51 protein-coding genes and 4 pseudogenes (1 of these 55 only partly in view) are annotated in these 56,814 nt (G+C 70.3%); 22 read left to right on the top strand and 33 right to left on the bottom strand.

Translation table 11 applies throughout. The features are described from left to right. From E0504_RS45505 to E0504_RS45475, 7 genes are all read right to left on the bottom strand, one after another. Positions 1-1,323, bottom strand: partial view of an ABC transporter ATP-binding protein gene (locus E0504_RS45505; RefSeq protein ID WP_112106769.1) — the 5' portion only. Its footprint begins 432 nt before the window's first position; only the first 1,323 of its 1,755 coding nucleotides appear in the window; it begins with the start codon at positions 1,321-1,323; its stop codon lies beyond the left edge, outside the window. Continuing rightward, positions 1,323-2,201: an ABC transporter ATP-binding protein gene (locus tag E0504_RS45500; RefSeq protein ID WP_071064281.1), complete on the bottom strand. Its 879-nt coding sequence runs from the start codon at positions 2,199-2,201 to the stop codon at positions 1,323-1,325. Before E0504_RS45500 ends, E0504_RS45505 begins: the two co-directional genes overlap by 1 nt. Then, positions 2,198-3,307 carry an iron chelate uptake ABC transporter family permease subunit gene (locus E0504_RS45495; RefSeq protein ID WP_112106768.1) on the bottom strand — a complete coding sequence of 370 codons (1,110 nt, stop codon included), beginning with the start codon at positions 3,305-3,307 and terminating at the stop codon, positions 2,198-2,200. The genes E0504_RS45500 and E0504_RS45495 overlap by 4 nt, the downstream gene beginning before the upstream one ends. Continuing rightward, positions 3,304-4,317 (bottom strand): iron ABC transporter permease, encoded by a 1,014-nt coding sequence (locus E0504_RS45490; RefSeq protein WP_243657932.1) that lies wholly within the window; start codon positions 4,315-4,317, stop codon positions 3,304-3,306. The genes E0504_RS45495 and E0504_RS45490 overlap by 4 nt, the downstream gene beginning before the upstream one ends. Before the next feature lie 29 nt (positions 4,318-4,346). Continuing rightward, entirely contained in the window at positions 4,347-5,642 is a 1,296-nt protein-coding gene (locus tag E0504_RS45485; protein ID WP_235014077.1) for an ABC transporter substrate-binding protein, read from the bottom strand. After that, a complete protein-coding gene (locus tag E0504_RS45480; RefSeq protein ID WP_131627584.1) occupies positions 5,639-5,929 on the bottom strand; it encodes a transposase in 291 nt (96 codons plus the stop codon). Before E0504_RS45480 ends, E0504_RS45485 begins: the two co-directional genes overlap by 4 nt. Positions 5,930-6,000: 71 nt before the next feature. Beyond that, the gene (locus E0504_RS45475; protein ID WP_112106766.1) at positions 6,001-7,866 is read right to left on the bottom strand and encodes a siderophore-interacting protein; all 1,866 of its coding nucleotides are present in this window, start codon (positions 7,864-7,866) and stop codon (positions 6,001-6,003) included. 168 nt (positions 7,867-8,034) lie between these two features. Between E0504_RS45475 and E0504_RS45470 the strand changes: the two genes are divergently transcribed. Beyond that, a complete protein-coding gene (locus E0504_RS45470; protein ID WP_112106765.1) occupies positions 8,035-9,576 on the top strand; it encodes an AraC family transcriptional regulator in 1,542 nt (513 codons plus the stop codon). 237 nt (positions 9,577-9,813) lie between these two features. Continuing rightward, positions 9,814-10,608 (top strand): zinc ribbon domain-containing protein, encoded by a 795-nt coding sequence (locus E0504_RS45465; RefSeq protein ID WP_235014074.1) that lies wholly within the window; start codon positions 9,814-9,816, stop codon positions 10,606-10,608. Positions 10,609-10,960: 352 nt separating this feature from the next. On the opposite strand, the pseudogene E0504_RS45460 reads toward E0504_RS45465, so the two are convergent. The 10 genes and pseudogenes from E0504_RS45460 to E0504_RS45415 form a co-directional block, all read right to left on the bottom strand. Then, positions 10,961-11,038 (bottom strand): annotated as a pseudogene (locus tag E0504_RS45460) (IS6 family transposase); the annotation flags it as partial. Beyond that, positions 11,037-11,138 (bottom strand): annotated as a pseudogene (locus E0504_RS53055) (IS6 family transposase); the annotation flags it as partial. The pseudogenes E0504_RS45460 and E0504_RS53055, both read right to left, overlap by 2 nt. 52 nt (positions 11,139-11,190) lie before the next feature. Beyond that, positions 11,191-12,096: a hypothetical protein gene (locus tag E0504_RS45450; RefSeq protein ID WP_112106764.1), complete on the bottom strand. Its 906-nt coding sequence runs from the start codon at positions 12,094-12,096 to the stop codon at positions 11,191-11,193. After that, positions 12,093-12,257, bottom strand: a complete 165-nt coding sequence (locus E0504_RS45445) for a hypothetical protein (RefSeq protein ID WP_198541332.1) — start codon at positions 12,255-12,257, stop codon at positions 12,093-12,095. Before E0504_RS45445 ends, E0504_RS45450 begins: the two co-directional genes overlap by 4 nt. A gap of 80 nt (positions 12,258-12,337) precedes the next feature. Continuing rightward, positions 12,338-15,178, bottom strand: coding sequence for a cyclic nucleotide-binding domain-containing protein (locus E0504_RS45440; protein WP_131627582.1), 2,841 nt, complete (start codon positions 15,176-15,178; stop codon positions 12,338-12,340). After that, the gene (locus E0504_RS45435; RefSeq protein ID WP_131627580.1) at positions 15,175-16,284 is read right to left on the bottom strand and encodes an ATP-dependent carboxylate-amine ligase; all 1,110 of its coding nucleotides are present in this window, start codon (positions 16,282-16,284) and stop codon (positions 15,175-15,177) included. The genes E0504_RS45440 and E0504_RS45435 overlap by 4 nt, the downstream gene beginning before the upstream one ends. Continuing rightward, entirely contained in the window at positions 16,281-16,574 is a 294-nt protein-coding gene (locus tag E0504_RS45430) for an Os1348 family NHLP clan protein (RefSeq protein ID WP_235014073.1), read from the bottom strand. The genes E0504_RS45435 and E0504_RS45430 overlap by 4 nt, the downstream gene beginning before the upstream one ends. After that, positions 16,540-17,496 carry a DUF692 domain-containing protein gene (locus E0504_RS45425; RefSeq protein ID WP_112106761.1) on the bottom strand — a complete coding sequence of 319 codons (957 nt, stop codon included), beginning with the start codon at positions 17,494-17,496 and terminating at the stop codon, positions 16,540-16,542. Before E0504_RS45425 ends, E0504_RS45430 begins: the two co-directional genes overlap by 35 nt. Further along, a complete protein-coding gene (locus tag E0504_RS45420; RefSeq protein ID WP_235014072.1) occupies positions 17,493-18,395 on the bottom strand; it encodes a tetratricopeptide repeat protein in 903 nt (300 codons plus the stop codon). The genes E0504_RS45425 and E0504_RS45420 overlap by 4 nt, the downstream gene beginning before the upstream one ends. A 131-nt stretch (positions 18,396-18,526) precedes the next feature. Next, positions 18,527-21,619, bottom strand: a complete 3,093-nt coding sequence (locus tag E0504_RS45415; protein ID WP_112106759.1) for an AAA family ATPase — start codon at positions 21,617-21,619, stop codon at positions 18,527-18,529. A gap of 129 nt (positions 21,620-21,748) precedes the next feature. Here E0504_RS45415 and E0504_RS45410 point away from each other — a divergent pair, with 129 nt between their 5' ends. The 5 genes from E0504_RS45410 to E0504_RS54740 all read left to right on the top strand — a co-directional run bounded on the left by E0504_RS45410 (position 21,749) and on the right by E0504_RS54740 (position 24,171). Further along, complete coding sequence (locus E0504_RS45410) at positions 21,749-22,009, top strand: hypothetical protein (RefSeq protein ID WP_071064261.1); 261 nt, start codon at positions 21,749-21,751, stop codon at positions 22,007-22,009. A 140-nt stretch (positions 22,010-22,149) separates the two neighbouring features. After that, positions 22,150-22,719 carry a DUF6529 family protein gene (locus E0504_RS45405; RefSeq protein ID WP_112106758.1) on the top strand — a complete coding sequence of 190 codons (570 nt, stop codon included), beginning with the start codon at positions 22,150-22,152 and terminating at the stop codon, positions 22,717-22,719. Between the two features lie 84 nt (positions 22,720-22,803). Continuing rightward, complete coding sequence (locus E0504_RS45400) at positions 22,804-23,271, top strand: Rieske (2Fe-2S) protein (RefSeq protein ID WP_112106757.1); 468 nt, start codon at positions 22,804-22,806, stop codon at positions 23,269-23,271. A 65-nt stretch (positions 23,272-23,336) separates the two neighbouring features. Continuing rightward, positions 23,337-23,873: an FHA domain-containing protein gene (locus E0504_RS45395; protein ID WP_071064254.1), complete on the top strand. Its 537-nt coding sequence runs from the start codon at positions 23,337-23,339 to the stop codon at positions 23,871-23,873. Positions 23,874-24,000: 127 nt separating this feature from the next. Next, entirely contained in the window at positions 24,001-24,171 is a 171-nt protein-coding gene (locus tag E0504_RS54740) for a CinA family protein (protein WP_112106756.1), read from the top strand. Here E0504_RS54740 and E0504_RS45385 read toward each other — a convergent pair. Then, positions 24,165-24,578, bottom strand: coding sequence for a DUF2267 domain-containing protein (locus tag E0504_RS45385; protein WP_020461522.1), 414 nt, complete (start codon positions 24,576-24,578; stop codon positions 24,165-24,167). The genes E0504_RS54740 and E0504_RS45385 overlap by 7 nt on opposite strands. 307 nt (positions 24,579-24,885) lie before the next feature. After that, a complete protein-coding gene (locus E0504_RS45380) occupies positions 24,886-25,848 on the bottom strand; it encodes a Rieske (2Fe-2S) protein (RefSeq protein ID WP_112106755.1) in 963 nt (320 codons plus the stop codon). A 479-nt stretch (positions 25,849-26,327) separates the two neighbouring features. Here E0504_RS45380 and E0504_RS54735 point away from each other — a divergent pair. The 4 genes and pseudogenes from E0504_RS54735 to E0504_RS45360 form a co-directional block, all read left to right on the top strand. Then, positions 26,328-26,468: pseudogene (locus E0504_RS54735) on the top strand (cyclase); the annotation flags it as partial. Between the two features lie 412 nt (positions 26,469-26,880). Next, positions 26,881-27,381 carry a hemerythrin domain-containing protein gene (locus E0504_RS45370; RefSeq protein WP_112106754.1) on the top strand — a complete coding sequence of 167 codons (501 nt, stop codon included), beginning with the start codon at positions 26,881-26,883 and terminating at the stop codon, positions 27,379-27,381. 481 nt (positions 27,382-27,862) lie between these two features. Continuing rightward, positions 27,863-28,180, top strand: a complete 318-nt coding sequence (locus E0504_RS45365) for a hypothetical protein (protein ID WP_131627578.1) — start codon at positions 27,863-27,865, stop codon at positions 28,178-28,180. 63 nt (positions 28,181-28,243) lie between these two features. Then, entirely contained in the window at positions 28,244-29,704 is a 1,461-nt protein-coding gene (locus E0504_RS45360) for an aminotransferase class I/II-fold pyridoxal phosphate-dependent enzyme (RefSeq protein WP_112106753.1), read from the top strand. An 81-nt stretch (positions 29,705-29,785) separates the two neighbouring features. On the opposite strand, the gene E0504_RS45355 is transcribed toward E0504_RS45360, so the two are convergent. From E0504_RS45355 to gvpO, 9 genes are all read right to left on the bottom strand, one after another. Beyond that, positions 29,786-30,811 carry an SRPBCC family protein gene (locus E0504_RS45355; protein WP_112106752.1) on the bottom strand — a complete coding sequence of 342 codons (1,026 nt, stop codon included), beginning with the start codon at positions 30,809-30,811 and terminating at the stop codon, positions 29,786-29,788. Next, positions 30,808-31,497: a hypothetical protein gene (locus E0504_RS45350; protein ID WP_112106751.1), complete on the bottom strand. Its 690-nt coding sequence runs from the start codon at positions 31,495-31,497 to the stop codon at positions 30,808-30,810. Before E0504_RS45350 ends, E0504_RS45355 begins: the two co-directional genes overlap by 4 nt. Then, positions 31,494-32,351 carry a GvpL/GvpF family gas vesicle protein gene (locus tag E0504_RS45345; RefSeq protein ID WP_112106750.1) on the bottom strand — a complete coding sequence of 286 codons (858 nt, stop codon included), beginning with the start codon at positions 32,349-32,351 and terminating at the stop codon, positions 31,494-31,496. Before E0504_RS45345 ends, E0504_RS45350 begins: the two co-directional genes overlap by 4 nt. Positions 32,352-32,354: 3 nt before the next feature. Next, positions 32,355-32,786: a gas vesicle structural protein GvpA gene (locus E0504_RS45340; RefSeq protein ID WP_112106749.1), complete on the bottom strand. Its 432-nt coding sequence runs from the start codon at positions 32,784-32,786 to the stop codon at positions 32,355-32,357. Beyond that, positions 32,783-33,277: a gas vesicle protein K gene (locus E0504_RS45335; protein ID WP_112106748.1), complete on the bottom strand. Its 495-nt coding sequence runs from the start codon at positions 33,275-33,277 to the stop codon at positions 32,783-32,785. The genes E0504_RS45340 and E0504_RS45335 overlap by 4 nt, the downstream gene beginning before the upstream one ends. After that, positions 33,274-33,546 carry a gas vesicle protein gene (locus E0504_RS51680; RefSeq protein ID WP_131627576.1) on the bottom strand — a complete coding sequence of 91 codons (273 nt, stop codon included), beginning with the start codon at positions 33,544-33,546 and terminating at the stop codon, positions 33,274-33,276. Before E0504_RS51680 ends, E0504_RS45335 begins: the two co-directional genes overlap by 4 nt. Continuing rightward, on the bottom strand, positions 33,539-34,885 hold the full coding sequence (locus E0504_RS45325) for a GvpL/GvpF family gas vesicle protein (protein ID WP_243657931.1): 1,347 nt from the start codon (positions 34,883-34,885) through the stop codon (positions 33,539-33,541). The genes E0504_RS51680 and E0504_RS45325 overlap by 8 nt, the downstream gene beginning before the upstream one ends. Next, positions 34,860-35,384 (bottom strand): gas vesicle protein, encoded by a 525-nt coding sequence (gvpJ, locus tag E0504_RS45320; RefSeq protein WP_112106746.1) that lies wholly within the window; start codon positions 35,382-35,384, stop codon positions 34,860-34,862. Before gvpJ ends, E0504_RS45325 begins: the two co-directional genes overlap by 26 nt. A 70-nt stretch (positions 35,385-35,454) precedes the next feature. Then, on the bottom strand, positions 35,455-35,715 hold the full coding sequence (gene gvpO, locus E0504_RS45315) for a gas vesicle protein GvpO (protein WP_083788288.1): 261 nt from the start codon (positions 35,713-35,715) through the stop codon (positions 35,455-35,457). Positions 35,716-36,125: 410 nt separating this feature from the next. Here gvpO and E0504_RS45310 point away from each other — a divergent pair, with 410 nt between their 5' ends. Beyond that, positions 36,126-37,049, top strand: a complete 924-nt coding sequence (locus E0504_RS45310; protein ID WP_083391057.1) for a PfkB family carbohydrate kinase — start codon at positions 36,126-36,128, stop codon at positions 37,047-37,049. Then, complete coding sequence (surE, locus tag E0504_RS45305; RefSeq protein ID WP_071064231.1) at positions 37,049-37,813, top strand: 5'/3'-nucleotidase SurE; 765 nt, start codon at positions 37,049-37,051, stop codon at positions 37,811-37,813. The genes E0504_RS45310 and surE overlap by 1 nt, the downstream gene beginning before the upstream one ends. Before the next feature lie 299 nt (positions 37,814-38,112). Here surE and E0504_RS45300 read toward each other — a convergent pair whose 3' ends face one another. After that, complete coding sequence (locus E0504_RS45300; protein ID WP_200835310.1) at positions 38,113-38,808, bottom strand: glycosyltransferase; 696 nt, start codon at positions 38,806-38,808, stop codon at positions 38,113-38,115. Positions 38,809-38,865: 57 nt separating this feature from the next. On the opposite strand from E0504_RS45300, the gene E0504_RS45295 reads away from it, so the two are divergent. The 8 genes and pseudogenes from E0504_RS45295 (at position 38,866) to E0504_RS45255 (ending at position 50,466) form a co-directional block, all read left to right on the top strand. Continuing rightward, positions 38,866-39,450: a histidine phosphatase family protein gene (locus E0504_RS45295; protein WP_083391056.1), complete on the top strand. Its 585-nt coding sequence runs from the start codon at positions 38,866-38,868 to the stop codon at positions 39,448-39,450. A 107-nt stretch (positions 39,451-39,557) separates the two neighbouring features. Further along, positions 39,558-41,546, top strand: a complete 1,989-nt coding sequence (locus E0504_RS45290; protein WP_131627574.1) for a pyruvate kinase — start codon at positions 39,558-39,560, stop codon at positions 41,544-41,546. A 173-nt stretch (positions 41,547-41,719) separates the two neighbouring features. Continuing rightward, complete coding sequence (locus E0504_RS45285) at positions 41,720-42,721, top strand: TIGR03885 family FMN-dependent LLM class oxidoreductase (RefSeq protein ID WP_112106745.1); 1,002 nt, start codon at positions 41,720-41,722, stop codon at positions 42,719-42,721. After that, a pseudogene (locus E0504_RS54730) lies at positions 42,718-44,432 on the top strand (alpha-amylase family protein). The gene E0504_RS45285 and the pseudogene E0504_RS54730 overlap by 4 nt, the downstream one beginning before the upstream one ends. Before the next feature lie 94 nt (positions 44,433-44,526). After that, entirely contained in the window at positions 44,527-45,216 is a 690-nt protein-coding gene (locus tag E0504_RS45275) for a DNA alkylation repair protein (RefSeq protein WP_071064227.1), read from the top strand. A gap of 390 nt (positions 45,217-45,606) precedes the next feature. Then, entirely contained in the window at positions 45,607-48,864 is a 3,258-nt protein-coding gene (locus E0504_RS45265; protein ID WP_243657929.1) for an AAA family ATPase, read from the top strand. Positions 48,865-49,258: 394 nt separating this feature from the next. After that, a complete protein-coding gene (locus E0504_RS45260) occupies positions 49,259-49,786 on the top strand; it encodes a PH domain-containing protein (protein ID WP_235014067.1) in 528 nt (175 codons plus the stop codon). A gap of 104 nt (positions 49,787-49,890) precedes the next feature. Beyond that, entirely contained in the window at positions 49,891-50,466 is a 576-nt protein-coding gene (locus tag E0504_RS45255; protein ID WP_112106743.1) for a DUF3558 domain-containing protein, read from the top strand. A gap of 35 nt (positions 50,467-50,501) precedes the next feature. Here the strand turns inward: E0504_RS45255 and E0504_RS45250 are convergent, their stop codons facing one another. Together E0504_RS45250 and E0504_RS45245 are read right to left on the bottom strand one after the other, a co-directional pair. Next, positions 50,502-51,170 (bottom strand): alpha/beta fold hydrolase, encoded by a 669-nt coding sequence (locus tag E0504_RS45250; protein ID WP_112106742.1) that lies wholly within the window; start codon positions 51,168-51,170, stop codon positions 50,502-50,504. 10 nt (positions 51,171-51,180) lie between these two features. Continuing rightward, a complete protein-coding gene (locus E0504_RS45245; RefSeq protein WP_131627570.1) occupies positions 51,181-51,924 on the bottom strand; it encodes an SDR family oxidoreductase in 744 nt (247 codons plus the stop codon). Between the two features lie 303 nt (positions 51,925-52,227). On the opposite strand from E0504_RS45245, the gene E0504_RS45240 reads away from it, so the two are divergent. Further along, positions 52,228-53,691, top strand: coding sequence for a class I adenylate-forming enzyme family protein (locus tag E0504_RS45240; RefSeq protein WP_112106740.1), 1,464 nt, complete (start codon positions 52,228-52,230; stop codon positions 53,689-53,691). A gap of 73 nt (positions 53,692-53,764) precedes the next feature. On the opposite strand, the gene E0504_RS45235 is transcribed toward E0504_RS45240, so the two are convergent. Together E0504_RS45235 and E0504_RS45230 are read right to left on the bottom strand one after the other, a co-directional pair. Next, positions 53,765-54,787, bottom strand: a complete 1,023-nt coding sequence (locus tag E0504_RS45235) for a dihydrodipicolinate reductase (protein ID WP_112106739.1) — start codon at positions 54,785-54,787, stop codon at positions 53,765-53,767. Positions 54,788-55,090: 303 nt separating this feature from the next. Further along, positions 55,091-56,287 carry a cytochrome P450 gene (locus E0504_RS45230; protein ID WP_112106738.1) on the bottom strand — a complete coding sequence of 399 codons (1,197 nt, stop codon included), beginning with the start codon at positions 56,285-56,287 and terminating at the stop codon, positions 55,091-55,093. Positions 56,288-56,814: the final 527 nt, after the last annotated feature.

The following is a 56,814-nucleotide window of genomic DNA, read 5'->3' as shown; positions in this document are numbered from 1 at the left end:
CGCTGGGGTCAGTTCGTGCGCCGGCCGGCCGTCGAGACGCACCTCAATGTCGTTGGCGGCCCACGGGTTCAGCAGCGCGTCAGCGATGCGGGCGGCAATCCGATCATCGGCGTGCACCCCCACCAGCTCACCGGGTTCTACCCGGATTGACGCACTGGGCACGCCGATATCCAGCACGCCGACATACGGCGCGGACACGTCCTGCACAGGCGGCGGCGTGCACCGCTGTCGTATCGCGTCATCGTGTCCGGATGCGGCGGTGCCTGCGTTCCTGAGCACGTCCATGATTCGCGCGGCTGAGGCGCGGGCGCCCGCGAGATTGGGGATGGAATAACTCGCGATCGCCTGCATCTGTGGCAGCAGCGCCTGGGTGAGGCCACCCGCGGCGATCAACTCGCCGACGCTCAGCTGCCCATTCACCGCGAACCAGCCCGCCAGCCCCGTCACCGCGGCGACGAACACGCCATTTACCGCACCGGAGCCCACAAGAAACCTGCCGAGTAGCCCGGCGTTGCGCCCGGCGCCGACCAGGGTCTCCCGGCTGGCCTGCCGGTATCGCCTGGTCGCCTCGGCCTCGGCGCGCACGCCCTTGATCACCCGGTATCCGGCGACCAGATCGGTAGCCCGTCCAACGGTGTCAGCGAGGAGATCCTGGTATTCGCGGGTGTCGCGGGAGAGACGTTCGCTCAGGAGGCCCATCAACCAGACCGCCACGGGAGCGCCGAGCAGCACCATGACCCCAAGCGGCCAGTGCATCACCAGCAACGAGACAGCGATGAACATTATGGCGGCGATCCTCGAGATCGGCAGAACCACGAGCAGCCCAGCGTTGGCCAGGCGGAAGACGTCGTTGGTCATGGCCGAGACCACATTGTCCGCCGGCGCCCGCACCGCGCTGCCGTCGGAATGCAGCACTCTGGTCGAGAGTGTCGCGCGCAGTCGGTGCTGCAACAACTGGACCGCATACGTGTTGAGCCGATTCGTGAACCTGGCCGCCGCCGTCAGCGCGACGTACAAGGCCACCAGCACACCGAGCCAAAGCACCAGTTGCCCGGCATCCCTGGTCACGAGCGCCCGGTCGATCGCGAGCCCCATCACCACCGGGACAGCCGACTCGCCCACTTGCCACACGATCGCCAACAGCATCGCGGGGATCGTGATGCGTGGCAGCGAGAAGATGACGCGCGCCACGAACTGTCCGGGACGATCACCCTCCCTGACCTCGAATGACCGGACATCAGGAGGCTCAGGCGCAGCCTGTCCCAGCACCGGTAGCCACCGCGTCAGCGGTCCTCGCCCCAGCTCCATCGGATCGGTGCGCATCAACGGCCCTCCCGCACGCCTTCGCCACCGCGGTCACGGCCCAGCGGCACCACCTGAGGAGTGCCCGCTACCGGATCGGGCACCACCAGACAGCGCAAACCGAACACCTCTTCGACCAGCTCGGCCGTCACGATCTCCGACGGTGGCCCCTCGGCGACCACGGCGCCGTCCTTCATGGCGATCAAGTGCGTGGCGTAGCGAGCAGCATGATTCAGGTCGTGCAGCACGGCGACCAGGGTGTGGCCGACGTGGTGCAGGTCGGTGAACAGCTCCATCAGTTCGATCTGATGGGTGATGTCGAGGAAGGTGGTCGGCTCGTCCAGCAGCAGGATGCTGGTGTGCTGCGCGAGCGCCATCGCCACCCACACCCGCTGTCGCTGGCCTCCCGACAACTCGTCCACCAAGCGGCCCGACAGGTCGGTGACCGCAGTCTGGTCCATCGCCCTGACCACGGCCCGCTCGTCGGCCTCGGTCCACAGCCGGATGAACCCCTGATACGGATACCGGCCCCGAGCCACCAGGTCGGCTACGGTGATCCCGTCCGGGGCGATCGAGGTCTGCGGCAGCAGGCCGACCCGCCGCGCCACCTCCTTCGTCTTGTACGACTGGATAGCTACACCGTCGAGGACCACCTGACCCGCGGACGGCTTCAACAGCCGCGACAGGCCGCGCAGCAGAGTGGACTTCCCGCACGCGTTCGGGCCCACGATGACTGTGAACGACTCGTCCGGAATGGACACCGACAAGCCCTCGCTGATGATGCGCTTGTCGTAACCGATCGTCGCCGACTCCACGCGGAGGCGTGAGCCGCCGGGCGGCGGAGCAGGAGTGGGTACGTCTCTCGCCTCCGCAAGATCGGTGATGGTGTTGGTGTTCATAGGCGTCTCCTGGCTTCGGTGAAAAGCAGATACCCGAGGTACCCACCGCCGAGCATGACGGTGATGATCCCCACCGGCAGGGGAGTTGGGGCGACGTGCTGGGCGAGGTAGTCCGCCACCAGACACAGCAGCGCGCCGACGAAGGCGGCGGGTGCGAGGGTTATCCCCGCAGTGCGGACAAGGCGGTGTCCGATCTGCGGCGCGACCAGGGAGATGAACGCGATCGGCCCCGATGCAGCCGTGACAATCGCCGTCAACGCCACCCCCACCACGACCATGCCGAGGCGGGCGGGCGAGACCCGCACCCCTTGGGAGGCGGCGGTATCATCACCCAGCTCCATCTGCCGCATCGGCCGGCTCAACATCGCAGCCAACAGCAGAAGCACAGCGATGCACACACCGCCGATGGCCACCTGATCCCAGGACACCCCGTTGAGTGATCCGGCGCCCCACGCGGCGGCTGCAATCGCCTGTTCCAGGTCGGCTCTGAGTATCAACCAGGTGTTGAGCGAGCCGAGCATCGCCGAGACGCCGATGCCGACAATGATCAACCGGAACCCCTGCACCCCTCGCCGGTAGGCGAGCACGTACACGGCGATGGCGGTGGCCATCCCCCCTAGCAACGCCCCGCCTATCAACTGCACGTAGGTGCCGTTGATGAGGAGGATCACGATCAACGCGCCGGTGTAGGAGCCCTGGGAGAATCCGATGATGCTGGGGTCAGCGAGCGGGTTGCGCAACATCGACTGGAAGACCGCCCCGCTCACCCCCAACGCGGCACCGAACACCAGCGCCGCAACCACCCGGGGCGCCCGCCACTCGACCACGATGTCGTGGACCAGCCCGGTCTCCCCGCCGACCAGCGCGGAGACCACCTGCCCAGGGCTGAGCTGGTACGAGCCCGTCATCAGCGCGAGCACCGCCATGCAGGCGACCGCGACCGCGAGCACCGCGCAGACGATGACCGAGCGCCACTCGAGCCGGACCGCGATCCTCCATCGCCGCAGCACCAGCACCCGCCGCCCGAAGTCCAGCCGCCCCCCGGGAGCCCCACCTGTCGAGCGATGGCGCGTTAGTCCGGACCGAGAAGTAACGCCGATACTCATAGTCCGCTCGCCTTCTTCCGCCGCACCAGTGCGATGAGAACGGGGGCGCCGATGAAGGCGGTGACGATACCCACGGGGATCTCGCTGGGCCGCATGACGATTCGCCCGAGAACGTCGGAGGCCAGCAGCAGGCTCGGGGCGAGGAGGATGCTGTAGGCGAAGACCCAGCGCTGGTTCGGTCCGACGAACCAGCGGGCCACGTGCGGCACCATGAGCCCGACGAATCCGATGGGGCCCGCGATGGCGGTCGCGCCTCCAGCGAGCAGTGTGATCGCGATGATCGCGAGGACGCGGGTGCGGGCCAGACGGACGCCCTGGGCGGCGGCGATCTCGTCGCCGAGAGCCATCGCGTTGAGTGGACCCGACACCGCAAAGGCCAGAATGAGCGCCACGGCGAAGAACGGCAGGACCGGCCACACCACGTCGAGGGGGCGCCCCAGGATCGAACCGGCAGTCCACGACCGCATCGCATCGAACGCGTCCGGGTTGGTCAGCTGAAGTGCCGACCCGGCGCCATCGAGCACCGCGCTGACACAGACCCCGGCGAGCACCATGACTCCCGGCGACTGGCCGCGTCGGGTCGATCCCAGGAGCAAGACCATGATCGTGACGATCAGCGCCCCGGCGAACGCGAACCACATGTAGCCACTGATATCGCGGATTCCGAGCACGCCGACGGCCATGGTCACCGCGAAGGAGGAACCCGCGCCCACGCCGAGGATACCGGTGTCGGCCAGCGGATTGCGCGTCAATGCCTGGATCAACGCCCCCGCGACCCCCAACGCCATGCCTACGACGAGCCCGACGACCGTGCGCGGCAGACGGTAGTCGCGGATCGAGAACTGATCGATGTCGGCCGACGGATGAAACAGCGCATCCCATATCACCGACGGCGCAATCGCCTTCGAGCCAACCAACAGGCTCAGCACCAGCAGTACGAGCAGTGTCACCAGCACTGCGAGCAGACCGACGACGCGCAGTCGAGGTCCGGATGCCGCCGCGGCGGGCACCCGGACCTCGACGTCACTGGTCTGCGCCGTCATCCCGCCGTCGCGAGCGTCGCCAGCGCCTTGTCGAGTGAATCCAGGTACTGAGAGTAGGTTCGATAGCTTCTGGTGAAGCTGACATCGCCGAAGCAGTGGACACCCAGGGCCTTCCCGGATGTCACGGCGGGAAGGGCCTTCCACGCGTTCGAATCCGCCACGGGGACGAAACCTTCCGCGACCTGACCCTCAGCGTCCACGGGGTACAGGAGCACATCGTACTCAGACAGTTCGCCGATCTTCTCGAACGATCGCTCCTCGCCCCCTTCACCCAGATCGGGGATGTCGAGCGGAATGTCCGCGCGAGCTATCTCCGAGCACTGCGAGCCGTTGAGGGTGAACATTCCCGCGTCTTGCCAGGAACCTCTGTTGACTTCGCCGAACGTGGTGTCCTGGATGATCTTCGAGTACTTGCCCTGGAATCCGGCGAGTTTCTCTTCATACTCGGTCTTCTGCTCGTTGAGAGCATCCGTCAGCTCAGTGGCATCCGCGGTCACGGACAGACGGGTCTTCCAGTCCGAGCTGAATCCGAAGAAGATCGTCGGCGCGATCGATTCCAGTTGCGACTTCATCTGCTCGAAGTCGGAGTCAGGTGCGGAGAACAAGATGAGGTCGGGCTTTAGGCTGGCCAGCAGCTCGAGGTCGGCTTCGCTGGCGCCGGAGCCGAGGAGCTTGGCCGCGTTGTACGCGGCCTGCTGCTCCTCGGGCAACAGATCGAGCACGGAAGCGTCCACCTCCGTGACGCCCACTGGCTCGCCGCCGAGGTCGAGGAACGACACGGTTAGTCTCCCGAGCGTTGCAATCCGCTGCGGGTGCGCCGGGATCTCGACCGTGCCGTTGTCGGCCTCCACAGTGCGGGTCGCTCCGACCGCGTCACCTTGATCATTTTTGTCGTCGCTGCCGCACCCCGCGAGGAGGATCACGGTGCTCAGCAACGCGGCGACAAGGGCCGCGCTGCGGCGTCGTGGTCTGGTAAAGGTCATGGACGCGTTCTTCCTTCTGTTCTTCATTCGAGTGGGGGTGGTGTGCCCCGTTAAATCCGGACAGTCACTATTAAGGTGATCTAGGGTGATGGCGGTGTCGATGACGGTGAACGACCGCTGAAACAGCCCGGTGAGCTCGTCGCGGCGGGTCGCGGTCGCGGAGGCGAGACGGCCGCGCCATTCATAGGACCCGGAGCGAGAGACCTGCAGCCAGGCGCACATCTGGGTGATGGACGGTGCGGGTGCGGCGGTGTTCGTGGTGGTGCGGGCGGCGTACTCCGCATCGATGAACTCGAACGTGTCGCTCACCGATGATCCTTGGCGAAGTACGCCGCGGCTTTTTTCAGGAAGGCGTTCTCCATGGCCAGCTCACGGTTCTGCCGTTCGAGTTCGCGTATCCGTGCGTTGTCCGCGGCGGCCGGTGAGGGCGCCTCGCCGGCGTGGGCGCGCCGGTAGGCGGCGACCCAGACTCCGAGTTTTCCCTCGACGATGCCGAGTTCACGTGTGACGTCGGCGATCGGACGAGACGCCTCGATTACCATCTTTACCACCTCGTCCTTGAATTCAGGCGAGCATTTCCTGTGCTTCTGTGTCAACTATTGCATCTTCCGTGCTGCCCCTAATTCCAGTAGGGGCAGCTACCCGGAAGGAAAGGGGCACCTCAGGGTCAGTTGGTGTCGTTGCGGACGAGTTCGTAGACGGTGGTGCCCCAGCCGACGACGTGCGTCTCTGTGCGGGTGAGCCCTGACCGGGTGATCACGGTGTACAGTTCCTCGGCGGTGCGTAGACCGGAGCCATGTACCGCGAGTCCGATCAGGTCGGCTTCGCCGTCATGTTCATCGAGGTCGTCGGTGTCGAAGACCTCCTCGACCAGCAGCACCCGCCCACCCGGGAGGAGGTTCTCGGACGCTCGGCGGAGAGCGTGGGCGGCGTCGGCGTCGGGTAGCGCCTTGAAAGCGCGGCTGATGAACACGACGTCCGATTCGGGGCTGGGCTCGAATACCGACTGCTCGACCACGCTGACCCGTGCCCGCTGCTGCTCGTCGGGGATCGTGACGGGCAGGTCGCGGCGTAGCCAGTCGGCCTGGGCGGGCAGCGCGCAGATCGTGACCCGCAGATCAGGATGAGCGGCGACGAACTCGCGGGCCTGCACGCCCGCGCCACCGGAGTGGATCACCAGGTGCCGGACGCCAGTAAGCAGGTCGGATTTGGCGATCGACATAGCCAGCGCGTGCTGGAACTCGGCCAGACGTTCCAGGTAGCGGTCCTCGTAGTCCTGCTCGGCCCGCACCTCAGCAAAGGTCTGACCCGTGACGGAGGCGTAAGACGACCGGCCAGTGCGGATCGACTCGGTGAGTCCGTGGACGCCGAGCATCTCCCGGCCTCCCACCCCGGACGGGTGCAAGGAGTCCGCGACGAACTCGACGGTTAGGACTTCACCCACCGGCGTCAGACCGTAGCGGCCCGGTTCGGTCTCGGTCAGCACGTCCAGGGCATGCAGGTAGCGCAGCAGCTTGCCCAACGCCCGCTCGTCGGCATCCGCCCTGATGGCCAAGTCCGCCACGCTGCTGACACCACGCGAGATCAGCTCGGGAATGCCCAGCTCGACGGCGGTGCGGATCGCGATCGGCGGGACCAGTTCGGTCAGTTGATGGAGCTTCTCGAAGGGCGTGATCGACTTCTCGGGGTCGGGCACCGCTCCGTCGGCCTCTAGGGCAATGACCTCGCCACGACGCCAGTACCCGGTGAACTCGATGTCCTCCTTGGGCACACCCCGGTCCTCGACCAGATGGCGACGCAGATCCCGCACCGCCGAGCGCTCTCCCGCGAACCACGCGAACGGTCGACCGTCCCACCAGCCACTGTTCTTGACCGCGTCCACCAGAAGCGTGGTCGTGCCCGCCTCGGCGCCGCCGCGCACCAACCAGGTCACCTCAACCCGCGGCAGAGCCCTCAGCTCCAGCCGATGAGCGTCTTCGGCTACCTCGACGAACACCTGCGCCCGCGCGTCATCGGGCAACTCATCAAGCAGGCGGGCGATCGCGGGGATCGCTGTGTCGTCGCCGGCGACAAGAAGCCAGTCCGCGTCTTGCGGCAGCGCCCGCGATGCGCTCGGCCCGTGGAAGTGGATGCGGTCGCCGGGTTGGGTGCGGTACGCCCAGGTGCTGCCGACACCGATACCGTGCTTGACGAAGTCCACGTCCAGTTCTCCGGTCGCGGGGTTCCAGCGACGGACTGTGTAGCCCCTTGACAACGGCCGGGGGTCCCTCGGCAGCTCGAGGCCCTTCTCCTTCTGTACTGGCAGCACCGGCTCGGCCTGATCGGGGTAGCAGAACACCAACCGAATGTCATCGTCGAAGCCCGTCGAGTCGAACGCCGGCTGCGGGAAGCCGTTCGCCGAGGTGAACGCACGAAGTTGCTCGCCACTCAACGTGACCCGCCGCATCCCCGGCGTCAGGTCCACCACTCGAACCACCTCGACCTCTCGCAGGGTCAACGGGTGCACTGTGAGCCCACGTGAGGTCTTCGGCATGCTGAGGGAAGCCCCTTCCGATCGCGTCTAGGGTGAGACGGCCGCGCGCCACCAACGGCAGAGAGCCACTGATAAGGTACGGTAAACCTCACCTGCACTTGGGTACGCAGGTCGCCATATAGTTATGACATGATTGACTCGTCTCCACCGCCGATACCGGGAGCACGGATGGTTCCGGTGGAGCGCCCCAGTCACATGCTGATCTGGGTCCGCACCGGTCGCGCGCGGGTGCTTCTGGACGGCGGACCGGAGTTCTCTCTCGCCGGCGGCGAAGGCATCTGGATGCCTCAGAGCTACCGAAACCGCACTCTGACGATCACCGAGCCCGGCACGGTCGCTTTCCCGTACTGGCCCGACGCTAGCGTCGGGGCTTGGGCGCTGACCAAGCCGACGCGGTTCGACGTCCCCGATGACTGGCAGGACTGGCTGATCCAGTACTTCAACCTTCAGGTCACACCGTTCACCGGTCACGGGTATTCGCCTGACGGGGTAGCCGATCTCCTTCGTGGTCTCGGCACACGCCCAACCTCACCTCCGCGCGGCGGGGCCACCGCTCCTTCGGCACTGCTCGATCCCCCCACCATGCCGAAGGCCGCCGGGGCGAGAGCAGTGGCCGAGGAACTGATCCGCGACCCCGCGCTCGACCTCACTGTCAAGGAATGGGCGACCCGGGTGCCCTCTAGTCCGCGCACCCTGCTGCGCGAGTTCCTCGCCGATACCGGGCTCACCTTCGAGCAGTGGCGACTGCGCTGCCGGCTGACCGCCGCCGTCGAGTTTCTGGCCGCCGGGTACGACGTCGATCAGGTGGCAGCGCGAGTGGGCTTCGCCAGCCGCGGCGGTTTCCGGCGCGCGTTCCAGCAGCAGTTCGGGCCGACCCCTCACGAGTTCGCCAGGGAGCTCGCCGCCCGCGCTCTTGCCGGTGGCCTGACCGGGCGCGCCAGCGCGGCACGCCAGGCTGACAAGTTCGTGCGCTTGATGCGGAGAGACGGTGCTGCTGCCCATGCGCCCGATCTGCTGCCCGCAGCCCGCACACCCTTGCACGCCACGGACAGTCACGTGCTCAGTTGGATGTATCGCGGCAGCGGTTACCTCGACATCGGCGTTAGGCGTTACGAACGACTGCGTGGCGTCGCGACTTGGATACCGGCGGGAGCCGAGCACATTACTGGGCTTCGCCAGGACTCCATCTCGCTGCCGCTCGGAAACGCCAGCACCGCCGATCTCCAACTGACCGAACCCATCCAGGTGCAGTTCCCGCGAGCGTGGGACGACTACCTGATGTTCTGCTCCATCAGCGCCCGAACCTTGCTGCGTCCGGTCGACTATGACCCGGCCCGCATCATCGACCTGTTCGCCGAGCAGGTCGCCGCGCAGCGGGCACTATCGGTGCCGATGCCCACCGACCCGCGTGGGCGTGAAGCTGCCACGGACTACCTGCGCCGCATCGGGGTCTCTGCTGGATCGACCGACTTCGACCTGCCCGCCGACGTCCACCGAGCGTTCCACGAGCAGACCGGAATGACCTTCGCCCGCTGGCGCTACGCGGCCCGCATGCGCGTGGCTCGCGACCTGCTCGTCGGCGGCGCCAAGCCCAGCGCCGTTGCCCACCGCGTTGGCTACGCTCACCTACCGACCTTCAGCGCCGCCTTCACGCGCTTCCACGGACTCTCACCGCGCGAATACCAAGAGCGTGAGATCGGCACCGCTTGATCAACGCCATGGATGTGAGCTGCCGTTCACCGCGATCATGCGACTCGGTCGCACCCTCACCCTTGACGGGCCACGATTCTGTCTTACTGGGAGACCGACCGGTGATCCAAGGGCGACACCGAAGTCGTTTGTGAGTCGCGGCGGCGCCGGCGGCCAGGCGCTGCAGGTCGATGAGGGCGTCGCGGGCCTGGCCGGCCCAGCACCAGGTCTCGAGGGTGGCCTTCCCTCACCGGCCGGATGCGCTGCCCCCAGTGCAACACAGCCCTCATCGGCACCCGCGCCACCGGCCGCAACCACACCTACCGGTACTACACCTGCCACACCCGCAACCGCTACAACCGCAACGAATGCGACGCCCCCCGCCTCGACGCCGACGCCGTTGACTACGCCGTGCTCACCGCCCTCGCCAGCTTCTACCGCGACAACCAGCAGCTCATCGCCGACGCCGTCACCGAAGCCCAGCGTAGCCACCGCAACGCCCGATCCGACCACACGGCCGAACTCACCACGATCGAGACCGAACTCACCCAAACCGACCAGGCCATCGACCGCTACCTGGGCGCTTTCGAGCGCGGTACCCTCGACGACGAGACCCTCGCCACACGCCTCGAAGCACTACGCACCAAGCAGAAGCAGCTCCGCCAACGGCAGGCCGAACTCACCAACGAGATCGACCACGAACCCGTCATGCCCGCCCGCTCCAGCCTTCGCGCAGTCGCCCGACACATCGAAACGATCATCGAGACAGGCGACGACCTCGGGCGCAAGACCCTCATCGAAGCCTTGGTCGCCGAAGTCAAAGTCACGGGACCTGACCGGCTCATACCGATCTTCAAGGTCCTCGGACCCGACGCTCCAAGGGACATCGCCAACGTAGACACTGGAGACACCAGCCAGCCGAAGCCGACCCAACCAGCCACGTCCCCCGCCCCCCACAGGGGCGCCGCAGCCGTCCTACCAGCCACAACGCCCCCGAAGGGAGCGGTTCGCGCAATGCCTACATTGGTGGGCCGTCAGGGACTCGAACCCTGAACCCACCGGTTAAGAGCCGGTTGCTCTCTGTGGATTGACTTGCCGAGAAGGTCGTCCATGCCGGTCCGCCGTCCAATCTGCGCCGCGAGGATCAAGTGGGTGCCGCGGCGTGACATCGGCGCCGTTGGGCGCTGTGTACCGCGCCCAACCCGGTCATCACGGCGGATACATGGATCCGTCGTGATGACGTCAGCGTCGATGGATGGTGGTTGGGGCCGCCATGGCCGCAGCCCCAACCGTGGGCGTCATCCGGTGGCTGCCGCCGGGGCCCCGGGTGTCGACGTACGACGGCGTGCTGGATGGTCTGTCGGCGGCATCCCTGCCGCGCCGTGATGTTGCCGGACCGCAGCTGCGGCCGGAGCCGGGCTTTCGAACGGCCGTGATCGGCCTCGATCCGGTTCTTCTCCTGGGCCGCGTCGACATGGCAGGCGTAGGTACCGGCGGACCGCCAGGACGATCACCTCGGGAGGGAAGCGGAATCCGGCGAACTCCGACGTCGGAGCCGGTGGACGGACACGCCGTGGGCGCATGACCCGATCATGACCGATCGGCAGCCGGGCGCTGGCGGACTTCGCCGATGCATCAGTGCCCCTGCTTCAGTTCTCGTTCGCTGTCTCCAGCTGTCTGGAGTGAACGGGCTATGACGGCGAAGCCGCTCGCGGCGCAGAACAACATCATCGCGAGCCAGGCGGTGGTGCCGGGGTCGGACCACTCGACGACACCGGTGTCGAGCTCGACCAGTGCGGCGCCGCCGATCGCGAACAGGCCGAACGACGCCTGCGTCAACCCCACAGTGCGAAGTTCGGCGCGTGTCGCTCGGACCGAGACGAGCCACGCGCCCACGCCGCCGGCCAGGAACGTCGCCGCGTAGAGCTGGCCGTGGAACGCGTCGACAGTCCACGGCCAGAACTCGGTGACCTGCTCGGGCGCCGCCAACAGACCGACGGCCTGCCCGGTCATCAGGACGGCGAACAGCCGAAGCCAGTAGCGCCACGCCACCGGAGTCGCGACGCCGGCCGCCCGGGCGCGCCCACGCAGCCGCCACGTGTACCAGAAAGCGCAGACGGGCAGCGCGACGTAGAGGACGAACCAGCCGATCACCGGCAGCGGCCGGTCCGAGAAGGCGAACCTCGACGGGTAGGCAGTGGACACGACGATCACGCACAACGTGAAGACGCCGATCATCGGGGCGACGACCCGAGCCGGCGACCAGCGCCTGGTGGCGAGCAGGCAGGCCACGGCGACCAGCGACGTCAGGTAGATGGCGCCGAGGAACCGGCTGTTGAACAGTGTGAGGTCGTCCCACGGCCACAACCTCGCCGTGAGCTTGTACTGAAACGCCAGGCCGGTGCCGGTGAAGAACAGCACGACGAACTCGATACCGGTCATGGTGAGCAGCGGCCGGGGAACCGGGAAATCGGCCGCTGCGGCGACCGTGGCGGAGTCGTGGTCGGCCTCGGTACGAGGTTCCGACGCGATGTCCGTCATCGGGTCGGCTCGTGCGACAGCGGCGCGGGCGCTCCGGGGTCCAGAAAGTCGAGTCTGATCGGCTCGGGCGCCGGCCGGCAGACGCCACACGAGATCGCCTCGTCGACCGCCAACCCTTCCAGCCCACGGCTGGTGGCGAAGGCCTCGAGCAGGAACGGCATCGTTTTCGCGTGGTCCTTGCAGACGCATCGGCCGCAGAATCGGCAGACCGCGTGCCCAGGAAGATTGCATACCCAACAGTTCACGAGCCCGCCTCCAGTTGTGTTGTCGCCAGCTCGATCGATCCCAGTTCGACGGCCGCTTCGAGGAGTTCGGTGTTCGACGGCGGTTCGTCGAGTGGGCCGAAGACGTATTTGCGGCGCAGCACGCCGTCCGGGCCGACCAGGAAGACGCCCTGCTGCATCGCCGTCATCGTGTGGTGGCCGAGCCGTTCGCCGATCGACGGGTTCACAACGTCAAGCCAGAGTGCGTGCATCGTCGTACGGCCCTGGCCGGTGGTGAACGCCCGCGTGAAGCCCCGCACCGAGTTGCGCTGCGCTTCGCCGGCGCCGATGTCCTGCAGGCCGCACAGCCGGTAGGCGGATTTCTCCGGGTCGCACAGGAACGGGAACGGCAGGTCCTTGCCGCGCCAGAACTCGCGGGCAGAATCGACGAGGTTGGGCGCCAGCTGCAGGATCTGCACGCCGGCCCGCTCGAAATCGCCGACCGCCGGCGCCAACCGGGCCATGTACTCCCGGCAGAACGGGCAGTTGTAGCCGCGGGAGAACCAGAGCATCACCACCTGGCCCCGGTAGTCCGACAACGACACCGGCGACGGCCCGCTGGCGGTGTCGAGGGTGAACTCGGGTGCCGGGTCGCCGACCTCGATCTCAAGCCAGCGGCCGGCCACCGTGCCCGCCAGCGCCTCGGCGGCACGTGCCGCTTCGTCCGCTTCGGCGGATGCGCGTACGGCGTGGGACAGCCCGAAATAGCGGCACACCACGTCGTCGAACGTCGTCCGGTCCAGCTCCCACAGCCTGGTCTCGCCGACCGACGTGGCTGTCGCGGCGTGGGGCTCGTCGTGCAGCAGTGCGCTCTCGCCGAAGAAGTCCCCGGCGCCCAGGGTTCGCGGCGGCCCGTCGGCGCAGGTCTGTGTCAGCGTGACGGCCCCGCTACGGACCAGGTAGAAGGCCGAACCGGGGTCGCCTTCGGCGACGACGACCTCGCCGTCCACGCAGCTCCGTGCCCGCAGGTGGGCCAGCAGCGTGTCCTTGTCACGGGTGCGGAGGCCGTCGAACAGTGCGAAGCCCTCGAGTTCTGCCCGTTCGTCGGCCCGCGTGTCGTTCTCGGCCCGCCGGGCCAGCAGCGGAGCGAGTCGGTCGGAGAAATCGGCGCCGGCCAGCCGCAACACGTGCACGTCGGTGAGCGCCCGCACGGTCAAGGGCGACCTTGGCAATCCGGGCGGCGGGAAGTAATCGCCAGGGCCGAGCGTGGGCAGCGCACTTCCCGCGCCCGGCCCCGTCCCGGCATTCGCACCCGATTCGACGACCTCGGCCTCGCCGGACAGCACCAGGCAGAAGACCTCGGCGACCTCGTCCGGAGCGACCACCATGGTGCCGGCCCGGAACACCTTCTCGGTGGTCCGCCGCGCCATCCACTGGATGTACGCCTTCCCCAGCTCGGCGACCGGCGGTACGTTCGCGAGCACCGCGACCCGCTCCCGGTAGCGGCGCTCCGCGGCCAACCGGCGCAGCCGCCGGCTCGCCACCACCAGCGACGAGCCACCCCGCCACAGCCGCTGCCCGAGCACGTACAGCAGCGGAAGGGTCAGGAGCAGAACCACCGTGGCGGCAAGGACCCGGCCAAGGCTCGGCACGGCGACCGCGTCGCTCACCATCGTCTTCGCCCGGACCCAGGCGAACCCGGCTGCCAGGACGAGCACGTAGCCGGTGTACGCCGCGGCGGCCAGTCCGAAGATCGTCAAGACGCGTTCGGTGCGGTCGAACCGCTCCCGGCGACGGACCTTGCCTGCGAGCTCCCCCCTTACGAACCCCAGCGCCCTGGCTCGCAGGTTCGGCAGTTCCAGCCAGTCCATCAGCATGTAGTAGCCGTCGAGCTGGATGAGCGGCGTGAGCTGGGCCAGGTTCACGGCCAGGGCAGCGGTGCCGAAGATCGCCACCACTGCCGCCCACGGCGCGTCCGGCGTGGCCACCAGGACGATGCCGGAAAGCCCGGCGAGCACGAACCCGGAGAACGGCCCGGCCCAGGCCGAGACCATCCGCGGCCCGCGCGGCTCCATCCACATGTCCTGGGTGTCGACGAACATCCCAGGCGAGCCGTAGAAGATCGATAGTCCGCCGCGCCGAACCACCCGGCCGTAGGACTTGGCCGCGAAGGCGTGCGCCAGTTCGTGCAGTACGGCGACGACCAGCAGGCAGCCGTACAACGTCGGAACCGTGACGACGAGGGACTGGTCGGCCAGCCCCGACGCCGACGACGACAGCGACCAGGCCAGCAGCGGCACGCCGAGCACCGCCACCGCGAACATGACGATCTTTGCTGGCCGGGTGAAAAGCACCCACACGCCCCGGTCGTAGGCGCGGTCGACCAGGCCGTCGAGCCCGTGCAGCGGAAACTCGCGCCGGACGAAGGACTTCGCGAACCCGGTGGCGAACGAGCTCACCGGCCGGTGGCGCAGCTGTTCGCCCAACGGCCCGAACACGAACCGGGGCGGGTCGGTCAGCATCTGTCCGACCTTCAGGTTGCGCACGAGGCGAAGGACCAGCGGCAGTGCGAACCGGTGGTACTTCATCATGTAGGCGACGACCAGGTCCTGGACGCTGCGGCTGCCGTCCATCAGCTCGAACAGGTAGAACTCGGCCATCGTGATCTTGCGGTACGTCGCGGCGTCGGGGTTCTGGACGACGACGTACTCTTCGCCCCGCGCGGATCGCAGCTCGCGCCAGACCAGCCCGTTCTGCCGCTTCGGCCGGTAGTGGGCCGGATTGGCGGCGTCGGCAAGCCGGTCCCAGACCGTGTCCGTGTCCGTGGCCGCGGGTGCCGGCGCGGCCTGCCGCTGCTGGGCCTGCGTGCTGACCGTCATGACAGCAACCCCGCAACCGCGTCACTGATCGGCAGACCGGCCCGCTGCTCGGCGAACCACCAGCCGCCTCGCGGGTTGAGGTCCAGGAACACGTGGTCGCCGTCCGGTGTCACGATCAGGTCGAGCGCCGCGTAGCGCAGGCCGAGGCCGGCGACCAGCCGCACGCAGCGGTGAGCAACGTCGTCGTCGAGACAGTGAGCCGTCATCGGCACGGCGCGCCGCACCCGCCGCACGTCACCGCTGCCCGCCAGCCCCGCCGCCGCGAGGTCGGCGGTAGCGGTCGAGGCGGTGAAGACCTGCTCGTCGACGACCGTCACCCGCAGTTCGAGCCGGCTGTCGAGCAGCGGCTGGAACACGCAGGGCGCGGCGGCCAGCGTCGCCGGCAGCAGGGCGAGGTCGGCGGCGCTCAGGACGCGGGTGAACAGGCTGTGGCGCCGCCCGTCCAGCTCGACGTAGTGGCTGTTCAGCGACTTGGCTATCACCCCGGCGCTGCCGTAGGCGTGGCAGAACGCCAAGGCCTGATCCGGGTCGTTGGTGACCAGCGTGTCCGGCACCGTCAGGCCCTCCTCCGCGGCGTGCTCCAATGATGTGATCTTGTTGCCGGCCCGGCTGCCGGCGTCCGGGTCGTTGACGAACGGCGCCGGGCAGCTCCGCCACCAGCCGGCGAGCGCGTCGGCCCATTCGCCCGTTTCGAACGGTGGCAGGCGCCGGGCCGGTACACCGGTCGGCCCGGCGAGCCCGAACCACACGCTCCGGACCTGCGCCGAGTCGAGGCCGAACACGTCGCCGCCCGTCCGCTTCCCGTCGCCGCGCCAGGTCACCGTGACGTCGGTGGGGAAGTCGTCCGCCCCGAGTAGCCGGCACGGCACACCCCGGGCGAGCAGGGCACGCTCGAGCAGCACCGTGTCCGGGTTGCGCGAATAGGCCAGCAGCAGCACGACCGGCTCCGGTTCCGCCGCTGTCCGGTCAGCCAACGCCGGCATCAGCCTGGCGACCAGGTCCCGCACGTCCACCGCCGCCCGAGCCGGCGACGGCGACGGCGACGGCGACGGCGACGGTTCGGCTTCGGCGAAGTGGAGCAGGAACGGCCGACTCGGCCGGCTCACTTGTCCGGGTTGCTGCCCGACTCGGGCGTGCAGGAGCAGGTCGGGTTCGTCAGCGAACTGCTTCCGCCCAGCCGGACGCGCGAGATCCGCTCGTCCAGGTCCTGCGCGACGCCGTCAAGGCCGTCCCAGTCCATCGCCGCGAGCGCCTGCACCTCCTCCGGCGTGAACTCGTAGGCATAACGCGCGGAGATGTGCACGACCATTTCCAGTGGATCGGCCTTCAGTCGCTGCCGGAAAGCCTGGTCTGTGGCTGCCTTACCGATGACGAACTGCATTGCCTGGAGTGACATGCGATATTCCTTCCGGGGCGGCGACATGTTTGTTCTGGTAAAAGGGCGAGGCGTGAAGAAGCTGCCGGGCCCGGCTGAGGTGGTCCAGCAGCTCGGGCATCGACGGCACGTCGTTGGACCATTCGAGGGTGATCGCGCGAACCGGTGCGGCGGCGACGACATCCGCAACCAGCGCCCACACCTGCTCGGGAACGGGACGGCTGTGGCTGTCGTGCCAAGTGCCCGCCTTCGGGCCCCGGGTGCGCAGCTCGCCGCCGGCGACATGCAGTTCGACGACCCGGTCCAGTGGTGCGGCGGCCAGCCACGCATCGACGTCGAAGCCGTAGTTCTGGGCGTTGATCCAGGTGTTGGTGAGGTCGAGCAGCAGGCCGTGGTCGGTGCCGTCGAGCACCTGCCGGACGAACTCGGGTTCGTCCATCGCACCCGGAATTTTGATCATGTAGTCGTACCAGGTGTTCTCGACGAGCAGCGGCCGCCGGACCCGGTCGGTGACGGTCTGCATGTTGCGGCGGACAGCCTGCGCCTGTTCCGCCGTGAAGGCGATCGGAATGCCGTGCATCAGCTCGGTGCGCTGCGCTCCGTCCGACACCGACCCCTGGTCGAGGTGGTCGCTGAACCACACCGGGTCGATCAGGTCCAGGAACGGCTCGAGCCGGTCGAGGTAGGACGTCCGGTACGGCGCGGCGTCGGCCAGCCCCATCCGGATGCCGTGCGCCACGACGGGGAAGGCGCCGGCGATCTCGACCGCCCGGTCCCGCCAGGCCGTCCGGCCGTCCTCGTCGTCCCACTGCATCCGCAGCAGGAACGCGTCGGTCGGCAGTTCGAGGTAGTCGATCTCGTCGTAGTGGGCGAGGTACTGGTCGTGCATCGGCGGTTCGTAGTTCAGCCCGACACCGAGGAAGGGCAGATCGGCGATCATCATGCGGCCGCCGGCAGCAGATCCGAGTCCGGGTAGGCGGCATGGAGGTGGGCGGCGCGCGCCAGGTCGTGGATCGCCTCGTCCAACAGGCCGGCGGCCTGGTAGACCTGCGCCCGCAGTTCGTAGACAGCCGGGTCCTCGGGCACGATCGTCGCGGCGTGGAAGCAGTCGGCCAGCGCCGTCGGCAGGTCGCCCGTTGCCAGCCAGGCGCGGGCCCGCAGCAGGTAGGGGCCGTGGGCGCGCAGCGCGCGGGACCGCACGATGAACGGCCAGTGCGACTGCTCGTGCGCGCTGACGTCGATCGCGGTCGTGCAGTCGGCCGCCGCCGCCTCGGGCCGGCCCAGTGCGAGCAACGCCTCGGCACGCTGCAGGTGCAGTTCGGAGGCGTACTTCTCGCACCGGCCGTCGGCGATGACCCAGCCGAAGTCCTCGACCGCCTCGGCCAGCAGACCGAGCTCCAACCGGGCCCGGGCCCGGAACGCGCGGGCCTCCCAGTCGTTCGGGTCGCGCAGCAGGGCCGACTCGGCGTCGGCCAGCGTGCCGTGCGGGTCGCCGTCGAAGTAGCGGGCGATGGCCCGTGCCGTGTAGACGTACGAGACGGGGTCGAGCGCCATCGCCGCCGACGCGTCGGCCTCGGCGCCGGCCAGGTCGAACACCTGGTGCCGGCATACCGACCGGCGGTAGTGCGCGTAGGCCAGCCGGTCGTCGGGCAGTCGGGGATCCGCCTCGATCGCGGCGCTCAGGTCGGCGATGGCCCGGTGGTGGTCACGCACCATCCAGAACGCGATGCCGCGGCGAAGGTAGGTCTCGGCCCGCCGGTCGCCGCCAGCGACAAGCCGGTTGCAGTCGAGCAGGTCGGCCATGTAACCGGCCAGCCTCGACGAGCCCTGCGAAACGCACACGGCGTCCCCTCCCTGGTGACCCGACGTGCCGTGTGGCACGAAGGTCACTTTCGGGTTCCGGGGAGGCACCCGAACATCAGGGAAACCCCTAGTGCCGGCCAGCGCCACGCAGTGGTTCGTGAATGGGCCGGTCAGGAACGGAGCGCGGAACCGACGCCGGCTCGGGTGGGGACGCCGAGCTTGGCGAGCACCTTCGTCAGATGGCTCTCGACGGTCTTCTCGCTGACGAACAGCGCGGCGGCGATCTGGCGGTTCGTCTGGCCGGCGGCGACCAGCTCGGCGACCTGACGTTCTCGGGTGCTGAGCGTGCCGGCTGCCACGCTGAGGACGACCGCCTGGGTCTGGTGATGAGCCAGGGTCTGAGCGGCCCGGGCCTGGGTCCGCGTCGACGGTCGACCGCCCCGGGACACCCGCTCGCCGAGCTGGCGCAGCAGCCGGGCCGCCTCGTCCCGGGGACGGTTGGCACCGCATGCGTCGAGTCGGGCCTCGGCCCGGCGCAGCTCGCTGACCGCCCGCGCGTTCTGCCCGTCGGCGGCCAGCGCCCGCCCAGCCACGATCAGCGACCGGCCGAGCTCGATCGGCAGGCCGGCCCGCTCGGCCTCGGCGGCTGAGGCCAGCGCCGACGCGGCGGCGGCCGACGACTGTCCCCTGGCGAACTCGACGGCTGCTCTCGCTCGCATCGCCGAGGCCTTCCGTCCCGCGAGCCCACCGCCGGCGTCGGCGGCCGTCCGCTCGGCGAGCACCGCCCAGCCGGCGGCCGCCTCCGGCATCCCGCGAGCCAGTTCGGCCCGCGTGAGCACCTCGTACCAGTACGGCCGAATGGGAGCTTCGATGCGCGGCAGCTCGGCGCCGCCGGCCGCACCCAGTAGTTCATCGACGGCGCGGTCGGGCTCACCGGCCTCGACCAGCGCCTCCGCGAAATAGGAACCGGCCATCACGGAGACGGCGTCAGTCTCCGGGTTGGCCGCCCGCGCTCCCTGCGCGCCCGACCGCAGCGCCTCGGGGAGGTCCCCCGCCAGCGTCGCCGCGGCACACCGCGCCGCCAGCGCCCAGGACAGGAAGGGCAGGTGCGGGGTGAGCAGGCACGCCTCCACCGCGGCTTCGGCCGCCGCCGAGGCCTCCGGCAACCGTCCCCGCAATGTCAGGACCAGCGACCGTGCGACTGCCGTCAGTGTGCCGATGCTGCCCCGGCCGTTGCGCAGCGCCAGCGCGTCGACCCGGTCGAGGTGGCGTAGCGCGTCGGTGAACCGTTCGAGGAACGCCTCGGTCCAGCCCAGCCACGCGAGCTTGTCGAGGTGCGGGGTGACCTGGTCGTCCGAGAGCAGGTCGTAGCGGCGTGCCGCGCCGGCGGCCTCGGCGATCGCGGCCGGGACGTCACCGACCATGTATTCGGCACCCGCCAGCAGTCCGGCCGAGGCGGCCAGCAGCGGGGCGTCGTCGAGCGTGCCAGCGAGCGCGTGCGCTTCCTGCTGCCAGCGGCGCATCCCATCGTATTCACCGGTGTAGAAATGGTCGATGGCAAGCTGAAGCCGCAGCAGACAGCTCTCTCGGGTGCCCGGTTCGGCGCTCGCCACGGCGTCCAACACCAGGGCACGCGCCTCGCCGTGCCGGCCCAGCACGTGGTCGACCGCCGAGCGCAGCGCGACGAGATGAGCCCGCTCGGCACCGAATTCCCGCGGAATCAGACCCATGATCTCGTCGAGTACCACGCGGGCCTGCTGCGGCTGGTAACTCGCGTCGAGTGCGGCAGCCAGCCGGGACAGCAGCTCCAGTCGCCGCAACCCGCCGTCCGCGTCCACGTCGACGTCGGCACTTTGGCCGGGGCTCGACTCACCGCCCGGTAACAGTCTGAGCGCGGCGGCGTACCAGTGCGCGGCGGCTGCCGGCGCGCGTAGCCGGCTGGCCGCGGCCGCTTTGGTCAGCAGCGCGATCGCGGCCTCGTCGCCGGGACGGGCGGCACGCTCGACGTGGTGGGCTCGGGCGGTGGCCGCGGCGCCTCGGGCGGCGAGCGCATCAGCCGCTCGTGCGTGAGCGGCGATCCGCCAGCCCGGCCCGGCGGACATGTAGATGGCGTGGCGCACGATCGGATGCCGGAACGTGAACCGGCGCGGCATCTCGGTCGGTCGCACCACGTCCGCCGCGACCAGCGCGTCGAGTGCTTCGAAGGCGTCGGTTTCGGGGAGCGCGGCGGCCTCGGCGGCCAGGTCCGGCTCGAACACCTCGCCGGCGACAGCAGCGCCCTGCGCGAACCGCCGTACGACCTCGGGCAGCTGTGCGATCTCGGCGCCGACCGCCGCCGTCACCGCCGGCGGCACGTCGTCCGGTCCGTCGAGGCCGGTCGAGGCCGCCGACGCCGGCGGTACGGAGGACGGCCCGGCAGCTGCGGACAGCGGGCGGGTGCGGGTGCGGGTGCGGGCAAGCTGTTCGAGGTAGAACGGGTTACCGCCGCTCTCCCGATACCAGCGACGCCGGACAGCCGGGTCACGGGTCACCGGACTGATCAGCGAGTCGCTGTCCTCGGGCGACAGCGGGGCAAGCTCCAGTCGAACGCCCACGGTCGCGTGTGAGTTCGTCCCGGCCTGGCCGTCGGTGGCCGCGACAACGGCGGACGCCTCCGCGGCCGACAACGCCGCGGCCAGCGCCTTCGGCACCTGGCGGGGCCGCACCGCGACGACCAGCAGCACCCGCGCCTTCGGCGGCCGGCGGAGCAGGTGAGCGACGAGCTCGACCGACGCGGTGTCGGCCCAGTGCAGGTCGTCCAGGGCCAGCACCAGCGGCCGGTCGGCAGCGAGCAGCTCGAGGAGCGCTCGTGCCGCCCGGTAGGTCTGCCAGCGCTGCATCTCGGAGGTGTTGCCGGTCGGCACGGTCCCGAGCGAGCGCAACGCCGGGAACACGGCGGCCAGCTCGTCGAGCCGGTCAGCGCCGAGCTGGCGCAACCGCGCCGGATCCACCGCGCCGAGGTAGTCGTCGAGCGCATCGACGAGGGCGTTGAACGGAATGTCCTGTTCGAGCTCGGCGCCGTGGCCCCGCAGTACGAGATGGCCACGGGCGTCGGCAAGCTCGGTGAGTTCGCCGATCAGGCGGCTCTTACCGATGCCGGGCTCGCCACGGATCTCCATCCAGTCGAAACCTGGCCGGCGCCGCGCCGAGGCGAGCCGGTCCAACGCGGCGCCCACCGCGGCCATTTCCCGGTCACGCCCGACCAGCGAACCCCGTTCCCCCATCGGGCGATTGTCGTCCCTGCCGGCCAGCGATCCAGTACCCGGGTCGTCGGTGCGACAGGCCCGAGATGGTCGGGACCTAGGAGGTTCCCTGATGTACCCGGTCGCGTCGCCGGCGCCACGCTGTTGTTCATGGCGACCTACATCCTGTGTCACCGACATGAGCCGGCCGAATGCCGGTTCGCGTTCGCGGCCTGGCGCGGGTTCGACAGCCCGTTGCGCCACGGCCGGGCGCTCGCCTCCTGCGGCAGGAACGGCCAGGCCGCCGACGCCCGGCACACGATCTTCTGGACGGTGGAGGCCGCGGACGCCAGCGCCGCACTCGGCTACCTGCCGGCGTACCTGACGTCGCGGACCGAGGTGGTGCACGTCGCCGAGGTGCCGATCCCCTGATCGGACGACCGGCGTGCCTTGTCCGTGCCAGGGGTTCCCCCGATGTTTTCGCGCTGTCCCGGCACGACAGGTTTGTCCTGGTTCCCACGGCACCGTGGGAACCAGGACCGTGTGAATCAGGGCGTCAATGGAGGCTGATCATGACGACGGCCAGTGAACGGGCTCGACCGGCGACGGGCGGTATCGGGATCGCCGGCGTGTTGCTCGTCGGCGCCGCGGTAGCCGTCTCACTCGGGGTGTACGCAAAGACGCACGATCCGGCCGGCCGGCCGTTGTACACGCTCGGTTTCTCCGGCCCGCTGCCGATGAAAGCCTGGTTCACCACGGCCGCCGCGCTGCTGCTCGTGGTGCAACTGACCACGGCACTGTGGATGTGGGGCCGACTGCCCGGTGCCGGGTCGGCTCCGGCGTGGGCGGCGATCCTGCACCGGTGGAGCGGTAGCGCGGCGTTCATCTTCACGTTGCCGGTGGCGTTTCACTGCATCTGGTCACTCGGTTTCGCCACGGCGGACTCGCGGGTGTTCCTGCACAGCCTCGCCGGATGCACGTTCTACGGCGCCTACGCGGCGAAGATGATCGGCCTGCGGACGAAAGGGCTGCCCGGATGGGCACTGCCGGTGCTCGGCTCCGCCGTGCTCACCGCCCTCGTCGTGCTGTGGCTGACGGCGTCACTGTGGTTCTTCACGCGCTCGGGCATCCCGCACGTCTAACCGAGCCATCTCGATCAGCCGAGTCATCTCGATCATCGTTCGGCGTTCAGGTGGGTCGTCGGACAACCGAACACGGAGGGCACCATGTCAGAAGCGGCACACCCGGCGGCCCCGGCGGGGATGCTGTCGCGCCGGGCCGTACCCGGCCTGGTGGCTGTGGTCGCCGGCGTCGCTGGCTACGTCGTCGCGAGCGGCAGCGACGCGGCCGAGCCGAAACCGGCGACGGCGGCCGCGAACGGCGGTGGCGGCGCCGGGGCGGGGGGCGGGCAGCGCCTTGCCGGCCTCGCCGAGGTGCCGACCGGCGGTGGCCTGGTTCTTGACGACGTCGGCGTCGTGCTCACGCGCAGTGCCGGCGACGAGGTGCTCGCGTTCTCGGCCGTCTGCACCCACCAGGGTTGCACCGTCGGCTCGGTGGCGGGCGGCACGATCAACTGCCCGTGCCACGGGAGCAGGTTCGACACGGCGACCGGGGCACCGGTGGCCGGTCCGGCGAAGGCCCCGCTGGCGCCGGTGGCTGTCGTCGTCCAGGACGACACCGTGTTCACCGCCTGACCTCGAACAACCGGCCCTGACCGGCCTGACCGGCCCGACCTGCCGACCGAAGAAATGGGGAACCGATGAGCCCGGTACCGCTGCGTGTCCGGACGCCCTCCACCCAGGTGATACTGCCCGGCGAACGACTGGCCGTCGTCGGGCGTGGGCGGGACGCGGACGTCGTCGTCGCCGACAGCCGGGTGTCGCGGCGACACGTCGAGCTCGAACCCAGCGGGGACGGGTGGACGGTGCGTGACCTCAGCACCAACGGCATGTGGTGCGACGGGCGGCGGACCGCGACCGTGCGCGTCCAGTTCGACGAGGTCCGAGTGCGGCTCGGCGCGGCCGACGGCCCGGAACTGGTGCTCGTCCCGCAACGCTCGGCGGCCAGACCACCAGCCCAGCCCGGACCGGGTCGCGACGTCGGCGACATGGCGACCGTGTTGGCCGGCGGCGGCCCGCTGGCAGCCGGGCGGCTGCGCCCGGTGGGACCCGGACCAGCCGCCGTCCCGGCCCCGGTCAAGACGGCAGCGCCACCGCGCTGGGCTCGCGCGTTCCCCACCCTGGCGTGGCTGGCGGCAGCCGCCTTCGCCGTCGGCGCACTGATCGCGCTTACCTGATCAACTCTGACAGGGCGTCAGCAGCGATCGCCGTGTGGTCTCTATGCGTAGATACGGCGTGGCGTGAAGTGGGGGCGGCCACCGCGTGATTCTCCATAGTTTGTGAGAACCAAAGAAGAAGCCGCGGGTGCAAGCGCTCCGGCTCGGCGAGGTGTTCGTCGCGATCGCAGCGGACGGAGACGTCACAGTGCGACAGCACGAGTTCGACGGGAACCGTGCTGCGATACGCACCGCCGCGAGCACGGCAGGCCTCTCCGATTCGAGTAGCGCACAGCGGCGTGCGGTCCGTGGTCAGTAGTGGATGACCGGCTCGCGGCCCAACAGGTCGGCGTAGTCGCTGGGGAGCTGCCCAGCGACGTCCTCGAACTCGTCCGGACTGATCGACGCCTTCAGCGCCGCGACCACCGCCCGGGCATGCTGGCGGGCATGCGCCTCGTCGCAGCCCTCGCCTTCCCGCTCGGCGACGCGCCGATAGAACTCGTCGAGCCCGAACCGTTCGCCACGGCCGGCTGGCGGCAGCGCCTGGGCGAACGGCGACGGGAGCTGGGAGGCCAGGTCCTTGGTCTCCCCGCCGGACAACCGCTCGCCGAGTACCGACAGAGTCGCCCGCACGGCGGCCTCGGCGTGCTCGACGCTGTCTATCCGGGCGGTCCCGCGAACGGCGGAGACGATCTCGTCCTGCTTCAACAGCTTCACCTCTCCCATCAGCAGCCCGCTCCGAGCGGGCCTGTGGGGTGTCCCGACACCCGGATCTCGGCCTCGGTGGCGGCCATGCGCCGTCAGCTGCTCCTTCCGTCATCGCCCTCCCCGCGGCGCCGTCCGCGAAACCGTCCCGCCTTCGCGGACGGCGCAGTCCTCGCCTGCGCGCGCTGATCACCGACGACGACGGCATCGACAGCGCCGGTCTGCGAGGCGTTCTAGACCTTTGGGCAGGTGTCACCAGCATGCCGATCCGGCGGGAGGGCCGGACCGCGACGGGCGCTCGGGTCTCCCACCCGGGGGGTGTGGTTCGTTATATGTGCTGGGTCGTGCGATGCATGGCCGCGCTGGTCACCGCCTGGCCTTCGGCCGAGATCCGGAGCCGTGCGTCCGGGCTGGGCGACGGTCCGACGGGGTTGGCGCGTAGCGTCCGGACCTCCGAGCGGCGGAGTTCGACCCGCCCGCCGGTCTCGCGGACCTCGTAGACCGGCTGCGGACGGGTGGCGGGGCCCTGGACGACCTCGCCGGAGGCCAACTCGAACTGGCTTCCGTGCCAGGGACAGCGCACGCAGCCGCCGGTGCGCTCGCCCTCGTGCAGCGGGCCTCCCCGGTGGGTACAGCGGTCACTGATCGCGACGACCTGACCGTCGACCCTGGTCAGCAACACCGGCACCCCATCGATCTCGACCTGCCGCAGTTCCGTGGTGACCTCGCTGGCCGCCAGCACGTCCGTCCACTCGGCCGGCCCCCGCTGGAACGCGGTGGTGTCCACCCCCACCCCCAGCGCGTAGGCGAGGTGACCACCCAACCAGCCGCCGAGGCCGAGGGCGGCCGCACCCGCGAGACTGGCGGCCAGCCCACGCGCGCCGCGACGACGCTGGCGCCATGAGATCGCGTAGCTTGCGAGTCCCACCACGTTGGAAGCGGCGTGGACGAGCCCGACCCGGCGCTCGGCGCCCTTCGTGTCGAGCCAGTCCGACCACCCGGCGAGCGCGGCCGGTCCGGCTGACAGCAGGCCGAGTCCGACGAGCCGTCGCGCGGCCGGGCGGAGGGCGGCGCCACCAGTGGTGTCCAGCATCGTCGCGCTCAGCAGCGTCCCCGCCGGGACGAGGATCGCCGCGGGATGCAGCGGATGCCCGAGCTGCCGGCCGCTGAGCACATCGCGCAACCGCTCGGAGCGCAGCGCCGCCGACCAGAAGCCCGAGACTGCCTCCGCAGGGGCATCAAGCCTCTGCTCTCGCTCAAGCCGATCGAGCAGCCGTTCGGATCCGCGCATGTCGACCTCTTCTCGCACGCTTCACGACCTGGCCAGCTGCGATGCAGCAGCCGCTCGCCACCGGCATCGGCGCTTGCCGGCGAGCCGCTGGCGCCGGGTGGCGTGCAACGGACGCGTACCCGTGCCAAGGCCCGGCACACGTTCCCGTTTGCTTCCGGCGGCTTTCGAACAGACCTGGGTCAGAACGGACGCATCAGCCGTGATGCGGGAGGTGCGGCAATGGCGTCCTCCGGCATCGGGCGGGCGGTCGGTGACGAAGGCGGCGCCTGCCCACCTTCCTGACGCATGTCGTCCTGCTGGGCTGTCCTGGCGCCGGCGCGGTGGACATGACGAGGCGGTGGACATGACGAGACGGCCGGGGATGGCGTTCGTCCGCCGGCGGTCTCAGCGCAGAGCTCAACCAGGGAGTCGTGCGGCTTCACGTGTGGTGGGACCGCCGGAAGCAAGGACGGCGGCTCTTTCCGGATGGTTGAACGGCCGGGTATGTCGAGGTCTCTGGCGACCTCCCGCGGCGGGTGAAGGCCGATCTGAAGCGGTTCAAGGCGTTCATCGAGAGCCGCGGCAGCGAGACCGGAGCCTGGCGCGGCCAGGTCGACCGACCTCCTTGCACATCCGGGTGACGGCGCGTCTGCGCGCGCTCGGGGAGGCCCTCTCACGAGCCAGCGGCGCGCTCATGGTCAAGTGCGACCGCCGCGAGCACGGTCGCCGACCAGGTCCGGAAGTCTTTCGCGGTGATCTCCGGGCCGCCGGAGGCGTCGCGGGCCATGTCCCTCACGGTCCCCCGCCCGCCACGACCGAATCAGGGACCCGTGAGCCGCACCAGCCGAGTCAGGGTCGGGTGCACGCTTCGCCGTGGATCGTGCCCCCGTCACGGGGTGAACGGTCGAGTATCCGGGCAGGCTTACCGGTGAACAGAGGGTTTCGGGCCGGCGACGAGGCGAAGCCTGAGCGCCGCCGTGCGTTTGTCTGCCAGCGTCGGGGGGACGCGCCGCAACGAGCGCCCACCCAGGACAAGATTTCGGAGGAAGCTCGATGTCGACGGACGCGATCGTGCTCCTGAAGGCCGACCACAAGGACATCAAGGCCGCCTTCAAGCAGTTCCAGCAGGTGGGAGACAGAGCCGTCACCGCAAAGGGCAAGCTCGTCGAGAAGATCATCGAGCTGCTCACCGTGCACACCTACATCGAGAACGAGGTCATGTATCCGGAGGTGCGGAGCCTTCTGCCCGACCTGGGGGACGAGATCCTCGAGTCGTATGAGGAGCACCACATGGCTGACCTGCTGGCCGTGGAACTCGCCGCTCTTCCGTCCGACGCGGAACGTTTTAGTGCCAAGACGACCGTTCTGATCGAGAACGTGACGCGCCACATCGAGGAGGAGGAAGAGGGCTGGTTCCCCAAGGTCCGGGAGAAGCTCGGTCGCAAGCAGCTGTCCGAGATCGGGGAACGTCTGCTGGAGGCGAAGGAGAAGGCCCCACACAGCCCGGCCCAGCCAAGCGCGATCAAGAAGACCATCGACGCCGTCATCAAGTAGTCGACGGGTTCGTCACCCGCGGTGGAGCGTCATCGCGGACCGTCGGTTCTGCTCGTCGCGGGGCCGCCGCCGACGGGGCGCAGCGGGACGAACCCCGCCGTGCCGGCGAGGGGCCCTTCCTCGTCCCGTCCGGTGCCCCGAGGTTTTAGGGACAGGGGACAGCAGCGGCCGGAGCAGGTGCAGGAACGGCCGGGTAAAACTTCTGCGATGACGCCGCAGCCGGCCGGGCGGTTCCTGGTACCTGTGATCGGCGAGGCCAGGCCGGGGCGAACGGTACAGGCGGATGTTCTCCTGGCATGCGTCAGCGGCGCGCGGTCGGGCCGGACACGATTCCCGCTGTTTTCGGTGCGCAGCCGAAAGTTTCGGGAGAATCCGTGAGTCGGGACCTCCTGTCGGTACTAAAGATCTCGAGAGGCAAAAGATGTTTTCACACCAGCGTCCGGAGGCTCGCGGGAACGCTCATGGCAGGGTCGCGTTTCTCGTGGTGGCGGCGCTCTGGGCTGGATTTGCCGTCGGGCGGCTTGCCCGCATGCGCAGTCGTGTTGCAACGCCGTCTGGCGAGTCCGCCGGCGAGTGGGGCGCAGGCCGCCCAGACGAAGCCCTGCCCATGATGCCGCCGGAAGACGCAGCCCCGGCCATGGCCGGGGCTGACACCACCGATCCGGTTTCCCCCGTCCGGTTCGGGAATCAGCCCGACCTGATCGCGACGGAGGACGCCGCGAATCCGCCGTTCGAGAATCTGTCCACAAACACCAGATTCGCCAACGAGATCAACCGGCGAACCGGCGTCCGTCGCTAAGCGGGCCACATCGGGAGAGCCGGAACTTGGGTGAGCAATGCGTGTCGTGGGTATCGGTGGGGGATGAATCACGCACAGACACCGATCCTGGACGCGCTCGCTGACTATCACCGACTCGGTCGCTATGGGTTCACGCCGCCCGGGCACAAGCAGGGCCGGGGCGCGGACTTCAGGGTCCGCGCGGTCCTGGGAGACGACGCGTTCCGCGGTGATGTCCTCGCGACGTCCGGGCTTGACGACCGGCAGACCTCAGGTGGGTTCGTCGCGGAAGCTGAGGAGCTGATGGCGGACGCGGTCGGGGCCGAACACACTTTCTTCTCCACCTGCGGCAGTTCGCTGTCGGTCAAGGCGGCGATGCTTGCCGTGGCGGGTGGCCGAGGCGATCTCCTCGTCGGGCGTGATGCGCACAAGTCGGTGATCGCCGGGCTGATCCTGTCCGGTCTGCGGCCGCGCTGGGTGCGTCCGCGGTGGGACGCCGGGCGGCACCTGGCCCATCCACCGTCACCGGGGGATGTCGAGGCAGCTTGGGAGCGTTACCCGGACGCGGCAGGCATGCTGGTGACCAGCCCGACGCCCTGTGGCACGTGTGCCGATATCTCCGCGATCGCCGGGATCTGCCATCGTCGTGGCCGTCCACTGATCGTGGATGAGGCGTGGGGTGCCCACCTGCCCTTCCACCGCGATCTTCCCACGTGGGCGATGGACGCCGGTGCGGACGTCTGTGTGGTCAGCGTGCACAAGATGGGCGCCGGCTTCGAACAGGGATCGGTCTTCCACCTGCAGGGCGACCTCATCGACCCCCGGCATCTGCGGGCCTGCGCCGACCTGCTGGCCACGACCAGCCCCAACGTCCTGCTGTACGCGGCGATGGACGGCTGGCGCCGGCAGATGGTGGAACAGGGCTCCACCCTGCTGCGGGCCGCTCTCGATCTCGCCGACGGTTTACGTGCTCGTATCGAGCAGCTGCCGGGGCTGCACGTCATGACCGACGAGCTGTGCGGCGCTGAGGCGTCCCATGACCTGGACCGCCTTCAGATCGTCATCGACACCGCGGGGCTGGAGATCAGCGGCTATCAGGCCGCGGACTGGCTACGCCAGCACGCCCAGCTGGACATGGGGATGTGTGATCACCGGCGGGTCTGCGCACAGTTCACCTTCGCCGACGACGCCCGCAGTGGGCGGCGTCTGCTGGCCGCGCTGCGTCGGCTTGTCGACGCCGCGCCCGACCTCGAGCGCCCGACGCCGGTCGAGGTGCCGGACCCCACCGAGTTGGAGCTGGAGACGGTCGATCTGCCGCGCGACGCCTTCTTCGGTCCCACCGAAGCTGTCCCACCCGAGCTGGCGGTGGGCCGGGTCGCGGCCGAACAACTCACCCCGTACCCGCCTGGTGTCCCGGTGGTACTGCCGGGTGAGCGCATCACCGGACCGGTGCTGCGCTACCTGCTCAGCGGTGTGTCAGCGGGCATGGCCGTGCCCGACGCCGCTGACCGAGCGCTGGCCACGATCCAGGTCACTCGAACCTGACGGAAGACGTCCGCGACGATGTGGCCCTGCGCAAGAGGCCTGCCCCGGAACACGGCCGTAACGCCCGGCCACGAGGCCGCCTCAGGCTCGGACAGGCTCGTCGGCACCGGCGGGCTGGTCGGACTTCGACCCGGCCCGCACCTCGGATTCCTCGGATTCCCCGGACGTCGCCGCGCCCTGGTCGTCACTGTCCTGTGCGGCCTGCGTGGTTTCCGAGCTCCGCGCCTCCTCCCGGGTGTCGCGGGGTTCGGATCGCCGGGTTTCGCGGGGTTCGGACTGCTCTTCGTCCGGGGAGCGAACGACCTTTCCGTCCCGGATTTCGCCCCGCCAGGAGCCGGTGGCCTCCCCACTGAACATGACGAAGCGGCGGAAGTGCTTCAGATCCAGCCGGGCCCGTCGCCCACCGGCGCGCCACAGGTTGCCGGTCTTCTCCATGAACCCGCTGGGGTAGTACTCCATCGCCAGCAGCACGCGCGTCAGGTCGTCGGCGAGCGGGTGGAAGGTGACGGCGCCCTTGACCGAGCCCTTCGCTCCCTCGGATGTCCAGACGATCCGGCGGTCGGGGACCTGCTCGGTCACCTTCGCCTGCCAGCTGCGCCGGGACTTGAAGACCTTGACCCGCCAGTTCTGATCGGTCTCGCTCTTGGTCTCGACCGCCTCGACGCCTTTCATGAACTTGGCGAACTCGGGGTACTGCGTCCACTGGTCGTAGGCGACCGACACCGGGACGCCGATGTCCACCGACTCCTCGATGTTCATCGCCTTGGGTGGCCCGCTCTTCCCACCGGCCTTGCCCTTGGCCGCGCCGAAGGCCCCCTTCACCTTGTCCTTGACGTTCGACATGATCGTCCCGGCCGCCGCCTTCAGTGGAGACTGGCCCTCGGCCAGTCTTCCCGCACCCTTGGCGAGGGACGAGATCTGCCCACCGGAGTCGCTGAGACCGTTGAGTTTGTCCGTGCTGGAGGTGAGTCGCTCACCGACCCGCCCGGCCAGCCGGCTGCCGCCCGCCTTCGCCAGGTTTCCCGCCTGGTCGGCGAGCCTCTTGCTCGCTGGACTGCGCAGGAGGGCGCCGACCAGGCCGTCTGGTTGCTCCGTCGTCCGGGTCATCGCGCACCTCCACCGGTGGATCCCTGCGCCGCCCGCTCGAGTGGTTCGCGGCTGGTGTCCCGGCGCGGTCCGGCGGACCTGTCCGGGACCCGCCGCTCGGCGGCCGGCTCCGTCCCGCCCTCGTCGCTGTCGTCCTGATCGGCCGCGCGGCCCGCTTCCGTCCTGTCGCGGCCGGTGGCGTTCTGTGTTTCGGCGTGGTCCTCGTCGACCGGGCCGTTGCCGCTCGGGCCACGTTCGTCGGTGCGCTCCGAGGACGGCTGACCGCCGCCTTTGCGATCACGGAGCTTACCGGGCGTCACGGCACCGACGAGGCCTCCGACGGCGGCCTCGGCTCCCTCCCGGACAACCTTCTCCGAGTCCCGGACAACCTTCTCCGAGTCGCCCAGCGTCGCCGTCAGCCGTTCCGTGCGCTTGGTCAGCGCATCGGAGAGCCGATCGATCTGGGCCTCGTACACGGCCACCGCGGCGCGCCGGCCGGCTTCCGTGGCCGGCCCCCTGATCTGGTTGATCAGCTGTTCGCCGTCCGCGGAGTGCAACAGCCGGACCACCTGGTCGCGCACGACGTCCTTCGCGTGATAGTTGCGACCGGAGATCCACAGCCCGAGGCCGATGGCCGCCTTGGCCTTCCTCGTCCGGCCGAGGACATAACCTCCCGCGAGTGCCAGGGCACATTTGACGTTGATCATCGAAGCTCCTCTCTCTCCCGGGCCCTGCTCGGTCGGTCGGACCCGGTTCTGTCCTCGCCCCAGCCCCATCGGCCCGACCCGCCGAAGGAGCCGCCGTCCACGGCGGCCTCGCGGGCTTCGGTGAGTACTCGGGCGGGGAACTCGACGAAGTCGACCGCGGGTAGCGGTCCGACGTACTCGACGGTCAGGTGCGGCCGGGTCGCCCGGATCCGCTCCACAGCGGCGTCGAAGTCGGCCAGTGCGTCGGCGGGGACGAGGAACGCCCAGCTGAGAGCGGGATCCTCCGGCCCCCCGTGGTGCCTGCGTGGCCGGTCCGCGTGTGCCAGCGGGCGCAGCTCGTCCAGAATCGCCCGCGCCTGTTCCGTGCGGCGCGCGACGACGAGTTCCGCGATCTGTTGCCCCAGCTGGATCCGGCCGTCCAGGTCCTCCGGGGGCGGGGCGTGGGCCAGCGAGGTGGCGGCCACCGCCTCCGCGAGCTCGGTCTGTTCCGCCTCTTCGACGTCGACATGCAGCTCGACCAGGCCGTCGATCGCGTCCAGCTGCTCGGGAAGGCTGTCACGGACCGGTTCGAGTACCTCCGTCCGGACGGCGTCCTCGTCCGGCGCGACGGTTCCCAGCCGTACCGGCAGCACCGGGCCGTCGACGAGCAGCCGCTGGAGGATCTCCAGGTGTCTGACGGCCTCCTGTTCCCCGAGCTCGCCGATGTCCGCCGTCCCGCTGACGACCGCGGCGAGGGGGCCCGAACGCACCAGCCGCAGTGGCGCGGGTGGATGGCCGATGCCGAGCGCCGGGTCCGGGTCCGGGTCCGGGAGGGGATGGCCTGCCCGGACGATTCCGTACAGCACGACAGGCATGGCTCACCCCTCCCGGCCGCCGCGGCGCTCGGCGGGCGCGAACCGCTCGGCAGGCATCCCGCGCCCGTTCTGGTCGGAGGAGGACGATCCGCGCAGCGCCTCGGCGACGTCCTCGGCGGTCTCCCTGATCCCGCCCAGGGCTCCCTTGACACGGTGCCGGGACGAGCTTTCGGTGACCTCGCGCATGAGCCCCGGCAGCCCTGCCACCTGTTCTTTGGGCTGGATGTCCAGCCGGTTCACGGCTTCGGCGAACCGGAGGTAGGTGTCGACGCTGGCGATCACGATGCGCGCGTCGATGGTGAGGATCTCGATGCCCACCAGGGCGACGCGCACGTAGGCGTCGATGACGATGCCCTTGTCGAGTACGACGTCGAGGACGTCGGCGAGTCCGCTCGGCCTGGGCGCCCGTCCCATGGGATAGCTGGCGACGGTCATGGCGCTGTCCTCGCCTTCTCCCGGAGGCCCGGCCTCCGGACGGTTGCCCTGGATTCACCCGCCTCCGGGACGGCTGACCTGGTTCTGGCGTTGCCCGGGCCGGCCTGTTCCTGGCGGGACATGTCCTTGTCGGTCGGCTTCCCGCGGGACTCCGGTGCCGCGGCCTGCGGCCCGCGGGCGGCCCGGTCGTCGTCCGCGGCCAGGAGCTGGCCGGCACGCGCGAAGGCGGCTTCGGCCTCCTGCGCCGACAGGCCCAGCGACTCACGGACCTGTACCAGGCTGGCGCGAATCTCCAGCAGCGCGTGGCCGAGGTCGTCGATCTGCGCGGCGGTCAGCCCCCCGCCCTCCATCCGGCGGATGGCCTGTCGTTCCAGCACCTCGCGTAGCAGTTCCAGGACGACCACCACGAGCTGGCCGAGCCCGCGCCCCACGTCCTGCGGGTCCGCGTCGAGCCGCAGGCGCCGGTCGTCACCGCGCCCGGCGGTCGTCATGGCCAGACCTCGCCGGTTCCCTCGAGTGCGGTCTGGACGCCCACCAGAAGCAGACGAAGATCGATCCTCAGAAGGTCCACGCCGGCGAGGGCGACGACCACGTCGCCGCTGACGACCGCGCCGGTGTCGACCAGCCTGTCCAGCAGGTCCGCGAGCGGCTGCGCCGAGTTGCGGGCGGGCCGCCCTCCCGGGTGGTCCCCCGGCCGCCGCCGGGTACCGACGCCACCGCCCCGGTACCGCGGTGTCGGGACGAATCGCTGATCAGCCACGCTCCTCACCTGGTTCGAACTCTGGATCGTCACCCGGCCGATCCCCGGTCGGGACGGAGAACCGGACGGGCGCCGCTCCCGCCGCAACGCGAGTTGTTCCCTCGCGGGTCGCTGTCGCACGGGGTGCTGTCGCGCGGAGCGCTTCCGCCGGGCCCGCCTCGGCGGAACCCGACCCGCGGTCGGAGCCGCTCCCGCCGTCCCCGCCCAGTGTCAGATGGACGAAGGAGTAGGGCGGCCACGGCCCGGTCACCGCGGCGACGTACCCGGCCTCCTCCAGCGGCGGACCCAGCCGCTCCGCCGTGTCGAGGAATCCCTCCTCTTCGCCGCGGTCGACGAGGTAAGCGCAGTCGAAGACCCTGTCCGGCCGGCCAGGACGGCGGGCCACGTCACGCGCGTGGACGAGCAGCTCCCGGTGCGTCCACTCGACCAGCCGGGCTGTCTCCTCGCGTCGTCGTTCCTCCTCACGCAGCTCGTCCCGGCGGGCCGAGAGGTACGCGGTGCCCGCGCCCGGACGAGCGGTGTTCCCCGCGTCCGCGGCGCCCGCCGCGCAGGGCGGGGCCGGCGCGGGCGTGGCCCTGGTCGACTCGCCCGCGCCGGTGGACCGGAGGACGCCGCTCGCGGGGGGTTCGGTCAGTCCCGCGGCGTCGATCCGGAATCCCCACTCGCGCGCGTCGCGGAGCGCGTCGAGGGCGCGCGGCAGCTCGGTGTCGGGATCGTCGAGGACGACGGCTGCCTCGCTCTCGCCGGGGAGGACGGTTCCGAACCGAAGCGGCAGCACGGGCGCGAGATCCTGCAGTTCCCGCAGGACCTGATCGTGGCCGCGGGCCAGGGTGGCGAGACGTCCCGTCTCCGACAGGTCCTCCTCGACGTCTCGCAGCAGCTCCGGGTCGATGGCCGAGACCACGAGCGAGACCTGGCCGCGAGTGACGGCACAGACAGTCGTTCCCTCGGCGAGGCCTGGCAGGCCCGAAACGTCGGTACCGGCGGGGACGATCCCGTAGGCGTAGAGCGCCCGGGCCCGCTCGACGCCCCCGGGCGACTGCCCGTCGCGGCTGCCTGGCCCGGGGCCGCCGTGGCCGGCTGGCACCGGGCCGTCGCGGTGGGCCTGGCGGTGCTCACTGTGCTCCCGTCGGCCCGCGCCCGCCGGCGAGGAGCACGTCGCGCTCGCCACCCCCCGCTCGCAGGCGGCTCTGGTGATCTCCCGCGCCAGGAGTCGGGCGAGTTGCCCACGCGCGACCTCGCGGGCTTCGGCCACAGCTTCGTCCAGGACGCCAGGTGCGAGCTGGACCGCCAGTTCGCCGAGGCTGCCGAAGTCAGCGTCTTCCGGGGCCACCGTCATGCCTCCGTTCCGCGTCCCGCGCCCAGAACGGCCGCGGCTCGTCGCGGCGGGCGGCCACCTCCACCGGGGCTCCGGTGGACGGCTCTGCCCGGGATTCGACCGCGGCCGCCTCCCGGAACGGGAGACGCTCCCGCACCGAACTCTCGAGAACGGCGAGTCTGGAGCGCAGTTCCTCGTTCTCCTCATGGAGCGCCCGCATGGTCTCGTCGCGCAGTTCCCGCTCCTTCTCCTGCTGCAGCGATCGCGCCTCACGGCTGTAGAAGGGGTCGGTGGTCCACCAGTCCAGACCCATTTCGCGTGCGGTGTCGGCTGATGCGATGAAAAGCCGCAGTTTGAGCGTGAGCAACTCGACGTCAAGGACGCTGATGACGACGTCGCCGACGATCACGACTCCCTTGTCGAGAACTCTCTCCAGTACATCGGCGAGAGAGTCCGAGCGCGGCCCGCTCAGCGCGCGCAACCGCGGGGGACCGGCAAGAGAACCGCGATCGACCGTCATGACTCACGTTCTTCCGAATTCCGCCGTGCCGGGTCTCCGGCTTACCGACCCATATCGGCCGTGTACGCGCTCAGTCGGTGGCGCCGCGTACGAACCTCCGCAGCCGCTCATAACCCACCAGGCAGCCCCTTTCGTCGACGTCGAGCCGGTAGGTGGCGAGCACGCTGGTCGTCGACGGGATGCGCTCCAGCTCGGTGAGATCGACCAGCAACGACCATCCGGAGTCCGTCCGGCGTGCCCCGGTGACCCGCTCGGGATCCTGCCCCACGAGAGTTCCGAACTCCGCCAGTGAACGACTGACGACAGCCGCGAGTCCGTCATTTCCAGCCATCTGTCGCGTTCGCCCGCCGGCATCCGCCGAGTCGTCGCGTGGCATGACACCTACATGTGGTCTGTCGGCCGCTCCTCGGGTTCATGGCGGCGGCCGACGAAAATTCCTACGTGTGGCCGCCCTGCCCGGCGGAAGCCGCCGCAAACCCGCGGCCCACGATGAGACTTCTCTTCCGGATGCTGGCCGAATTAGCCTTGGATGGTGGTTCGGGTCTTTCTCGAGGTCTGGGTGTTTTCCTGTGCCCCGCGCCGCGAGTTCTCCTGGCCTGATCGGGCGCGGTCGGCCGACCGGTGGTCGGCAGGGCGTGTCGGGGCCCGGCCGGCGGGAACAGCCAGGGCGTGACGGCATCCGTCATGAAGCGCCCGGAACCACGGAAGATCGGCGGGGAGCGATCCCGATCACCGCGGGTTATGGTGTTCGCCCCGTCGCCGCTGCTGACGGTGACGATCGAGGCGCGCCCGGACGGGGCGAGCGACATCCACCTGCACGCCGGCGGTCAGGGGGTGTGGATCGCGCACCTGATGATGGTTCTGGACGTCGAGGCCCGGCTGTGCGCACCGTTCGGCGGGGAGACCGGCGAGGTACTCACGACCCTGTTGGGACGCAGCGGTGTCGTCGTGCGGCCGGTCGCGGTGGGTGGCGAGAACGGGGGCTATGTGCACGACCGGCGCGCGGGAGGGCGCGAGGTCGTGGCGACGGCTCCGGCACCGCCGCTGACCCGCCACGAACTCGACGGGCTGTACGACACGGCGTTGGTCGAAGGGCTTGACGCCGGTGTGGCGGTTCTCGGCGGCCCTGACGGTGAGGGCGTGCTTCCCGTCGACACCTACCGGCGGCTGGCGGCGGACCTCACGGGGGCGGGTGCCCGGGTGGTGGCGGATCTGTCGGGGGAGTGCCTGACGGCGGCGCTGGAGGGCGGGGTCGCGGTGCTCAAGGTCAGCCACGACGATCTCGTCCGGGACGGGCACGCCGGCTCCGACGACCCGGACGAGCTGCGGGCGGTCATGGGGGAGCTGGCCCGTTCCGGTGCCGAGACGGTGATCGTGTCTCGCGCGGAGCAGCCGGCGCTGGCGCTGGTCGGCGACCGCACGGCCGAGGTCCGCACGCCCCGGTTCACCATGCTCGACCACCGCGGCGCGGGTGACTCGATGACGGCAGGTGTCGCGGCCGCCCTGGCGCGCGGCGCGGACATGGACCAGGCGCTGCGCCTCGGGGCCGCGGCCGGTGCGCTGAACACGACCCGGCACGGGCTCGCCACCGGCGAACGGGACCTGATCGAACGCCTGGCGGCCCGGGTGGACATCTGTCCCGCCAGCGAAGACGTCACCCACTGATGCGCGCGCTGATCACCAACGACGACGGTATCGACAGCGGTGGTCTGCGCACCCTTGTCCGGACCGCCGTGGCGTGCGGTCTGGAGGTGACCGTGGCGGCGCCGGACGGCGAACGGAGCGGGAGCAGCGCATCCCTGTCCGCGCTGGAGTCGCAGGGCCGCCTGTTGATTGAGGAACGCGTGCTCGACGGCGTCCCAGGTATGACGGCTCTGTCCGTCCACGCCTCTCCCGCTCTGATCGTTTTTGTGGGTGTCCGCGGTGCTTTCGGTCCGGCGCCCGACGTCGTGCTCGCGGGCATCAACCACGGACCGAACACGGGGCAGGCCGTGCTGCACTCCGGCACGGTCGGGGCGGCTCTCACGGCGGTCACCCACGACCTGCCCGCGCTGGCCGTCTCGTGCGCCGCAGCGCAGCCCGTCCACTGGAAGTCGCCGGCGCTGGTCGCGGGCCGCGCCATCGCCTGGCTGCTGGCATACCGCGGCCCGCCGTTCGTGCTCAACGTGAATGTGCCCGACCTGCCACCCGGGCGGCTGCGCGGCGTGCGGCCCGCGGCTCTGGCTTCCTTCGGGGCGGTGCAGGCCCGGATCGGTGAGCGGGGACGCGGCTACCTCACCACCACCTTCAGTGAGACCTCGGAGGAGGCCGGTCCGGGCAGCGACGTCGCCCTGCTCCGGCAGGGCTGGGCGACGATCACAGCCCTCGAAGGGCCCACGGGGTCCGAGGCCGTCGACCTCACGCAGCTCGCCTGGGACACGGGCGCCTGAGCGTCGGAATGTCCTGGCTCCGAGACCTGTGGGTTGATGAGGTGTTCGGCGGACTGTCCCACCGCGGGTGACGGAGCCCCGCCGCCCGGCCCGGAGACCACGGGCCCACCGGCCTCGGCGGAGCGACTGACTACCGAGGCCGGGCTATCGGTGGGTCCTCCTCCGGAAAATCCTGTTCTATGCCGAGCAATATCAGCATCTGTTCTACCGGGTTTACCTGGAAGGATCCCTTTTTTCGACCTGGCGAAGCCACGGAATCTGGCTGAAACTCCTCGGGTCGCTGACTTCCCTGATGCATTTCACGAGCGTATTCCGCGTCGCGCCAGGTGTCGTGGCGGCATTGTCGAGAGTCTCGTATCCCGTGCGTCGAGACAGACGTCCGGGACGAGACAGTCTGCGTGTGGAGCTGGCGCGGGAACTCGCTGTCGGCGCAGGGCGGTCTCAGCGGTCCGTGGCGGCGTCGCCGAGCAGGGCATCCCAGTCCCGCAGGAAGCGGTTGAGGCCGTACCGGTCGAGCGCGGCCTGGCGGGCCTTCGCTCCGTGGGCGTGGGCGAGCTGCGGGTCCGCGACGAAGGCGCGTGCCGCGTTCCCGGTGTGCCCGGGTTGGTGGACAGCGCCCCGTCGCCGGGCGGTACCGCCTCGTAGGCCTCGGTGACGGCGAGCGCGACCACCGGCATGCCCAGGTGCGTCGCCTCCAGGAGCGAGAGTCCGAGCGAGGCCCGGCGGGGCAGGTGGACGTAGACGCGGCGGCGCGCGAACTGCTCGTGCATAGCTGCCTGTGAGACGTCGTCGTAGGTCGCCAGCCGGTCAGGAGCGAGACCGGTGTGCGCGGGCGGCGCGTCGACGCCGATCCCGAAGGCGTCCACCGGCGCGGCGCCGGTGGCGAAGCGGGTCAGCAGGTCGGTGCCGGTGACCCGGCCGCGCCGCGCAGCCGGCCAACTCGTCGCGCTGACAGGGCGTGTGGGAACTGGGCGGGGGCGGTCTTGCGGTCGCATCCTGTTGTTCGGGCGTTCGTCGGATGGGCTTAACCTGACGGCGGGTAGCCGTGTGGTATGGATCTGGCGACCGTCTCCCTGGTCGGGCTCGTCGCGCTCGCCCCCGCGTGCCTTGGCCGCGGCGCTGTCGATACCGGTGGTGCGACTCATCCCCGCACCGTGGTGATCGTCCGGCATGCCTTGGCCTTGCCGAAGAACGGCTGGACGGGGGTGGACGCCGCCCGGCCGCTCACCGCGCGTGGAATCCGCCAGGCGAAGGCCTTCGCCGGCGTCGTGGTCCGTGACCTGCCGGTCCGTCGAGTGCTCACGAGCCCGGCCCTGCGCTGCGAGCAGACGGTTGCCCCGCTGGCCGTGGACCGGGCACTGCCCCTGCGCCGCTGCGCGGTGCTCGGTGTCGAGGGCTCCACGGAGAGCCTGCTGGATCTACTCGCCTCGGACGAGGCCGAGGACAGCGTGCTGTGTACGCACGGCGAACGGATCAGAGACCTGTTCCAGGCCTGGCAGGCACGCGGGTGGCACGGCTGGCCGAGCGCGGACGGCCGTACCCGCAAGGGCGACGGGTGGCTGCTGCGTGGGCATCCGCCCCTCGGCGTGACGGTGGAGTATCTCGCCACGCCGGAACAGCGAGGTCAAGACCGATAAAGACGGGAACGGCCTCTGGTGAAGCCCACGATTAACGTGTGGTGGACGACCTGACCGCGGGGCCCGGCGGTCCCAGCAGGCGGGTGGCAAGCGGGGAGCGGCGACGGATGACTTCGGCGAATGGGACGAGGCGCGGCGACGGCAGGCAGCAGGGCGACGACGCCGGGTTGCTGTTGCTCGACGAACTGGCGGCCATCCAGGCGGATCTGTACCGGGCGGAGCGGGCGCGGCGCGCTGACCTCGAGACGGTGCACCCGCGGCATCGGGGCAGCGCCCGCAACATGCTCCACTATCTGGCGCTGCGCAGCCGCGACATTCGGGCCGTTCAGGGGGAGCTCACACGGCGCGGCCTTTCTTCACTCGGCCGGTGCGAGCCGTGCGTCGCGGCCAGCCTGCACGCTGCCATGGACAGTCTGCGTGGCTCACTCGGGTCAGGTACCGCCCTCGCTGCTGATGCTGTCGATGTCGAGCCCGGCATCCCGGGTTACGACGAGGGCTGGAACCGGATCGAGGCGAACGCAGGCGCGCTGCTGGGCCCGCCGCCACCCAAGCATGATGTGCGGATCATGGTGACGCTGCCGAGCGAGGCCGCGATTGACGCGGCCCTGGTGCGTCGCCTCGTGGCCCGCGGGATGAACGTGGCCCGGATCAACACCGCGCACGACAGCCCGCGGGAGTGGCGAGCGATGGCCGAGCACGTCCGGGCGGCCGCCCGTGATCTCGACCGGATCTGCCTGGTGTCAATGGACCTGGCCGGTCCGAAGATCCGCACCGGGCCGCTCGAGTCGGGGCCGGCGGTGGTGCGGCTTCGCCCGGTGCGGGATCTGCGGGGCGTCGCCGTCACGCCGGCCACCGCCGAACTGGTCGCCGTACGCGACGATGCCACGGGTGACGACGCCGCGGGCGCGGTCGACACGGCGGTGATGGACTCCCGCGACGGGGTCGTACGGGTACCGCTGATCGGCGCCGGCGGGTGGTTGGCCGGCGTGCGGGTGGGCGACGAACTCAGGCTGCGTGACGCCCGTTCGTCACAGCGCCGCCTGCAGGTGGTGGCGGTACACGAACGTTCCGGAACCGAGGGCCCCGACGTCGCGGCCCGTCAGGGGCTGTCGACGGTCACCGTGCAGGCGTGGAAGACGACCTATCTGGAGACCGGCGTAGAACTCCGGCACGGCGAGCGCCGGTGCCAGGTGGGACCGCTGCCGCGCCAGGCGCCCTACCACCTGGTGAGCCAGGGCGATCTCCTGCGGCTCACCCGCGATCTGTCGCCACGACCGGCCCGCCCGGCCCCGACCTCTCCTGACGACCCGGCCGGCCCGCCGACGATCGGCTGTACCTTCCCGGCCGTCTTCGACGCCGCCCGCCCTCAGGACCCGGTCTCCCTCGACGACGGCAAGATCTCCGGCGTCATCGAGCGGGTCGACACAGACAGCATCGACGTCCGAGTGCTGCACGCCTCGGGCCGGAGCGCGAAGCTGCGCGCGGACAAGGGCGTGAACCTGCCCGCGACCCGAGTGCCACATGAAGGGCTGACCGAGGATGATCAGGCGGCCCTGGCCGTCGCTGTCGAGATCGCCGACCTCGTCGCGATCTCGTTCGTGCGCAGCCGGGCTGACGTCGAGCAGGCGCAGGAGGCGATCCGCGCCGCCGGGCGCTGGGACGACCTCGGCCTGGTCCTGAAGATCGAGACCACCGAAGGGTTCGTGAACCTGCCGGAGCTGCTGCTGGCGGCGCTGCGGGCCCCGCGGGCCGGGGTGATGATCGCCCGTGGCGACCTCGCGGTGGAGGGCGGCTACCAGCGACTCGCCGAGCTCCAGGAGGAGATCCTCTGGCTCGCCGCCGCCGCGCACGTGCCGACCATCTGGGCGACCGAGGTCCTCGACCAGCTGACGAAGACCGGCACACCGGCGCGCGCGGAGATCACCGACGCGGCGATGGGCCAGCGCGCCGAGTGCGTGATGCTGAACAAGGGCCCGCACATCGACGAGGCCATCACCGCACTTGACGACATCCTGCGCCGGATGGCCGGCCACCAGCAGAAGAAGACCCCGATCTTCCGCCCGTTGCGGTCCTGGATCGGCCTGACACATCTGTAGTGCCAGGCCATCCCACCCCACAGGTCGCGAACCCAGGGCGGTGCTGGTACTGCTGCCCACCAGGCGCTGATCCGGGCGGCGGCCGGGGCGAACTCCTGGCGGTGTTCAAGCCAGTTCGTCAGGTGTTCGGGCATCGGATGATTAGGACCCACTCGACGGGCAAAGAGCGCGATGTGACTCTTTTCGGCATTCATGCGTCCCATGAGCAGATCGCGCCCGGCGAGCTGCTGCGCGCCGTCGTTCTGGCCGAGCGGTCCGGCTTCGGGGCGGCGATGTCGTCCGACCACTTCTCGCCGTGGAGCGCCCGGCAGGGCGAGTCGGGCTTCGCCTGGACCTGGCTCGGCGCGGCGATGCAGGCGACGGGTCTGCCGTTCGGCATCGTCACGGCGCCCGGCCAGCGCTACCACCCGGCGATAAGCGCCCAGGCCATCGCGACGGTCGCCGCGATGTTCCCCGGCCGGTTCTGGGCCGCGCTCGGTACGGGTGAGGCCAGCAACGAGCACATCACCGGCGATCCCTGGCCGGCGAAGCCGATCCGGGCGGCGCGGTTGCGTGAGTGCGTCGACGTGCTGCGCGCCCTGTTCGCCGGCGAGGAGGTCACCCATCACGGCCTCGTCACCGTCGACCGGGCCCGGCTGTGGACACTGCCCGCCGAGCCGCCGGCGCTCGTCGGCGCGGCCGTGTCCCCGGAGACGGCGGCCTGGTGCGCCGAATGGGCGGACGGCCTGATCACCGTCAACGGGCCGGAGGAACGGCTGCGCGCCGTCGCCGACGCCTACCGCGACGCGGGCGGACGCGGCCCCCTGCGCCTGCAGGTTCACCTCAGCTACGCTCCCGACGCCGACGAGGCGAGGCGCCTCGCCCACGACCAGTGGCGCTCCAACGTGTTCCCGCCACCGGCATGCTGGGACATCGACCACGTCGACACGTTCGACGCGGTGTCCGCGCACGTCCCGCCGGCCGTCGTCGCCGAGACCGTCAACATCTCCAGCGAACCGGGCTGGCACGCCGATCGGCTCGCCCGCTACACCGAGCTCGGCTTCGAGGAGATCTTCCTGCATCACGTCGGCCAGCAGCTCGACGAGTTCATCGAGGTGTTCGCGGGCTCGGTGCTGCCGGAACTCACGGACTCCCCCCGCGCGGCGGCGGCGCAGCCGGAAGCGGTGCGGGCGTGAGGCTGACCAGGACAGCCGACCTCTGGTGGAAGAACGCGGTCGTCTACTGCCTGGATGTCGAGACCTTCTTCGACTCCGGCGGCGACGGCTGCGGCGACTTCCAGGGGCTGGCCCAGTGCATCGACTATCTCCACGAGTTGGGCGTCACCTGCCTGTGGCTGATGCCGTTCTACCCGTCCCCCGACCGCGACGACGGCTACGACATCACCGACTTCTACGGCGTGGACCCTCGCCTGGGCACCCACGGCGACCTGGTCGAGTTCCTGCGCCTCGCCCGCGACCGGGGCATACGCGTGATCGCCGACCTGGTCGTGAACCACACCTCCGACCAGCACCCGTGGTTCCGGTCGGCGCGTTCCGACCGCGACTCGCGCTACCGCGGCTTCTCCGTGTGGCGGGACGAGCCCCCCGAGGACGGCCCGTCCGACGTGGTGTTCCCGGACAAGGAGGACAGCGTCTGGCAGTACGACGAGGAAGCCGGCCAGTACTACCTGCACCGGTTCTACAAGCACCAGCCCGACCTCGACATCGCCAATCCCGACGTGCGCGATGAGATCGCCCGGGTGATCGGTTTCTGGCTGGAACTCGGGATCTCCGGTTTCCGGGTCGACGCGGTCCCCTTCCTGCTGGAGACGGCCGGCTTGTTGGACGCCGAGGACCTGCCGAATCCCCACGACTACCTTCGTGACCTGCGGGCGTTCCTGTCCCGGCGCAGCGGCGAGGCGATCCTGCTCGGCGAGGTCAACCTGCCGTACGCGGACCTGCGAACGTTCTTCGGGGACGAGGACGGCGACGAACTGACGATGTGCTTCGACTTCCCGGCATGCAGCAGCTCTACCTGGCCCTGGCCCGCGAGGACGCCACCCCGCTCGCCACGGCCCTGCGGGAGCGGCCGGTCGCGCCGAAGGACGGGCACTGGGCGACCTTCGTGCGCAACCACGACGAGCTGACGCTTGACAAGCTGAGCGACGACGAGCGTAAAGAGGTGTTCGCCGCGTTCGGTCCCGACCCCTCGACGCAGCTGTACGGACGCGGGCTGCGCCGGCGGCTGCCGTCGATGCTCGGTGGGGACCCGGCGCGCCTCCGCCTCGTCTACAGCCTGCTGTTCTCGCTGCCCGGAACGCCGACCCTCTTCTACGGCGAGGAGATCGGCATGGGCGAGAACCTGGCCGCCGAGGGCCGCCTCGCGGTGCGCACCCCGATGCAGTGGACCGGTGGTCCCAATGGCGGGTTCTCGACCGCCGGGCCCGACCGACTGGTCGGACCCGTCGTCGAAGGCGACTTCGGGCCGGCGAATGTCAACGTCGCGGCCCAGCGGGACGACCCCGGCTCACTGTTGTCCTGGTTCACCGCGATGATCCGCGCGTACCGGCGCTGCCCGGAGTTCGCCTGGGGCACCTGCACGGTGCTCGACTGCGCCGATCTCCCGTCCGTGTTCGCGCACCGTACCGATCTCAACGGCCAGACCGTCGTCGCGGTGCACAACCTCGGCAGGGAGCCTGCCGGCATACGCCTCGCGCTCGCCGGTGTCGAGCGCGGCGACCGGCTGGTGAGACTGGCCGGAGCGGATGAGGCCGGCGGTGACCTGGTCGCCGGTGACGGCGGCGCCGTCGAGCTCGACCTGGACGGCTACGGCTTCCGCTGGCTGCGAGTTCGTCGCGGCGGGACGGATGGACAGGTGCGACCGACGGTCGGCGAGTCGGCAGCCTGACCGGGGGCGTCGGCCGAACCGGTGAGGATGGCCGCGAGCTGCTGGTCGGTCATGGCGGGCAGTATGTCGAGCCGTGGACAGGCAAGGTGACGGTGTGGTCGATGGCTGGCTGGTGGCGGAAGTGCGGGCAGCGCTCGCGGGTGCCGCCGATCCGGCGAGGGCGCCCGGCATGCAGGCGTACATGAAGTCGGACATGCCTTACCGCGGTGTGCCGAAACCTGTCCGGACGCGGGTGCTGCGCCCCGTCTTCGCCGCGCGGACGCTGACGGACCCGCTCGGCTGGACGGCGACCGCCCTCGCGCTGTGGCGGGAGGCCGCATACCGGGAGGAGCGGTACGCGGCGATCGACCTGACCGGTCACCGCGCCTATCGCGCCTACCAGCAGGCGGGGACGCTGGAGATGTACGAGGAAATGGTCGTCACCGGCGCCTGGTGGGACTACGTGGACGAGATCGCCTCCCACCGGGTCGGCCCACTGCTCGCCGCCGACCCCGCCGCGATCCGTCCCGTGGTACTGCGCTGGAGCCGCGACGGCGACCTGTGGCGGCGCCGCACGTCGATCATCTGCCAGCTTTCGTTCAAGGCAGCGACCGACCTCGACCTCCTGTACGCCTGCATCGACGCGAACCTCGACGACAGGGATTTCTTCATCCGCAAGGCGATCGGCTGGGCGCTGCGCCAGTACGCCTGGACCGACCCGGCGGAGGTCCGCCGTTTCGTCACCGCTCGCGGCGACGCCCTGTCGCCCTTGTCTCGTCGCGAGGCGCTGAAGAACATCGGCTGATCCGTCTCGTACCTGCGCCGCCGGTGCCACGGGCGGGCGACGACGAGCCACACGGGCTCGAAGCGGATCGACGTGCCCCACCACAGCAGCGGGGTGAGCAGCAGCCACCCGGCCGCCGCGATCCCCGCCCCGGCGTTCGCCGACAGGTCCAAGAACAGCGGACACCGCCTCCTCGACGACGAAACTGTGCAGGCCGGCCGGCGGTTTCGCGGAACCGCCCGGGCCGGAGCTCGCGCTGCCGACGAATGCGGCACATGCCGCCCACCGACCGGTGTGGCGATCGACGCATGTCACGGCTCCCGACTGTCCGGTCACGGCGCGGGTTATTGTTCATTTTCGGGGTGTCCGGCGACGTCGGACACCCCGAGATCACCTCGGGTGGGGGGCTGGGTGAGCGGTGGACCGGATCCGCGGCCGGAGTTCGCGGAGCGGCTGCGGACACTGCGGGACGCCGCGGGCCTGTCGATCCGTGACTTGGTGGCCGCCAGTGCGAAGACCCCGCGGCGGCGGCCCGGGGTACCTCCGTTGCGTCTGAAGCGCAGCACCATCGACGGAATGATCAGCAGAAGCCGGCCGGTGCGTCCCGCGCAGGATCACGTCGAGGTGTTCGTCGACACCTGTATCCGGATCGCTGAGGAGTCTGGCAGGCCGCTGCCTGACGATCTGCGGGACAGGCAGGCATGGGAAGACGCCTACCACAATCTATTGATACGGATGGCCGGCCTGCGCAGCGTCAACCGCTCGGCCACGGAGGCGGCCAGACGGTTGAGACGGGTCGAACCGGCGTCCGCCGCCCCGCCGGCCGCCGCGGCACCGGCCGCCCGGCTGGTGGATGGCGGCCGGGCGCTGTTCGTGGGGCGGCCGGACGCGTTGAGTCAACTACGCCGCGCGGTCGCCGAGGTTCAGGGTGGGCGGCCGCGGGTCGCACTGCTCGAGGGGCCGGCGGGAATCGGTAAGACGGCGCTGGTCCGCCATCTCCTCGGCGACACGGACGTGGGATGCGTGCTGTGGGCGAGCGGCGAGGAGGACGAGACGGGACTCAGTTTCGGGGTGCTCGACCAGCTGACGGCCGAAGCGGCCAGGGTCGTCGGGCCGGATCCGGTTTTCCCGGGCGGGCCGGCGGCCGCCGGCCGGGTCCCGTCGCCCGACCCGCTGGTCGCCGGCGAGGCTCTGGTCGACCTGCTCGGCGAGTTGCAGCGCTCCGGTCCGGTCGTGCTGGTCGTCGACGACGCGCACTGGGCCGACCGGCCGTCCCTGCAGGCGCTGACGTTCGCGCTGCGGCGGCTGCGGGCCGACCGGGTTTTCGCCGTGCTGATGGTCCGGGATCTGGTGGACGCGCAGCTGCCGGACGGGCTCCGCCGGCTGCTGATGGACGAGCGGACTGTCCGGATCCTGCTCGAAGGGTTGGACGACACCGAGCTGCGGGCCCTGAGCTCCGCGCACGCCACCGGGCCGCTGTCCTGGCGGGCGTGCGTCCGCCTGCGGGCCCACACGGGGGGCAATCCGCTGCACGCCCGTGCGCTGCTCGAACAGGTCCCGGCCGAGGCCTTCGACAATCTCGAGGTGCCGCTTCCGGTGCCGCGCTCGTTCGCGATGCTCGTCGTGGCGAGGCTCGCGGCGGCACCGGTCCAGGGCCGGGAGCTGGCGACCGCCGCCAGCGTTCTCGGCGCGCATCCCACGTTGTCCCAGGCCGCGGCGGTCGGCGGGCTGGACGAGCCGCTGCGTGCTCTGGAGCAGGCGATCGAGGCGGGGCTGCTGGTGGAGCAGCCGGTCGCGCGGGGCCTTCGGTTCCCGCATCCCCTGGTGCACGCCGCCATCTACGAGCAGGCGGGACTGGCGCGGCGGGCCGAGCTGCACACCCGTGCGGCGGCTCTCGCGGAAGAGGAGGCCCTGCGGCTGCACCACCTGGCCCGTGCCGCCACCGGACCGGACGGCGCGCTGGCCACGGAGCTGGCCCGGTTGGGCCGGGAGGAGGCGACCGCGGGGGCCTGGGCCGCCGCCGCGGGCCATCTGTCCACCGCTGCGCGGCTCGCCCCGGCGCGTGCCGAGTACGAGCAGCTGATGTTGGAGGCGGCGGACTGTCAACTGCTTACGGGTGACCTGCCTGATCTCTTCGGGAAGGAGGCCGAGGTCCGCGGTTTCCGGCCGACCGCCTGGCGCGACTACCTGCTGGCCCGCTTCGCCTTCCAACGCGGTGATGCGGACGAGGCCGAGACGCTGCTGCGGAACGCCTGGAAGCGCTGTGCCCCCGACAGCGGGACCGACGCCGACCCGCTGCTTGGTGCTCGGGTCGCCGGATGGCTTGCCGCTCTCTACTCGACGAAACTCCGTGGCGCCGAGTCCGCCGAGTGGGCCGGGCGGGCGCTGGAGCTGAGTTCCGGCCACGCGGCGTTCGACCTCATCGGGCAGATGCGGATGAGCGGGCTGGCAGCGAGCGGGCAGCTCGACGCGGTGCTTGAGTCGGTCGCCGACCTGCCGGACCCCGCTGTCGCCTCCGTGGCCGAGCTGGACGTGCTCGCCGGCCGGGGACAGATCTACGCCCTGGTCGACAATCTCGCCGACGCCCGCCGGGATCTCGGCGGAGTCCTGGCTGCCAGCCGGGGTCGCTCGCTGCTGTTCCGGGTACTGGTCACGACCACACTCGCTCAGGCCGAGTACCGGGCGGGGCTCTGGGACGACGCCGCGATCCACTGCGATCTCGCGCTGTCGCTGATGGCCGACTCCGACGACGGCGCGCTGGTCCCGTACTGCCACCAGATCGGCGTCCTGGTTCCCGCAGCCCGCGGCCAGTGGGAACAGGCTGAGAAACACGTCGGGACAACGCAGGTCTTCGCCGAAAGCGGGTTTCCCCACCTCATCGCGAGCGCGGCCATCGCTATGGCACACCTGGCACGGGCCCGTGGCCGGTCCGCCGAGATCGTCGCCGTCCTCGAACCACCGGTCCGGTCCGGGCTACTGGACCTCGATGCCGAGCCTGGCATATCCGGATGGCAGGACATCCTTGTCGACGCGCTGGTGGAGGTCGGCGACCTCCACCGGGCCGAGCAGGTTCTGATCCGGTTCGAGAGGGCGGCCAGGCGGCGAGGGCGCCGCTCCGCGATGGCAGCCGCTGCCCGCAACCGCGGCAACCTGGAAGCGCTCCGCGACAACCCGGGCGCGGCCGCCGCAGCCTTTCGCGCGGGCCTCGCAGAGGCAGAGCAGATCGAGCTGCCCTTTGAACGGGCGCTGCTCCGCCACTCCTACGGCAGCTTCCTACGCGGGGCAGGCCGCCCCGCGGACTCGGTCAGGCAGCTACAGGCCGCCCACGACACCTTCACCCTGTTGGATGCCCGTCCATATCTGGACCGTTGCGAGAGCGAACTGGTCGCATGCGGATGGACACCTCGGGAGGGCCGTCGCCGGGAACGGGACGCATCCCGGTTGACCACGCTGGAGCTCGCCGTCGCGAAGTTGGTCGCCGCGGGTCTCACCAACCGTCAGGTTGCCCGGGAGCTCGTCCTCAGTGAGAAGACCGTCGAACACCACCTGCGCGCCGTGTTCGGGAAGCTGCACGTGACGGCGCGGACCCAGCTGGCCAGCAGGCTCCTCGCCGCCGGCGGCGTCTCCCAGCCGGACCACGCCGATGCGGGTCTCGTCCAGCCCGACTGATCGGGCTGTTCCCTCCCGTCTGCGTTGACCCGACACCTGCCGGCCGTGGCGCAGAAGGCCGCTGAGGTTCGGCCTGACGCAATACGACACGGTGCCCCACGAGTTGGCCCGCCCGGCGTCCGGCCGCGCCGGACACTCCTGCTGACGGCCGTCAAGCCCCCCGGCGGTTCCGGACGGTCCCTCACGGCGGATGCGTCCGGTGAGATCGCCGGACAGAACGAACGACAGCCACCATGTCCCCATGAACCAACGTCGGCTCGGGCCCTTACCCGAGCCCAGTCTCGTCCGCGGGACGGAACTCGCCGACGGGGGCCCGCGCTGCCCACTGGTCGGCTTTCCTCACGCTGTCGCGGAGGGTGAGGAATCATAACGTTTCGGTCAGGGGGATCCGGGCATGTCGCAGCTGCGTGAGGACATCGAGCAGGCCAAACAGAAGATGCGGCTCAGGAGCAGGAGCAGCCGAGAGATCAAATACCTTGCGGAACACCTGTGGGAGGGTGAACGCGTCGAGCGCCTGGCCAGGGGCTCGTGCGGTAAGGGCGGTGGACTTGTGGTACTTACTGATCGCCGCCTGCTGTTCGTTTTGGAAGGTCGGAAGCGGAGGGCCAGCGAGGAATTCCCGCTGAGGAACGTCTCCTCGGTGGAGTGGGCTGCCGGGCTGGTACTGGGAAAAATTGTCGTCCTCGCATCGGATAGCCAGGCGGAGATCACGAACGTGAACAAGCGTGCCGGCAGGGAGATCGCGGATCTGATCCGGAACCGTCTTGGCCTGGCGTCACCCGCTCCGACTCCCGTCGCCGTTCCGCCTGGCGATCCGGACCTCAATGATCGGCTGCGCAGGCTCGGTGAGCTGCGAGAAGCAGGCGTTCTCACCCGTGAGGAGTTCGAGGGCAAGATGGCCCGCCTGCTCCGACCCGGGTGAGGCCCGCGTCGATGACAGCCTCGCGGGGCGAGGAACTCGAAGATCCCCCGCGAATGTCGCTATCGGATTTCGGGCCGCTGCTTCCCGGGGGCGGGCGCCGACAAATGGGGGCCAGCGTGGATCTTCCTGTGCTGAATCGTATTTACGTCGGAGGCCGCGCGGTGCTGCCCCTACTCGCGGTCCTCGTGACGCTCGGCTTGTCCGGGTGCGGTACCCCGGGTGCGGAGGCGATGCCTTCGCCCGCACCCGGGCAACAGCGCACGCCGGCCACCAGCGGAAACAAGCCTGCGGAACCGGCGCTGCCGTCGGCCGGCGTGGGAGCGAACCCCTGCGCGCTCGTGTCCAGGCCGGAGGCCGAGAAACTTGCCGGCACGTCGCTCAACAGCCCCGTTTTGCTGGCCGAGACGTGCACCTACACAGCGCCACCCAGCGGGCCAACGGCCCAGGTTGAGGTCTTCGTCGGGGAAACCGCCAAGAATTATCTTACCGCCGAGCGTGGCATAGGCCACGATCTCCGCCCGTTGTCAGGAGTCGGCGACGAGGCATATATCGAGGATGGGGGGATCTTCGTCAACAAGGCTGGCCGCTGGGTATCGGTCAAACTGGTGCGCAGCAACGACCCGGCGGAAAACAACGGGCCACTCGAGGACCTGGCGCGCACGGTTTCCGACCGGATCTGACCACCCGGGACACGGGTACGGCAGCCTGACCGAGGTCAGGTGGCGAGCAGGTAGCCCACGAGCGCCTGCGGCTGGCTCAGCGCGAGGAGGTGCCCGCCGGGCAACGTGTCCGCCTCGACGCCCAGCCGTTCCCGGGCGACCCGCCGCTGGAAGTCGACCGGGAAGAACCGGTCGTCGGCGCCGGCGGCGACCCGGGTCGGGACGTCGGGCCAGGCGTCGAGGTCACACGTCGAGGCGAACACCGCGGCGCTCTCGGCCCGCTGGTGGGCCTCACCGTCGGCCGCGACCTGGCGCGGCAGATCGTGCAGGAAGTACACCTCCGGATCGAACTCGGTGCCGTACCCGGCCGCCCGCGCCGTGGCGGCCCGCGCCTCCTCGGCGCCGGTGTTGCCCCACCAGTCGCCCGGTGTCTCACCCGGCGCGGGGACCATCGCGTTCACCAGGACGACGCCGCGCACCGGTGTCCGCGCGGCGACGAGCGGCGCGGTGAACCCGCCGAGCGACTGGGCGACGACGACCACGTCGTCCTGCCCGCGCACCGCGTCGAGGACGAGGGCGGTGTACTCCGGCAGCCCGGCGGACTCGTCGTCGCCCGGCAGGTCCACGGCGACGGCCTGGTGGCCCCGCGACGTCAGCAGCGGGATGACGCGGTGCCAGTACCACGCGGCGCCGCCGGCGCCGGGGATGAGCGCGAAGGTCGTCACCGGGTGGTACCTACCGTTCCTTCAGCCAGTCGACGAGGTGGGTCTCGCTGAGCGCGGCGCCGTCGCCGGGCACCAGGGTTTCATCATCCAGCGGCGCGCCGAAGTAGCGTGCCCGGGGGTCGGCGACGACGGGGCGAGGGTCGTCACGGGCGGACAGCACCGTGCGGACGAGGTCGTCGAGCCGGAACCGCTCCGGGCCCGCGATCTCCGTGACGCCGTTCGTCGGTGTCCCGAGCGCGGCGCCGCTGACCCCGGCGGCGACGTCGTCCGCCGCGATCGGCTGGATGCGCACCGGGGGGACGCGCACGGTGCCGGCCTCGGTGCCCGCGTCGGCGATGCTGCCGACGAACTCGAAGAACTGGGTGGCGCGGACGACGGAGTAGGGGATCGGGCCGGCCGCGACCAGTGCCTCCTGGGCGCTCTTCACGCGGAAGTACCCGCTGGCGGCGAGGCGTTCGGTGCCGACCACCGAGAGCACCACGTGGTGCCCGACCCCGGCGGCCGCCTCGGCGGCGAGCAGGTTGGCGGTCGAGGTCTCGAAGAAGCGCAGCACCGCGTCGTCCTCGAACGACGGTGAGTTCGACACGTCGACGAGCACGGCGGCGCCGTCGAGAGCGGCCGCCAGGCCCTCGCCGGTGAGGGCGTTGACGCCCGTCCGGGGCGAGGCGGCCACCGTCTGGTGCCCGATCCCGGCCAGCCGGGCCACGACCCGGGAGCCGACGAGCCCGCCGCCACCGATCACAACGATCTTCATGATGACCCTCTCGCGATGTTCCGAGCGCCGAGTTCCGACTCGCCCGATCCGGCCGCGGGCCCCGGGCCCGGCTCCGTCCGGTCGGGGCCACCGCCGCGCACCCAGCCTGGACGTCCGCTGGCGCGTACCCGCGACGACGCGCGGGAGGCAGCCGGACCCGGGCCCGGGCGGCGCTCCCGGGACCGTGAAACGGGCCGGATCGCGTCCAACGGTTTCGCCCGACGCCGGACACGGTTAATTATTGGAGTCGGTTTCGGACTCGTCCCTCCGTGGGAGCCGGCGGGACCTACGGAGGGACACGCCGTGGACGACACGGTCAGCTACGCACGGCGGATTCGAGAGCTCGTCGGTGAGCGCCCCGACGAGATCGCGTTACGCCACATCGCGCTGGACGGCACCGAACCGGCGTTCACCTGGGCCGAGCTCGATCGGCGCTCGGGCCAGCTCGCCGGTGCCCTCGCGGCCCGCGGGCTCGGCCCCGGCGACCTGCTCGGGCTGGGGCTGCGCAACTCGCCGCAGTTCGTGTTCAGCGCGCTGGCGGCCTGGAAGCTGGGCGCCGTGCCGGTGCCGGTGCGCTGGGACCTGCCGGACTGGGAGTTCACCCGGCTGCGGGAGACCGTCGACGCGCCGGTGTTCCTCGGGCCCGAGGACATCCTGTGGATCGACGCGACGGCCGACCTCGCCGTCCCGGACCTGCCCGACGCGACGTCACCGCAGACCAACGGCATCTGCAGCAGCGGCTCGACGGGCACGCCGAAGGTGATTCTCAACGCGCGGCCGGCCGTCTTCGACGCCCGTGCCACCGCGCCGTTCGTCGACCAGTGGAGCCCGGTACCGCGGCCGCAGGTGATCCTGGTACTCGCCCCGATGTACCACGCCAACGGGTTCTCCACCCTGTACAACCTGCTGGCGGGGGACAGGCTGGTGGTGATGGAGAAGTTCGACGCCGCCCGGGTCGTCGGCGTGATCGAGCGTCACCGGATCAGCACGTTCACCGCCACCCCGACCATGCTGCAGCGCATCGGCGACCTGCCGGACGTCGACGGCCGCGACCTGTCCAGCATCGAGTGGATCATGCAGGGTGCGGCGCCGATGCCGCCGTCGCTGGTGCACCGGTGGGCCGGGCTGATCGGCGCCGAGCGCATCGTGATGGCCTACGGGATGACCGAGGCACTCGGCATCACCGCGCTGCGCGGCGACGAGTGGATGTCCAGGCAGGGCAGCGTGGGACGTGGCTTCCGGGGCACCGAGGTCCGGATCCTGGGCGCCGACGGCGAACCGGCGCCGACCGGTGAGATCGGCGAGATCTACCTGCGCGCGCCGCGGTCGAGCTACGGCGGCTACACCTACCTCGGCCAGGCCCCGCGGCTGCGCCGCACCGACGACGGCTTCGAGACCGTGGGCGACCTCGGTTACCTCGACGCCGACGGCTTCCTGTACCTGGTGGACCGCCGGGTCGACGTGATCATCACCGGCGGGGCGAACGTCTTCCCGGCCGAGGTCGAGACGGCGCTCATCGACCATCCCAAGATCGCTGACATCGTCGTCATCGGGCTGCGGGACCCGGAGTGGGGCCGGCGGGTGCACGCCGTCGTGCAGCCTGCCGACCCGGCCCAGCCTCCGTCGTCCGCGGAGGTCATCGCCTACGCGAAGAGCCGGCTCGCCGCCTACAAGGTGCCCAAGACGATCGAGATCGTCGAGGCGCTCCCGCGCAGCGAGGCGACGAAGATCAACCGTGGCGCGCTCGTCGAGGCCCGCGGCGGCTGACCCCGCCAGGGCGAAGGGCCCCGGCCCCGGTGCCGGCCTCGGCGGCGAGGGCGCCGCCGAGGCCGGGGTGAGATCACGGTGCGGCGATGGATCCGGCCGTCACGAGTGGGAGGTCGTCCGCCGTGACCAGGCCGGGGGGCGCGGCCACCACGGCCGGAACGGCGTTCACCGCCGGGTTGGCGGTGTGCGCGTCGCGGTCCACGGCGTCCGCGGAGTACTCGAACTCGTAGCGGAGCCGCACGTTGGGGTGCCCGCGGATCTCCATGACGTACCCCTCCTCGATCGGCCAGTCGGGCTCCATGGCGTTGCCCAGCCGCCACAGCAGGCCCAGCTCGATCAGCGGCCGGCCCCGCACGATGCCCTGCCAGCGGCCTTTCAGTCCGCACACGGTGCCCCGCGGGATCGTCATGTAGCCGAGGTCGAGGTCCCTGGTCGCCAGCCCGAACTCGGGTGCGTAGCGCACCTCGTCGAGATCGGCGCCGAGGGCCTTCGCGATCACCTCGACCGCGTCCTGGAAGACGAGCTGGCGCTGCTTCGCCGCGTCGGCCAGCCCCGGGGTGTCCGGCGGTGACCCGAAGCCGAGCGCCTGCCACGTCTCGGCCGACGCGTAGTGGGTGCAGTCGGCCGCCTCGAAGATCGATATCTTCTCCACCTCGCGGCACAGCGCGGCCGCGGTGAGGCCCACGACGCCGGCCAGGCCAGGGTTGATCCCGGTTCCGTACAGGGACACGCCGCCGCGCCGCGCGGCCTCGTGCAGGCGGTTCATGTCCTTCTCGCCGTAGGACCGGCCGGTGAGGAAGTTCGCCGTGGAGATGACGTTGATGCCGGCCTCGAGCAGCCGCACCATGTCGTCGACGTCCCACAGCAACGGCATGTAGAGCACGACGTCGGGCCGCAGCGCGATGATCGTGTCGAAGCTGCTGGTGGCCTGGACGCCGAGCGGCGGTAAGCCGCACAGCTCACCGACGTCCTTGCCGTCCTTCTCGGCGCTCCACGCGAAACAGCCCACGAGTTCCAGGCGCGGATGCGCGAGGACGGCGCGCACCGCGCTGCGCGCGACACCTCCGGTGGTCCACTGGACGACTCGAATGCTCATGCTCTTCTCCGATCGCTGGGTGGCCGCACTGGACGGCGAAGTGGTGGTCGTCCTTCCGCCGCCAGCCGTCGCGGGTCGCGTAGATCCGAACGCCGTCGAGCGCGTGCATACCCTCAGCCTCCGGCCGGGGTCGGCCGGGGTCGGCGGGACCGGTCACGCGCTGACACGGGCGGGTCTGGCACGGGGGAGGACGGAAAAGACCCAGCGGCGCATACCGCCGCTAAATCATCTGCCTTCGCTAAATCATCATCCATGTTGAAGGCAGTCTAATGTTGCCAATTCCCTAGTCAATGGCGGCGGGGCCTACCGGACGAAGGCGGGCATCGTCTCCCAGCCGCGGACCGTCGAGGTGCGGGCCTGGACGGCGTTGTCCCAGTCGATCTCCCAGGTCGGGAACCGGCTGAGGACCTCGTCCAGGGCGACCCGGCCCTCGAGCCGGGCCAGCGCGGCCCCGAGGCAGTGGTGGATGCCATAGCCGAAGCTGAGGTGGCGGCCGACGTCGCGGTGGACGTCGAAGCGGTCAGGGTCGGCGAAGCGGCGCTCGTCCCGGTTCGCCGAGCCGTTCAGCAGCACCATGATGCTGCCCTCGGGCACGGTGTGGCCGTGGTGTTCGACGTCGCGGGCGACATGGCGCGCCTGCACCGGTGAGGGCGCCTCGAAACGCAGCAGCTCCTCGATTGCGTTCGGAATGAGCGAGCGGTCCGCGACGAGTTCGCGCCGCTGGTCGGGGTTCTCGGCGAGAATCTTTCCGGTCCAGCCGATGAGCCGCGTGGTCGTCTCGTTCCCGGCCCCGGCGAGCATCGTGACGTAAGTGAGCACTTCCTCTCGATGGAGCTTGCGGACGGTGCCCGTCTCGTCCTCGAACTCGGCGTTCAGGAGCTCCGTCATCAGGTCGTCGGAGGGATGCTCGGCCCGCCAGTCGATGTAGGCGCCGAACTCGTCGGAGTTGAAGTCCTCGGCCGAGACCGAGAGCTCTTCACCCTCGCGCAGCTGCAGGCCCTCGTCGAGACGGTCCCGGATCGCCTCCTGGTCGGATTCCGGGATTCCCAGGAGAAAGCCGATCGTGCGCATCGGCATCTGCGCGCCGAGGTCCCGGATGAAATCGAAGCGCTCGGTCCCGACAAGGGGATCGAGGGAACGCGCGCAGAACTCGCGGATTTTCGACTCCAGCGCGTTCATCTTCCGCGGGGTGAAGACCCGGGCGAGCAGGCTGCGGTGAATGTCGTGGATCGGCGGGTCCTCGAAGAGAATGATTCCCGAGGGCAGCTCGATGTTGGCCTTGATGAGCTCCAGGATGGATCCCCGGCCGGACCGGTAGGTGTTCCAGTCACTCAGGCAGGGCTCGACGTCCTCGAAGCGGCTGAGGGCGTAGAAGTCGTACTTCTCGTTGTAGTAGAGAGGTGCCTCGTCGCGCATGCGCCGCCAGACCGGGTAGGGGTCGGCGTCGATCTGGGCGTCGTAGGGATCGTAGTAGACGTCGCTGGGGCTGGTTAACGGCATGTTCCACTCCTCCGTGCGATCGAACGACGCGACGCGCCCGGCGCGCCGCCGCGCGTGTGAGCCCTGCCACCACTGCTACCGACCGTACCGGGGCGACCGCCCACGCTCGCCGCCGGCGGGACGCGACACGGCAGGTCGGCCGGTGCCGAGGGTGCCCCGTCGACAACGTGCGCCGCTCCACCGCCGGCTCGGTGCCCGCTCCCGGCGATCTCCGTCGGCCCTGTGACTGCCCGCACACCGAGACGACGGTGCTTGGATGTCCTGCTTTCGTGTGGAGCGAGCCGCGGGTGCCGGTGCCGCCGGCGGTCCGCCGGCTGTTCCCGGCCGGCGGGTGCCCCGTCCCACGTCGGTGACGATCGACATGGATGCCCAGCCGCCATGGACTACCGTGGCGAGGCCACTCGCCGCGCCGGCCCGGGCGCTGCCCGACCAGCCATGACCACCGGTTCTCCAGCCGCCTCGGAGAGCCGGCCCGACGAAGGAGTTTCTGACCAGAATGCCTCTGCGTGCTCGCCGGTCGTGTCTGG

Source organism: Parafrankia sp. BMG5.11 (genome assembly GCF_004337455.1).
The sequence above is the reverse complement of the archived record's forward strand: the minus strand, read 5'-3'. Positions and strand labels throughout refer to the sequence as shown.

Excerpts from the sequence above, each read along its gene's own strand:
- E0504_RS45335 (WP_112106748.1), bottom strand. The coding sequence starts at position 33,277 with ATGACGACCGCCGGGCGCGGTGACGACCGGCGCCTGCGGCTCGACGCG.
- E0504_RS45410 (WP_071064261.1), top strand. The coding sequence starts at position 21,749 with ATGGCGACCTACATCCTGTGTCACCGACATGAGCCGGCCGAATGCCGG.
- E0504_RS45430 (WP_235014073.1), bottom strand. The coding sequence starts at position 16,574 with ATGTCACTCCAGGCAATGCAGTTCGTCATCGGTAAGGCAGCCACAGAC.
- E0504_RS45445 (WP_198541332.1), bottom strand. The coding sequence starts at position 12,257 with ATGCCGTTCCTGCTCGAGGCCTTCGCCACCAGCCGTGGGCTGGAAGGG.
- E0504_RS45380 (WP_112106755.1), bottom strand. The coding sequence starts at position 25,848 with ATGCGCGGATCCGAACGGCTGCTCGATCGGCTTGAGCGAGAGCAGAGG.
- E0504_RS45400 (WP_112106757.1), top strand. The coding sequence starts at position 22,804 with ATGTCAGAAGCGGCACACCCGGCGGCCCCGGCGGGGATGCTGTCGCGC.
- E0504_RS45425 (WP_112106761.1), bottom strand. The coding sequence starts at position 17,496 with ATGATGATCGCCGATCTGCCCTTCCTCGGTGTCGGGCTGAACTACGAA.
- E0504_RS45350 (WP_112106751.1), bottom strand. The coding sequence starts at position 31,497 with ATGATCAACGTCAAATGTGCCCTGGCACTCGCGGGAGGTTATGTCCTC.
- E0504_RS45255 (WP_112106743.1), top strand. The coding sequence starts at position 49,891 with ATGGGGGCCAGCGTGGATCTTCCTGTGCTGAATCGTATTTACGTCGGA.
- surE (WP_071064231.1), top strand. The coding sequence starts at position 37,049 with ATGCGCGCGCTGATCACCAACGACGACGGTATCGACAGCGGTGGTCTG.
- E0504_RS45245 (WP_131627570.1), bottom strand. The coding sequence starts at position 51,924 with ATGAAGATCGTTGTGATCGGTGGCGGCGGGCTCGTCGGCTCCCGGGTC.
- E0504_RS45340 (WP_112106749.1), bottom strand. The coding sequence starts at position 32,786 with ATGACCGTCGCCAGCTATCCCATGGGACGGGCGCCCAGGCCGAGCGGA.
- E0504_RS45405 (WP_112106758.1), top strand. The coding sequence starts at position 22,150 with ATGACGACGGCCAGTGAACGGGCTCGACCGGCGACGGGCGGTATCGGG.
- E0504_RS45385 (WP_020461522.1), bottom strand. The coding sequence starts at position 24,578 with ATGGGAGAGGTGAAGCTGTTGAAGCAGGACGAGATCGTCTCCGCCGTT.
- E0504_RS45295 (WP_083391056.1), top strand. The coding sequence starts at position 38,866 with ATGGATCTGGCGACCGTCTCCCTGGTCGGGCTCGTCGCGCTCGCCCCC.
- E0504_RS45325 (WP_243657931.1), bottom strand. The coding sequence starts at position 34,885 with ATGACGGTGGCCCCGGAAGACGCTGACTTCGGCAGCCTCGGCGAACTG.
- E0504_RS45450 (WP_112106764.1), bottom strand. The coding sequence starts at position 12,096 with ATGACGGACATCGCGTCGGAACCTCGTACCGAGGCCGACCACGACTCC.
- E0504_RS45500 (WP_071064281.1), bottom strand. The coding sequence starts at position 2,201 with ATGAACACCAACACCATCACCGATCTTGCGGAGGCGAGAGACGTACCC.
- E0504_RS45360 (WP_112106753.1), top strand. The coding sequence starts at position 28,244 with ATGAATCACGCACAGACACCGATCCTGGACGCGCTCGCTGACTATCAC.
- E0504_RS45495 (WP_112106768.1), bottom strand. The coding sequence starts at position 3,307 with ATGAGTATCGGCGTTACTTCTCGGTCCGGACTAACGCGCCATCGCTCG.
- E0504_RS45235 (WP_112106739.1), bottom strand. The coding sequence starts at position 54,787 with ATGAGCATTCGAGTCGTCCAGTGGACCACCGGAGGTGTCGCGCGCAGC.
- E0504_RS45300 (WP_200835310.1), bottom strand. The coding sequence starts at position 38,808 with ATGCGACCGCAAGACCGCCCCCGCCCAGTTCCCACACGCCCTGTCAGC.
- E0504_RS45230 (WP_112106738.1), bottom strand. The coding sequence starts at position 56,287 with ATGCCGTTAACCAGCCCCAGCGACGTCTACTACGATCCCTACGACGCC.
- E0504_RS45415 (WP_112106759.1), bottom strand. The coding sequence starts at position 21,619 with ATGGGGGAACGGGGTTCGCTGGTCGGGCGTGACCGGGAAATGGCCGCG.
- E0504_RS45290 (WP_131627574.1), top strand. The coding sequence starts at position 39,558 with ATGACTTCGGCGAATGGGACGAGGCGCGGCGACGGCAGGCAGCAGGGC.
- E0504_RS45395 (WP_071064254.1), top strand. The coding sequence starts at position 23,337 with ATGAGCCCGGTACCGCTGCGTGTCCGGACGCCCTCCACCCAGGTGATA.
- E0504_RS45440 (WP_131627582.1), bottom strand. The coding sequence starts at position 15,178 with ATGACGGTCAGCACGCAGGCCCAGCAGCGGCAGGCCGCGCCGGCACCC.
- E0504_RS45465 (WP_235014074.1), top strand. The coding sequence starts at position 9,814 with ATGCGCTGCCCCCAGTGCAACACAGCCCTCATCGGCACCCGCGCCACC.
- gvpO (WP_083788288.1), bottom strand. The coding sequence starts at position 35,715 with ATGGCTGGAAATGACGGACTCGCGGCTGTCGTCAGTCGTTCACTGGCG.
- E0504_RS45355 (WP_112106752.1), bottom strand. The coding sequence starts at position 30,811 with ATGACCCGGACGACGGAGCAACCAGACGGCCTGGTCGGCGCCCTCCTG.
- E0504_RS45475 (WP_112106766.1), bottom strand. The coding sequence starts at position 7,866 with ATGCCGAAGACCTCACGTGGGCTCACAGTGCACCCGTTGACCCTGCGA.
- E0504_RS45470 (WP_112106765.1), top strand. The coding sequence starts at position 8,035 with ATGGTTCCGGTGGAGCGCCCCAGTCACATGCTGATCTGGGTCCGCACC.
- gvpJ (WP_112106746.1), bottom strand. The coding sequence starts at position 35,384 with ATGACGGTCGATCGCGGTTCTCTTGCCGGTCCCCCGCGGTTGCGCGCG.
- E0504_RS45310 (WP_083391057.1), top strand. The coding sequence starts at position 36,126 with ATGGTGTTCGCCCCGTCGCCGCTGCTGACGGTGACGATCGAGGCGCGC.
- E0504_RS45260 (WP_235014067.1), top strand. The coding sequence starts at position 49,259 with ATGTCGCAGCTGCGTGAGGACATCGAGCAGGCCAAACAGAAGATGCGG.
- E0504_RS45345 (WP_112106750.1), bottom strand. The coding sequence starts at position 32,351 with ATGCCTGTCGTGCTGTACGGAATCGTCCGGGCAGGCCATCCCCTCCCG.
- E0504_RS45370 (WP_112106754.1), top strand. The coding sequence starts at position 26,881 with ATGTCGACGGACGCGATCGTGCTCCTGAAGGCCGACCACAAGGACATC.